The sequence below is a fragment of the Pedobacter sp. MR2016-19 genome (assembly GCF_014947265.1).
GTDB lineage: Bacteria > Bacteroidota > Bacteroidia > Sphingobacteriales > Sphingobacteriaceae > Pedobacter.
This window is the reverse complement of sequence record NZ_JADCNK010000026.1, coordinates 1-57,671: the sequence shown is the minus strand read 5'-3', so window position 1 is coordinate 57,671 and position 57,671 is coordinate 1. Positions and strand designations below refer to the sequence as shown.

58 protein-coding genes (1 of these 58 running past the window's edge) are annotated in these 57,671 nt (G+C 39.5%); 14 read left to right on the top strand and 44 right to left on the bottom strand.

Annotated features, from left to right (window positions below; all coding sequences use genetic code 11):
- Nucleotides 1-212: the 3' end of a dienelactone hydrolase family protein gene (locus IM793_RS22510; RefSeq protein WP_132402906.1), read on the top strand. 652 nt of this gene lie to the left of the window's left edge; 212 of the gene's 864 nt are visible here — the last part of the coding sequence; the start codon falls outside the window, past its left edge; its stop codon occupies nucleotides 210-212.
- A gap of 167 nt (nucleotides 213-379) precedes the next feature.
- Here IM793_RS22510 and IM793_RS22505 read toward each other — a convergent pair whose 3' ends face one another.
- The 13 genes from IM793_RS22505 to IM793_RS22445 all read right to left on the bottom strand — a co-directional run bounded on the left by IM793_RS22505 (nucleotide 380) and on the right by IM793_RS22445 (nucleotide 10,162).
- Nucleotides 380-1,342 carry a hypothetical protein gene (locus IM793_RS22505; protein WP_132402903.1) on the bottom strand — a complete coding sequence of 321 codons (963 nt, stop codon included), beginning with the start codon at nucleotides 1,340-1,342 and terminating at the stop codon, nucleotides 380-382.
- Between the two features lie 7 nt (nucleotides 1,343-1,349).
- The gene (locus tag IM793_RS22500) at nucleotides 1,350-2,447 is read right to left on the bottom strand and encodes a toxic anion resistance protein (protein WP_193425352.1); all 1,098 of its coding nucleotides are present in this window, start codon (nucleotides 2,445-2,447) and stop codon (nucleotides 1,350-1,352) included.
- 26 nt (nucleotides 2,448-2,473) lie between these two features.
- Nucleotides 2,474-3,088, bottom strand: a complete 615-nt coding sequence (locus tag IM793_RS22495; RefSeq protein ID WP_132402897.1) for a TerD family protein — start codon at nucleotides 3,086-3,088, stop codon at nucleotides 2,474-2,476.
- 4 nt (nucleotides 3,089-3,092) lie between these two features.
- Complete coding sequence (locus tag IM793_RS22490) at nucleotides 3,093-3,647, bottom strand: TerD family protein (protein ID WP_132402894.1); 555 nt, start codon at nucleotides 3,645-3,647, stop codon at nucleotides 3,093-3,095.
- A gap of 2 nt (nucleotides 3,648-3,649) precedes the next feature.
- On the bottom strand, nucleotides 3,650-4,486 hold the full coding sequence (locus IM793_RS22485) for a phosphoribosyltransferase family protein (RefSeq protein ID WP_132402891.1): 837 nt from the start codon (nucleotides 4,484-4,486) through the stop codon (nucleotides 3,650-3,652).
- Nucleotides 4,473-5,177: an HAD family hydrolase gene (locus tag IM793_RS22480; RefSeq protein ID WP_193425349.1), complete on the bottom strand. Its 705-nt coding sequence runs from the start codon at nucleotides 5,175-5,177 to the stop codon at nucleotides 4,473-4,475. The genes IM793_RS22485 and IM793_RS22480 overlap by 14 nt, the downstream gene beginning before the upstream one ends.
- A 97-nt stretch (nucleotides 5,178-5,274) precedes the next feature.
- Nucleotides 5,275-6,090: a DUF475 domain-containing protein gene (locus tag IM793_RS22475; protein ID WP_193425347.1), complete on the bottom strand. Its 816-nt coding sequence runs from the start codon at nucleotides 6,088-6,090 to the stop codon at nucleotides 5,275-5,277.
- Nucleotides 6,091-6,241: 151 nt separating this feature from the next.
- Nucleotides 6,242-7,261, bottom strand: coding sequence for a YCF48-related protein (locus tag IM793_RS22470; protein WP_193425344.1), 1,020 nt, complete (start codon nucleotides 7,259-7,261; stop codon nucleotides 6,242-6,244).
- 6 nt (nucleotides 7,262-7,267) lie between these two features.
- Entirely contained in the window at nucleotides 7,268-7,699 is a 432-nt protein-coding gene (locus tag IM793_RS22465) for a DUF2147 domain-containing protein (RefSeq protein WP_193425341.1), read from the bottom strand.
- 99 nt (nucleotides 7,700-7,798) lie between these two features.
- Entirely contained in the window at nucleotides 7,799-8,176 is a 378-nt protein-coding gene (locus IM793_RS22460) for a DoxX family membrane protein (protein ID WP_193425338.1), read from the bottom strand.
- 552 nt (nucleotides 8,177-8,728) lie between these two features.
- Nucleotides 8,729-9,142, bottom strand: coding sequence for a hypothetical protein (locus IM793_RS22455; protein WP_193425335.1), 414 nt, complete (start codon nucleotides 9,140-9,142; stop codon nucleotides 8,729-8,731).
- A 15-nt stretch (nucleotides 9,143-9,157) separates the two neighbouring features.
- On the bottom strand, nucleotides 9,158-9,664 hold the full coding sequence (locus tag IM793_RS22450; protein WP_193425333.1) for a DinB family protein: 507 nt from the start codon (nucleotides 9,662-9,664) through the stop codon (nucleotides 9,158-9,160).
- 3 nt (nucleotides 9,665-9,667) lie between these two features.
- Nucleotides 9,668-10,162, bottom strand: coding sequence for a DinB family protein (locus tag IM793_RS22445; protein ID WP_132402867.1), 495 nt, complete (start codon nucleotides 10,160-10,162; stop codon nucleotides 9,668-9,670).
- A gap of 134 nt (nucleotides 10,163-10,296) precedes the next feature.
- On the opposite strand from IM793_RS22445, the gene IM793_RS22440 reads away from it, so the two are divergent.
- On the top strand, nucleotides 10,297-11,256 hold the full coding sequence (locus IM793_RS22440) for a GlxA family transcriptional regulator (RefSeq protein WP_193425329.1): 960 nt from the start codon (nucleotides 10,297-10,299) through the stop codon (nucleotides 11,254-11,256).
- Between the two features lie 428 nt (nucleotides 11,257-11,684).
- Here the strand turns inward: IM793_RS22440 and IM793_RS22435 are convergent, their stop codons facing one another.
- A complete protein-coding gene (locus IM793_RS22435; RefSeq protein ID WP_193425326.1) occupies nucleotides 11,685-12,554 on the bottom strand; it encodes an AraC family transcriptional regulator in 870 nt (289 codons plus the stop codon).
- A 175-nt stretch (nucleotides 12,555-12,729) separates the two neighbouring features.
- Here IM793_RS22435 and fucP point away from each other — a divergent pair, with 175 nt between their 5' ends.
- From fucP to IM793_RS22405, 6 genes are all read left to right on the top strand, one after another.
- Nucleotides 12,730-14,040, top strand: a complete 1,311-nt coding sequence (gene fucP, locus IM793_RS22430) for an L-fucose:H+ symporter permease (protein ID WP_193425323.1) — start codon at nucleotides 12,730-12,732, stop codon at nucleotides 14,038-14,040.
- An 8-nt stretch (nucleotides 14,041-14,048) separates the two neighbouring features.
- On the top strand, nucleotides 14,049-15,686 hold the full coding sequence (locus IM793_RS22425) for a UxaA family hydrolase (RefSeq protein WP_193425320.1): 1,638 nt from the start codon (nucleotides 14,049-14,051) through the stop codon (nucleotides 15,684-15,686).
- Between the two features lie 1,031 nt (nucleotides 15,687-16,717).
- A complete protein-coding gene (locus IM793_RS22420) occupies nucleotides 16,718-17,455 on the top strand; it encodes a hypothetical protein (protein WP_193425317.1) in 738 nt (245 codons plus the stop codon).
- A 110-nt stretch (nucleotides 17,456-17,565) separates the two neighbouring features.
- On the top strand, nucleotides 17,566-18,426 hold the full coding sequence (locus IM793_RS22415; protein WP_193425315.1) for an SDR family NAD(P)-dependent oxidoreductase: 861 nt from the start codon (nucleotides 17,566-17,568) through the stop codon (nucleotides 18,424-18,426).
- A 66-nt stretch (nucleotides 18,427-18,492) separates the two neighbouring features.
- Entirely contained in the window at nucleotides 18,493-19,416 is a 924-nt protein-coding gene (locus IM793_RS22410; protein ID WP_193425312.1) for an AraC family transcriptional regulator, read from the top strand.
- Nucleotides 19,417-19,481: 65 nt separating this feature from the next.
- Nucleotides 19,482-19,880, top strand: coding sequence for a hypothetical protein (locus IM793_RS22405; RefSeq protein WP_193425309.1), 399 nt, complete (start codon nucleotides 19,482-19,484; stop codon nucleotides 19,878-19,880).
- 123 nt (nucleotides 19,881-20,003) lie between these two features.
- Here the strand turns inward: IM793_RS22405 and IM793_RS22400 are convergent, their stop codons facing one another.
- The 8 genes from IM793_RS22400 to IM793_RS22365 form a co-directional block, all read right to left on the bottom strand.
- Nucleotides 20,004-21,353: an alkaline phosphatase family protein gene (locus IM793_RS22400; RefSeq protein ID WP_193425306.1), complete on the bottom strand. Its 1,350-nt coding sequence runs from the start codon at nucleotides 21,351-21,353 to the stop codon at nucleotides 20,004-20,006.
- An 8-nt stretch (nucleotides 21,354-21,361) separates the two neighbouring features.
- Nucleotides 21,362-22,528, bottom strand: coding sequence for a metabolite traffic protein EboE (gene eboE, locus IM793_RS22395; RefSeq protein WP_193425304.1), 1,167 nt, complete (start codon nucleotides 22,526-22,528; stop codon nucleotides 21,362-21,364).
- A 3-nt stretch (nucleotides 22,529-22,531) separates the two neighbouring features.
- A complete protein-coding gene (locus tag IM793_RS22390; RefSeq protein ID WP_193425301.1) occupies nucleotides 22,532-23,695 on the bottom strand; it encodes a 3-dehydroquinate synthase in 1,164 nt (387 codons plus the stop codon).
- Between the two features lie 21 nt (nucleotides 23,696-23,716).
- A complete protein-coding gene (eboC, locus tag IM793_RS22385; RefSeq protein ID WP_227256356.1) occupies nucleotides 23,717-24,598 on the bottom strand; it encodes a UbiA-like protein EboC in 882 nt (293 codons plus the stop codon).
- Between the two features lie 4 nt (nucleotides 24,599-24,602).
- Nucleotides 24,603-25,583 carry a TatD family hydrolase gene (locus tag IM793_RS22380; RefSeq protein WP_193425298.1) on the bottom strand — a complete coding sequence of 327 codons (981 nt, stop codon included), beginning with the start codon at nucleotides 25,581-25,583 and terminating at the stop codon, nucleotides 24,603-24,605.
- Nucleotides 25,584-25,607: 24 nt separating this feature from the next.
- A complete protein-coding gene (locus IM793_RS22375) occupies nucleotides 25,608-26,465 on the bottom strand; it encodes an EboA domain-containing protein (RefSeq protein ID WP_193425295.1) in 858 nt (285 codons plus the stop codon).
- Between the two features lie 25 nt (nucleotides 26,466-26,490).
- The gene (locus tag IM793_RS22370) at nucleotides 26,491-26,871 is read right to left on the bottom strand and encodes a transmembrane 220 family protein (RefSeq protein ID WP_193425292.1); all 381 of its coding nucleotides are present in this window, start codon (nucleotides 26,869-26,871) and stop codon (nucleotides 26,491-26,493) included.
- A gap of 141 nt (nucleotides 26,872-27,012) precedes the next feature.
- A complete protein-coding gene (locus IM793_RS22365; RefSeq protein WP_193425289.1) occupies nucleotides 27,013-27,879 on the bottom strand; it encodes a LysR family transcriptional regulator in 867 nt (288 codons plus the stop codon).
- A 72-nt stretch (nucleotides 27,880-27,951) separates the two neighbouring features.
- Between IM793_RS22365 and IM793_RS22360 the strand changes: the two genes are divergently transcribed.
- From IM793_RS22360 to IM793_RS22350, 3 genes are read left to right on the top strand one after another with little or no spacing between them, the layout of a single operon-like run.
- On the top strand, nucleotides 27,952-28,497 hold the full coding sequence (locus tag IM793_RS22360; RefSeq protein WP_193425286.1) for a GNAT family N-acetyltransferase: 546 nt from the start codon (nucleotides 27,952-27,954) through the stop codon (nucleotides 28,495-28,497).
- Nucleotides 28,497-29,399 (top strand): DMT family transporter, encoded by a 903-nt coding sequence (locus IM793_RS22355; protein WP_193425284.1) that lies wholly within the window; start codon nucleotides 28,497-28,499, stop codon nucleotides 29,397-29,399. The genes IM793_RS22360 and IM793_RS22355 overlap by 1 nt, the downstream gene beginning before the upstream one ends.
- A gap of 42 nt (nucleotides 29,400-29,441) precedes the next feature.
- Complete coding sequence (locus IM793_RS22350; protein ID WP_193425281.1) at nucleotides 29,442-30,638, top strand: winged helix-turn-helix domain-containing protein; 1,197 nt, start codon at nucleotides 29,442-29,444, stop codon at nucleotides 30,636-30,638.
- A gap of 184 nt (nucleotides 30,639-30,822) precedes the next feature.
- Here the strand turns inward: IM793_RS22350 and IM793_RS22345 are convergent, their stop codons facing one another.
- The 17 genes from IM793_RS22345 to IM793_RS22270 all read right to left on the bottom strand — a co-directional run bounded on the left by IM793_RS22345 (nucleotide 30,823) and on the right by IM793_RS22270 (nucleotide 44,059).
- Complete coding sequence (locus tag IM793_RS22345) at nucleotides 30,823-31,797, bottom strand: DUF3570 domain-containing protein (protein WP_370629848.1); 975 nt, start codon at nucleotides 31,795-31,797, stop codon at nucleotides 30,823-30,825.
- Nucleotides 31,798-32,046: 249 nt separating this feature from the next.
- Nucleotides 32,047-32,277 (bottom strand): DUF4266 domain-containing protein, encoded by a 231-nt coding sequence (locus tag IM793_RS22340; RefSeq protein ID WP_193425276.1) that lies wholly within the window; start codon nucleotides 32,275-32,277, stop codon nucleotides 32,047-32,049.
- A gap of 1 nt (nucleotide 32,278) precedes the next feature.
- The gene (locus IM793_RS22335; protein ID WP_193425273.1) at nucleotides 32,279-33,211 is read right to left on the bottom strand and encodes an FAD:protein FMN transferase; all 933 of its coding nucleotides are present in this window, start codon (nucleotides 33,209-33,211) and stop codon (nucleotides 32,279-32,281) included.
- A gap of 6 nt (nucleotides 33,212-33,217) precedes the next feature.
- Nucleotides 33,218-33,646 carry a thioredoxin family protein gene (locus tag IM793_RS22330; protein ID WP_193425270.1) on the bottom strand — a complete coding sequence of 143 codons (429 nt, stop codon included), beginning with the start codon at nucleotides 33,644-33,646 and terminating at the stop codon, nucleotides 33,218-33,220.
- A 95-nt stretch (nucleotides 33,647-33,741) separates the two neighbouring features.
- Nucleotides 33,742-34,077, bottom strand: a complete 336-nt coding sequence (locus IM793_RS22325; RefSeq protein WP_227256355.1) for a Rieske 2Fe-2S domain-containing protein — start codon at nucleotides 34,075-34,077, stop codon at nucleotides 33,742-33,744.
- A gap of 294 nt (nucleotides 34,078-34,371) precedes the next feature.
- Nucleotides 34,372-35,064 carry a VIT1/CCC1 transporter family protein gene (locus IM793_RS22320; protein ID WP_193425267.1) on the bottom strand — a complete coding sequence of 231 codons (693 nt, stop codon included), beginning with the start codon at nucleotides 35,062-35,064 and terminating at the stop codon, nucleotides 34,372-34,374.
- Nucleotides 35,065-35,100: 36 nt separating this feature from the next.
- Entirely contained in the window at nucleotides 35,101-35,769 is a 669-nt protein-coding gene (locus IM793_RS22315; protein WP_193425265.1) for a cytochrome b/b6 domain-containing protein, read from the bottom strand.
- Nucleotides 35,770-35,774: 5 nt separating this feature from the next.
- Nucleotides 35,775-37,031: a HAMP domain-containing sensor histidine kinase gene (locus tag IM793_RS22310; RefSeq protein ID WP_227256354.1), complete on the bottom strand. Its 1,257-nt coding sequence runs from the start codon at nucleotides 37,029-37,031 to the stop codon at nucleotides 35,775-35,777.
- Complete coding sequence (locus IM793_RS22305; RefSeq protein WP_193425261.1) at nucleotides 37,028-37,705, bottom strand: response regulator transcription factor; 678 nt, start codon at nucleotides 37,703-37,705, stop codon at nucleotides 37,028-37,030. Before IM793_RS22305 ends, IM793_RS22310 begins: the two co-directional genes overlap by 4 nt.
- A 258-nt stretch (nucleotides 37,706-37,963) precedes the next feature.
- A complete protein-coding gene (locus tag IM793_RS24935; protein WP_227256353.1) occupies nucleotides 37,964-38,260 on the bottom strand; it encodes a hypothetical protein in 297 nt (98 codons plus the stop codon).
- A 27-nt stretch (nucleotides 38,261-38,287) separates the two neighbouring features.
- Nucleotides 38,288-38,485, bottom strand: coding sequence for a hypothetical protein (locus IM793_RS24930; RefSeq protein WP_370629847.1), 198 nt, complete (start codon nucleotides 38,483-38,485; stop codon nucleotides 38,288-38,290).
- A 364-nt stretch (nucleotides 38,486-38,849) separates the two neighbouring features.
- Nucleotides 38,850-39,851, bottom strand: coding sequence for an alpha/beta hydrolase (locus tag IM793_RS22295; protein WP_193425259.1), 1,002 nt, complete (start codon nucleotides 39,849-39,851; stop codon nucleotides 38,850-38,852).
- Nucleotides 39,852-40,040: 189 nt separating this feature from the next.
- Complete coding sequence (locus tag IM793_RS22290; RefSeq protein WP_193425256.1) at nucleotides 40,041-40,544, bottom strand: RidA family protein; 504 nt, start codon at nucleotides 40,542-40,544, stop codon at nucleotides 40,041-40,043.
- Nucleotides 40,545-40,576: 32 nt separating this feature from the next.
- On the bottom strand, nucleotides 40,577-41,773 hold the full coding sequence (locus IM793_RS22285) for a serine hydrolase (protein WP_227256352.1): 1,197 nt from the start codon (nucleotides 41,771-41,773) through the stop codon (nucleotides 40,577-40,579).
- A gap of 84 nt (nucleotides 41,774-41,857) precedes the next feature.
- Complete coding sequence (locus tag IM793_RS22280) at nucleotides 41,858-42,955, bottom strand: serine hydrolase (protein WP_193425253.1); 1,098 nt, start codon at nucleotides 42,953-42,955, stop codon at nucleotides 41,858-41,860.
- A gap of 118 nt (nucleotides 42,956-43,073) precedes the next feature.
- Entirely contained in the window at nucleotides 43,074-43,226 is a 153-nt protein-coding gene (locus tag IM793_RS22275) for a hypothetical protein (RefSeq protein ID WP_193425251.1), read from the bottom strand.
- 212 nt (nucleotides 43,227-43,438) lie between these two features.
- The gene (locus IM793_RS22270) at nucleotides 43,439-44,059 is read right to left on the bottom strand and encodes a carboxypeptidase-like regulatory domain-containing protein (RefSeq protein ID WP_193425248.1); all 621 of its coding nucleotides are present in this window, start codon (nucleotides 44,057-44,059) and stop codon (nucleotides 43,439-43,441) included.
- Between the two features lie 435 nt (nucleotides 44,060-44,494).
- Here IM793_RS22270 and IM793_RS22265 point away from each other — a divergent pair, with 435 nt between their 5' ends.
- From IM793_RS22265 to IM793_RS22255, 3 genes are all read left to right on the top strand, one after another.
- Entirely contained in the window at nucleotides 44,495-46,498 is a 2,004-nt protein-coding gene (locus IM793_RS22265) for an ATP-binding protein (RefSeq protein ID WP_193425246.1), read from the top strand.
- Nucleotides 46,491-47,120, top strand: coding sequence for a response regulator transcription factor (locus tag IM793_RS22260; protein ID WP_193425244.1), 630 nt, complete (start codon nucleotides 46,491-46,493; stop codon nucleotides 47,118-47,120). The genes IM793_RS22265 and IM793_RS22260 overlap by 8 nt, the downstream gene beginning before the upstream one ends.
- A 66-nt stretch (nucleotides 47,121-47,186) precedes the next feature.
- Complete coding sequence (locus IM793_RS22255; protein WP_193425242.1) at nucleotides 47,187-48,341, top strand: M23 family metallopeptidase; 1,155 nt, start codon at nucleotides 47,187-47,189, stop codon at nucleotides 48,339-48,341.
- 114 nt (nucleotides 48,342-48,455) lie between these two features.
- Here the strand turns inward: IM793_RS22255 and IM793_RS22250 are convergent, their stop codons facing one another.
- The 5 genes from IM793_RS22250 to IM793_RS22230 form a co-directional block, all read right to left on the bottom strand.
- Nucleotides 48,456-49,829, bottom strand: coding sequence for a DNA/RNA non-specific endonuclease (locus IM793_RS22250; protein WP_193425240.1), 1,374 nt, complete (start codon nucleotides 49,827-49,829; stop codon nucleotides 48,456-48,458).
- Nucleotides 49,830-49,866: 37 nt separating this feature from the next.
- Nucleotides 49,867-50,265: a nuclease A inhibitor family protein gene (locus IM793_RS22245; protein ID WP_193425238.1), complete on the bottom strand. Its 399-nt coding sequence runs from the start codon at nucleotides 50,263-50,265 to the stop codon at nucleotides 49,867-49,869.
- Nucleotides 50,266-50,815: 550 nt separating this feature from the next.
- The gene (locus IM793_RS22240; RefSeq protein ID WP_193425236.1) at nucleotides 50,816-52,138 is read right to left on the bottom strand and encodes a glycan-binding surface protein; all 1,323 of its coding nucleotides are present in this window, start codon (nucleotides 52,136-52,138) and stop codon (nucleotides 50,816-50,818) included.
- An 11-nt stretch (nucleotides 52,139-52,149) separates the two neighbouring features.
- A complete protein-coding gene (locus tag IM793_RS22235; RefSeq protein WP_193425234.1) occupies nucleotides 52,150-53,919 on the bottom strand; it encodes a RagB/SusD family nutrient uptake outer membrane protein in 1,770 nt (589 codons plus the stop codon).
- Between the two features lie 11 nt (nucleotides 53,920-53,930).
- Nucleotides 53,931-57,125 carry a TonB-dependent receptor gene (locus IM793_RS22230; RefSeq protein ID WP_193425231.1) on the bottom strand — a complete coding sequence of 1,065 codons (3,195 nt, stop codon included), beginning with the start codon at nucleotides 57,123-57,125 and terminating at the stop codon, nucleotides 53,931-53,933.
- Between the last annotated feature and the right edge of the window lie 546 nt (nucleotides 57,126-57,671).

Below are 57,671 nucleotides of genomic sequence, written 5' to 3'. Positions count from 1 at the left end.
GCCTGGATGAACGCATTAATGCCGGAATTCCAACTTATGAGCAGGCTTTAAAAGAAAATAAAATTGATTACAAAATTTACATTTATGATGGTGTAAACCATGCCTTTAACAATAATACCTCACCTACCAGATATAACGAAGCTGCCGCAAAACTGGCCTGGAGCAGAACAATTGATCTGTTTAAGCATAAATTGGCGGTGTTGACGCGGTAGTAATAATTTCTATCATAAGATCTTCATTGCGAGAAGGCTTTTTCAGCCCAGCGTTGTAAGATTGCTTCGTCGTTCCTCCTCGCAATGACGATTTCTTGCGATAGTGATAATTAATCGGCAAGACACTTCTAAGCTGCGCTCAGATGTCTTAGGTGGCAAAAACCAGCCTAAAACAAATCCGTCTTCAGCATGGTCTTCAAAATATTCGATTGCACATCGAAATTATTGAGGTGGTTCAGGAAATTAATATCAGATATTTTATGGTAACTATCTTCTAATAAATTAACAACTTCATGTGGAATGGCAGTTTTTAAAACCGCAGCATTACTTTTTAATTTATCATTTTTATATTGTAGTTCCTGTACAATCCTTTCCCGCTCCGAAAGATTATTAGACATATCCAAATCTTTCAGAATGGTTAAATCGCAGAATAAAAACAGGTTTCTGCTGGGGAAAAACAGGTAATAATTGTCAATATCTAAAAATTTATAAACTTCTATAACCAGCTCGCCTGATTTTAAGCCAATGTAAAATTCAGTCCGAAAATCGTATTTACACAATTTACCCATCAGTTTTTTCTCGATGGTGGCATACACATTGGTATATACTTGTTTATCCTGAAAATCAATTAGTTTGGCAAATTGATCCGTAGTGAGATCGAAATAAAAATCGTTAGCGTATTTAGAACTAAAAACGTTGATATTTTTAGAAAATGGAAAATCGGAACTGAGCTCAGACAATACACTGAACAGCTTCCGTAACGATAAGTTAATTTTAAGTGACTGTTTCTGTTTATCCTGCTGAAAACTTTTCTGATCAACGAGCGTATTTGCCATCCGATCGATCAGTTCTTCGTTCAGGTCAATTTCATTGTAGATGAGCGATACGTTTTTCTCATTGCTCTTTTTAATCTTTTTGAGCAGTTCAACTACACTATCGGTAAATTGAAGATGGAAAAGATCTAATTTTTCGATCTCCAACTCTTCATTATTAGCAAAAAGCTGATGAATAACCTGACTACGTAAGTAAATTTTATAAATCACCTCATCATCAAAAAACACAGAGAGCAACTGTAAACGGTTGATCTCTGCGCTTGATTTTTTGAGAATATTTAAACGGTATTCATCCATATTTTTATTAACTCACCCTCGTAACGTTCTTTTTCAACTCTGTTTCCAAAGTTTTAAGTTCGCCATCTAACACTCTTCTACTCTGCGCACCTGCTTCGTGAATCTGTTTCACCTCATTAAGCGTTTCAATCAACGATGAAGTGGTTCGTTTCAAGGTTTCCAAAGATACCACAGTTTTTTCATTCTCTCTGGCTACATCAATACTGTTTTGTTTCAGCATCTCCGCATTTTTCTGTAAAATGGTATTGGTGGTATCCGAAATTTTCTTCTGCATCTCTACATTGGCCTTTTGCCTTTGTAATGCAACAGCAATCGTTAATTGATTTTTCCAAACCGGAATAGTGGTAGAAACAATCGATTGTGCTTTTTCTGCAATTGAAGTATTGTTGTTTTGTACCACACGGATCTGCGCCAAAGACTGCAACATAATGAAACGCACAATCTTCATATCGGCAAGTCTTTTATCCAAACGGCTAATGAAATCCCTTAAATCGGCAATTTCATAATCCTGGTAATCTGCCGGCCGACCTTCCATTTCGGCCAGTTTAATATTCAATTCGTTGTATTTTAGTTGACCAGCGATAATCAGTTCTTCCATCTGGTGGATGTAGCTAACATTGCTATCGAACATGGTTTGCAGCGAACTGTTGTCTTTAATTGAATTTAACCTTCCAGCTTTAATCTTGTTGGTAATTTTGTCGATATTATTTACCACCACGTCATATTTCTGAAAAAGTTTCTTCACATCAACTACTAAACTTTTTAAGAACGGGATTTTAGAGATGAAACTCTTAAAGCCGCTCTGTTCCAATTCAGAAACATCGATATAATTCAATTCGGTTAGCAATTCGTTAATTAAACCGCCAACTTCGCCACTATTGTAGGTACGTACAGACGATAAAAACTCGTTACTGTATTTCTCCATTGAGTTTTGTGCATCGCTTCCGTAATTCAGGATCGAATTTACATCTGATGGTTCCAGCGATTTTGCAATTTCATTGTATTTAAGCGTTTCCTCCGAGGTTATTTTCTCGAGATCCACATTGCCATCTTTATCCAGTTTAACCGGAGTAAGGGCTTGGGTAACGTTCGGGTTGGTTTCCATAGTTTGATAATTACCAGCTTTACGGCTTATAAATAGTTTTGAGTTACGGTTTTAACAGTATCTTCCAGTTTTTTATCTTTGGTTGGTTCGCCAATGGCATTAAATTTCCATTCACCGTTTTTCTTGTAAAAAACGCCCATCACCATTGATACGTGACCTGCAAAATTTGCTCCGTTAGCAATATCGAATTTAGCAAAAACCTCATTAACACGTTTCGTTGTGCCTTCATAAATACGGATGGAAGCAAAAGGAATGGTACCAAAATCATGACCTCTAAAGCTGTTCAAAACAAAGGCAACATAATTTACATTAGCATCCAGCTGTGAAAAATCAAGTGTGATCACCTCATTATCTAAACCATCATCGCCTCCCATATCGCCAGTTAAATCATCGCCACTGTGCTTTACAGAACCGTTTTTAGATTTCAGGTTACCGAAATAAACTACCTCTAAAAGTTGTTTGTTTTCGTTGTATAATGCACAGCTTCCATCTAAATCTACCGCTTCTTTCGAAGATCCAAAACCGAAAAGGCCTTTCTTTTCAATAGCACCCCAGTTAATACCTACACAAACATTCTGAAGTTTGCTACCATTGCTTTTTTCCAGACTGATGCGCTGTCCTTTTTGAAGATTGATTGCCATAATATTATTGATATTTGTTTAAATAATCCTGTAAACCACCTTTCATTCCTACGCCAACAGCTTCAAATTTCCATTTGCCTTCGCGTTTGTAAATCCTTCCGAATTCTACAGCTGTTTCAATAGAGAAATCTTCTTCTAATTCATATTTCAAGACCACCTCATTGGTTACCGCGTCAAAAATACGGATGAAAGAATTTCTAACCTGACCAAAATTCTGTCTTCTGTTCTCAGCATCGTGAATGGTTACTACAATACAGATCTCGCTTACTTTAGCATCAGCTTTGGTCAAATCAATTTTGATCTGTTCATCGTCGCCATCGCCATCGCCAGTTAAGTTATCACCTGTATGTTCTACAGCACCATCCGGAGAAACCAAATTATTATAGAATACAAAGTTTTCGTCTGAAATTAATTTTTTCTGATCGTTTAGTAAAAAAATTGAAGCATCTAAATCGAATGCAGAACCTGTTGAAGAGCTGTTGGTATCCCATCCTAAACCTATTGTAAATTTAGGAGCATCAATATTTTCTCTCTGCCCCTTTTGCAAATTAATAGCCATATTTAAATTAATTTATAATTGTTGTTTTTGATATAGTCTTTTATAAGATGTAAGTTTTTCGAATACGCCTCTATAGTATGATAATTATTCCCCAGAGATAAATCGTAAAGCTGGTTGATAAAATCTGTACTCCGGCGTTCTAAAAAAATGGTAAAACTGCTCGAAGTAGTATTTAAAATGTATTTCACAATACGGGTATTGAAACAAAAATTCCCACCATCGATAATTTCTTCCAGGTCGAAAATAGATTTGATCTGATGGTAATTCAGAAAGTTCTCTACGTTGGGATGGATATTTTCATTCACCAGTTCGGCAAAATAAAGCATATGCATTTCGTTCTTTAAACCATATTCTTTTGCCATTTTTAAGATCATGCGTTCATGGCTTCCGGTAATCCTGATATCATCCAAAAACAAAAGTGTTTTACCGGTCAAAAAATCCTTATCGATGTGAAACGAATCGTTACCAATTAGCGAAAGCCTTTCTTCTGCACTTAGTTCGCCGTAATCTTCTTTGTAGGTAATGGTTCTGTGCACTTTGGTTTCCTGTACCGCTAAACCGCCATTTTCGACCAACCAACGGTTAAGTTGGCAAACGAAATAGTTTTTCATGGCAAAAGTTGCGGTAGGAATAAAACTATAAGGACTGGAAATGACCACAATCTGATCGGTGATTAGATTATCGGCCAGGTAATACCTGATAAAACCATCAGCGAGGTCTTTCCCGAAAGATCGGGCAACAAGGTCATCGCCAAACTTAAAGCGACTATAATCGTCGGCACTAAAGCCAAAATCGACTGTATTGTCTATTTTATGGAGCGAGAAATTATACGGTATCATAGAGTAGGTTTGAGATAGATAAATTGTTTGAATTGATCAGCATACTATTAATTCCCATTGCTTCTGCTCCGCGAACATCAGCATGGGGGTTATCTCCAACATGGATGACATCTGTTAACAATAATTCGGGGTGTTTTGTTCTGTCGATGCGGTCTAACATCAACTGAAAAAAACCTGCACTGGGTTTCGACATACGCACTTCATCAGAATAAAGCTGAAAATCGATAAACTGACCAATACTTAAATGTTCAATTACTTTTTTTAAGGTCTTACCTTTAATAAAACCCGTGTTACTCAATATATTGGTAGTGCTTTTGCCCGAATCTTTAATTTTTGCCAGTACATCCAAACAATGACCACAGTAAAGCTTTGGCATATGGTCAAATACAATCTGCTCCATGTCATGATCGAGTACTTTAAGGTCTACATCATTAAAGTTGAAATCGTAGTCATTGATCATACTGATGATCATTAAATACATTTCTTCAGCATCAACATTTTTACCGGCTTTTTCATTAATGGCGTTTACCATTAAATCTACCTGACGGAAAGTGATGCCAATTTCATCAATGCTTTTATGCTTGCTATTAAAATTCCTAAAAAAATACTGTACCCGTTCCTGCTTGTAAGTTGGATTAGATTTAATCAACGTTAACCAAAGATCGAATGAGTAATGTTTGTAAAAAGCCATTGCACCTTATTTACTAATCTGTTTAATAGATTCTAATATTACAAATTTGATTGTGTAATCAGAAGCGGTTGATTGTAAGATTTATGACAGATAAGCTTTAAGACTTATCCAATACTTCTTCGGCTTCATCCGAAATAACAATATCGCTTTTGTGTTTTTTGGGATAGTTAAAGAAAAGAGAGGTTAATACAGGTATGATGAAAATGGCTACAGTAAAAATAGATACGAAAAGATCTGTTTTTTCTCCTTCAATGGCATGAGAAATTGGCGACTCGGGATAAAAATGCGTAAATAATGAAGAGGTAAGTTTAATACCCAAAACACCAATTACGATAAAGGCAACCGTTTCTAAAAAGGTGAATTTTTCCATTAATTTTACAAAAGCCTGCGCCACAAAACGCATGGCCAAAATTCCGATAAAAACGCCGATATAGATTAACCAGATATGATCGGTAAAAGCCACCGCAGCAAAAACGTTATCAATAGAGAAGGCTAAATCCATTACTTCTACCAAAGCAACGGTAGCCCAAAAAGTACCCACTAAACCAACAGTCGATTTATAAATCCAGCTTTTGCTTTTATCTACTTCCTCTTCTTCCTCATTCTTTTTACTGTTCTTTTTTCTAAAATAATCGAAAGCAAGGTATAACAGGTATAAACCACCAAGTGGTTTTAACCACCAGATTTTAACCAACCATGCTGCCAGGAATAAACAAATACCCCTGAAAACATAAGCACCGATAATGCCGTATTTTAAAGCCTTTTCTCTTTGCGATTTTGGCAAATCCATTACCATCGTTGCCAAAACAGCAGCATTATCTACCGACAGCAAGCTTTCGATCACAATTAAATTTAAAATAATTAATAATCCGGCCTGTATATCATCACCTAAAATTGTATGCAAAAAATCCATTGAACGAGTGTGTATGTTTAAATTAAAGTTTTAGTTGACAGCAAAGAAACAAAATTTTATCAATCTCAATGCTTCAATCTTTTTTATTTATTGAATCGTTTACTGATTAGATACTTAATCAATAAAACTGTTACGTAATAGGGCTGAAATTTTATTTGCTAACCTCCAATTGATAGATCTTACCTTTCTCTCCTGCCAGAAGAATCTGTTTGCCCTTCTTGGCTTTTTGAACAGCATTAAAACTTTGATCTGAAATGTGTTTCCAGTTCTGACCGCCATCTGTAGAAATATCTGTGCCTGAAGTACCCGTTGCAATTATGGTTTTAGCATTAATATAGGTTACAGCCGATCGAAAGCCTAAAACAGGCGAAATTGGCTTTTTCCAGGTTTTGCCTCCATCGCTTGTTAAAAGCACATTATTCGAATTTTCTTTATCTTTTAAGTAGTTACCGCCGACGGTTATACCTGTTTTTTCGTTTAAAAAATCGATAGAGAAAGGACCGGTACTCCCCTCGCCCTGTAAAATAGGGCATTTAAATATCTGCCAGCTTTGTCCATAATCGGGTGAAAAGTAAATGTTAGCTACTGTTCCACCAGTAGCAATCCAGGTTTTGCCACCCGGTAATGTTTTAATGGTTGTTCCGCTGGCGGCAAAACTGGCTTCGCCTTTGGTTAAACTGGTTTTTAAATTTGAAGAGATATTCTCCCAGGTTTTACCTGCATCTACCGTTTTAAGCAACTGCATTTTATCATTAATAGGGTCGCCGAAAATGATTCCTTTATTTTTATCCCAGAAACTCAAACCATCTAAAAATATTGCTGAATCTACATTTTTATAATTTTCTGTCCAGGTTTCGCCACCATCAATGGTTTTCAGAATATAGGCCGGCGAAGCAATGCCCACAATAATAGCCTGTTTATCGTTGAAAGCTTCGATATCCCTGAAATCGATTTTTTCGTAACCTTTGGGTTTTATCCAGGTCCAGGTTTTGCCGCCATCAGTGGTTTTACCTACTGATCCATTACTACCACTTACCCAGGCAACCTGATCTGATACGACACTTAATCCACGTAAACTGGTCTTAGTATGCTCATTCAGGGGTTTTATGGAATACGACTGCGCGGCGCAAAAAAAAGGTGCCAATAAAAGGCACCATATTAATTTCTTCATCTGTTCTTATTTAACCCGTCTAAAAGTTTCAGATCGTCCTAAAAGTGAGATACCCACATATCCGCGGATATTTAACACATCGTTACTCTTTAAAGACATGTTACAGCTATATGTTTTGCCACTTTTCGGATCGTAAATCGTTCCATCCGTCCATTTGCCATCATCATAAACAAAATCTTTTAATATTTCCAGATTTAATAAAGCACGTTTCTTCAGATTGGCATCAGGGTTGTTAACATCCAGTTTAGGCTTACCGTTGATGTTTGGCTCCTTTATCCAGGCCAGTTTCCCAAAAAATTTCTCGCCTTTTTTGTAAATTTCTATTTGCCCTTCACCCGATGGATTAAGCCATTTGCCTACAATAGCATCTTTGTTTTGTGCAAATGCAGAAAACGATACTGCAACAAAAAGCAGCATTAACAATGGGAACTTTCTCATATTTTTTATTTCTAGTTAGTTTTTAAAGATAATGAATTACACCTTATATCGAAACACCAAATAAAGAGAAAAAGTATGAAATTTTAAAAAATTTAAAATTTACCTTGAAACGATCGGCAGATACTTAGCACGATACGCATAAAATAGAAATAAATTAAATATAAGCATCACGCCCACCATAGGTAAATCTTTCGGACCTAAAAATGCATGGTAAAGAAAAATATTTAAGGTAACCGGAAAAATAACCAATGCTGCCAAAGGTGCTGTACGGCCGATAAGCAATAGTATACCACCAACCAATTCGGTTATTTTGATTAATGGAAAAAGGTACACAGATGCCATTACGCCAGTCATAAAACTAGTTTGTGCCGCTGTCATTTCAGGAGCCTTCGGCATTAAATTAAGAAAATAGCTTACAGAAGCAAAAAGATACATGGCGGCTAAAAGCACGCGCACAATAATAACTGCAATTTTCATAGTGGTTTAATTTTGGTTTATAATTAAAAATAATATTTTTTTTTAGATTTTCATTGTATACTGGCCATTATCTTAATTGTCATTTAGGGTTAATTAATTGTTTAAAATCAATATGAGTGAAGTACAATTGTCTTCTCTTATCCTACGACGCGGTCTTGCCTCGGCTCGCCGCCGCCGAAGGGCTCTTTCTTTTTGGTGTCAAAAAGAAACAAAAAACACCGGCTGAAAATTTTTCTTTCGAAGCTAGTAGGTTGTCTTAAGCAGTGCAACCCGAAAAATTTGTTAGGCCGGATTTAAGCAGAACGGGGATATCGTGCTATGGCCTAGCTGGGTGGAAATGCCTAAGCAGTTAAAGTTCTGATTAATAATTATTTGCAAAACAACGTCAATGGTAGCGCAGCGAAGAATCGTTAACCTATGAAAAGCAGACCTTAAAACTTGTTTAACAAAGATTCTTCATTGCATTCAGAATGACAAATTCCATAAACCGGACATTCTGAACTTGTTTCAATATCTAACCAATCAAAGATGTTAAATGAGTTCAGCATGAGGTTAGGAGAGAATCTTTGTCAACTTTATATCCATCCAATGCACCCAGTTCTTGCCATCAAATTGTTCCCATATTCCTTCAATCGTATTGGCTTTAAAATTCCCTTTAAATCTTTCTTTATCAGCAAATATTAAAATGATATCATCGTAAATTTTAAGGGTAGATATCGAAATACAACCTGCATTATCGAACGATTGCGACCTAAAAACATCTTCCATATCGTCGTAATGTGTGATTTCTAAAGATTGGACATTTTTATTACCGAATAGGATATCTACCCGGTGTGTTAAGAAAAAGCCACCATCAACCCACTCGTAGATATCTGTTCCAGCAATTATATCACCCGATTTTGTTAAACCTTCTGTTTTCCATTTACCGATATAGGGATTTAATAGGTTAAGCCTGTTGTTTCTCATAAATTTAGTTAAAAATCAATTGTTATATAGCTGGCTATACATATTCTTTAATTGATGTACATGTCGTTGTGTATGATAGATCACAAAATAAATAGCTTCCAAACGGGTAAGAAAACCATAACCGGGCAGTTCATAAGCGCTACAGGTTTTAGTTAAATCCAGGTTTCCCGCCGCTTCCGATATCCCCACCCTGATCTGCCTTAAATTTCCCAATAATTCAGATGGGTTGTAGGCTCTATTTTCAGGATAGATTTCTTTAGGCGAATCGTACTTCACATTGAAATTCAAAAAATCCTTTTTAATTTGCGCTACCATAAAATCGGCTGGTTTATCTGTTTCCCTTACAGGGCCATTGATGACCTGTAAAAAGCCCGAATTCGACAAAACCAGATGCTCAGCCAATTGACCTGCTGTCCAGCTGCCTTCAAAAGGCACTTTATTCACCAATGAGGTATCAAATTTTGAGAAAGCGTTTTCCAATGCCAATAAGGTTTCGTTGGCTTCATTCATTACTTTTTCCATAATTTACATGTAATTCATTCCTGGATAGCCCAATAACCTACGCCACAGGGCAATTTGTCCGATGCAGTTGGCTTCCCGGTAGCTACTAAAACTGATCATTTCGAAAAGGGTAATTTCCATTCCGGGTATGTTGAGTTTCTCTTCCAGTTTTTCATCCGTAGCCTGGGTTAAAGCTTCCTGCAGCTTTGGAGAAATCTTTTTCCAATCTTTTATAAAATCTGCAAGCGGAGGATAAACCGCATCATCGATAATGCCCTTGTTATTGGCAAAAAGTTCGTCGGTGATGGATAGAAGATCGATACCGAACGATTTAGCCAGAAAATAGCGCCCCTGCACTACACTGCCCGTAATCCAGGCGATGTGGTTGGCTTTGGTATCTAATCTTTTTTGGGCATCATTTTGCGCTATGCCATCTAAAGCCCTTAATAAAAAATCTGTTTGCATTTCGTACAATACTAAAATGCCGTACATTCTGCCACTCGTTGGTGTAGTTTTCATATCGTTAAATAATTAGTAATTAACCTGAAATAAAGTTAGTTGTTAATTCGAGTGAACAGGCTTGCCGTAAAAGTCAATCTTAAGGGGCATTTCAGACAATTTTTATATATTTATGATTCCTTAATTCTAACCAAATGATGCAAGTAGGTGTTTTACTGCCCAAAAACTTTAGATTATTAAGCATAGCGGCTATTTTAGATGTATTTGATACTGTAAATGGTTTTTACACCAAAGATGAACTTGAAACTCCATTTAACATTAGTTTAATTAGCTTGGACGATAAAAATTATAATTTTAGCACACATCCTTGCATACCCTTAGAAAATGTCGGGCAGTTTGAACTGATTTTGATTCCATCATTTGCAAACCATGATATAAAAGATTGCATTGGTGCCAACAGCAGCTACATCCCATGGTTAAATAAACAACATGCAGCAGGAGCAGAAATTGCTACCTTTTGTACCGGTGCTTTTTTACTTGCCGCATCGGGATTGTTGGATCGCAAAGCGGCGACCACCCATGTTGATGCCTGTTCTGCTTTTTCTACAGCATTTCCTCTAGTGCATTTAAAGGCTGATAAAACGGTAACACAAGACGGCAGGTTATTTACAAGTGGTGGCGCAACCTCTACCTTTCATTTATTGTTACATCTTTTACAGCTTCATTGCGGAAAAGATATGGCTGTTAAGGTGGCGAAGATTTTTGCAATCGATATGGACCGCGTAAACCAATTATACTTTAGCACCTTCCAGCCTATCCGTCATCACAATGATGATATTGTTGCTTCTGCACAAGAAAAAATTGAAAATAATTATCAGGATATAGCTACGATTGAAGAGATGATTAAAGATATTCCTTCCAGTAGAAGAAATATTGTACGCCGTTTTAAGCAGGTGATTGGAATTACCCCTATTAAGTATCTGCAACAAACCCGTATCGAAGCCGCAAAAAAATTATTAGAGCAAACCGCACAGCAAATGACGGAAGTGATTTATAATTCAGGTTACAACGATCCAAAAGCATTTAGAAAAGTGTTTAGAAAATCAGTAGGTATGACACCGACCCAATACCGCGAGAAATTTCAGCCCAGATAAATCATCAATATCAGGTAGGTATACTGGTAACTAGCGCAACAAAAAAACTAAATGAATAGTTTTCAACACTAAAAATCAACTATGTTAATAATTAATTTAAAATAAATGCGGTATCCTCTCCTATTTAAGATAACTTAACTTTATAATTACACTAACCAAATATCTATATATGAGCAAATTCCTTTTAATCACAGCCGTATTTTACATTATCTCTTTTGGATCAATGTTGTACTGTTATCACTCCGCTGAGCAGATTCCCAGCGATGATGAAAAATTTTAACCAGTTCTTTTCCCGTCATCAAAATTAACGTCTCTTTTCAAGTCAAAACATTTACTCTTTTTTCTGGTTTCGGATTAGCGATAGAATCCGTAAAATATTAGTTAAAAAACGCAAACGAAAGTCTATAATCGGCTATTATTAATGGTAATTATTGTTTAGAAAAAGCCTGTTGATATTTCAACGGGGTTTTACCCGTTATTTCCCTAAAGTATTTGTGGAAACTGGTAAAATTATAAAATCCGCAGTCGTAACAGACTTCTTTCACAGTAAGATCATTTTCAATCAATAATTTACAGGCCTGCCCTACTCTAATCTCATTCAGAAATTGTGTATACGTCTTCCTGCTTTTAGTTTTAAAGAATTTACAGAATGAATTGGGGCTAATTTTTGCTACCGCAGCAATTTCTTTCAGTTCAATTTTATTCTTGTAATTGCTAATGGTATAGTTATAAATAGATTGGATCCTATCTTTCTCGTTCTCCAAAAAGTTTGGTTTAAAACCTAGCGAAACCAACGTGCTTTTTTCTTCGCAATTGGCTATTTCTGTTAATGCTTCGAGTATTTTTATGATCCGCATTGTACCTGTTGATTCGATAATCTGCGGCATCAAACTGGCAATTTTTTCTTTAGAAATTCCTTGTAGCTGAATTCCTTGTGTGGATTGAAGTAAAACTTTTTTAAGTTCCTGATTTTCGGGAAGATTGAGAAAATCTTTACCCAAAAAATCTTCCTTAAAATGAATCGCATAAACGTCTACCGGTTCGCAAGCCTTTTCATCAAAAAATTCTGGGTCAAAGCGCCAGTAATGCGGTAAATTGCTCCCCAGCAAAACCACATCGCCGTCTTTAAAATTTTTAATACTATCGCCAATAAACTGCGTACCTCTGCCTTTTTTAACGTAGATTAGTTCTAGAGCAGAATGGTAATGCCAACGGTTGTTAATATCGGGCAAAACATCTCTTCGAGCGCTAAAAGAATCTACTGAATTGGTAGATACATTAAGTAAATGCGGTTTCATAAAATCTTAAAAAATCAATCTAATATGCAAAATTATTTTGCAATGTAAAAAATGGAGCTAATATCGTTTAATAATTAGATCATAAAGTTAAATTTTTATTAATACTTATCGGTTTAATTTGTAATACAGCAACTAACCAAAAAGAACCAGCTTAAACCATTATAACTAACAAAACATGAGCCACACACCATCAACGAACTTTCAGGTATCAGATACGCCAAAAAATGGCAAGGGATATTTATTCCCATTAATTTTGGTCACCAGTCTATTTTTCTTCTGGGGTTTTGTCCACAATCTCGATCCGGTATTAATTCCGCATTTACGCAAAGCTTTTCAACTAAACGTTTTCGAATCTACCCTGGTTGATTCATCTGTTTTTATCGCTTATTTTTTATTGGCACTACCCGCAGGTTACATTATGCGTAAGTACGGGTATAAAAGTGGGATAATATTAGGCCTTGTTTTATTTGCCATTGGCTGTTTATTATTTATACCCGCCGCCAATACCGCACAATACATCTTTTTCTTAGGTGCACTTTTTATTATCGCCTGTGGTTTAACCTTTTTAGAAACAGCGGCAAACCCTTATGTTACCGTGTTAGGTCCACCAGAAACCGCTACCCAGCGCTTAAATTTCTCTCAGTCATTTAATGGTTTAGCTGCATTTTTAGCACCTGTACTCGGCGGTAAATTTATTTTTACCGAAGTAAAATATACCGATGTTCAATTGGCGAAAATGTTGCCCTTAGAAAAACAGGCTTATATACTCGAAGAGGCATCGACGGTAAAAGCGCCATATCTAATTTTAGGCATCCTGATTATTGTAGTCGCTATACTATTTATTTTCACCAAGCTGCCCGATATCAAAGAAGAAGAAAATGCACAGGAAAAAAGTAGTTTTTCACATGTGTTAGGCCATAGCCATTTGCGTTGGGCCATTATCGGTCAGTTTTTTTATGTTGGTGCACAGGTTTGCGTATTGAGTTTATTCATCAGTTTTGTTACCTCATCGGCAGGTATCAGTCAGGATGCAGCAAAATGGTACGCTGGTGCTGCAGGCCTGGCTTTTATGATTGGCAGGTTTGCCGGAACCTTCTTCATGAGATACGTAGCTGCCCATAAGCTGTTGATGCTTTATGCATTAATCAGTGCTATACTTACGCTCGTATCTATTTTTGCAAGTGGAATGATTACTGTTTATGCTTTAATCGGTGTCTCTTTCTTTATGTCGATCATGTTCCCAACCATATTCTCCCTGGGTATAGCAGGTTTGGGTAAAGACACAAAACTTGGCTCATCGTTAATTGTGATGTCTATTGTTGGTGGCGCCTTTTTACCGCCGATATTAGGTTTGATATCGGATGCCACACACAATATACAATATGGATATTTGGTACCATTTGTATGCTTTTTAGTGGTTTTCTACTTTGGCTGGAAAGGATGGAAACCCAATCACATTGAAAAAGAAATTAGTTTAGAAGCATAAAATTGACAATGAAAAATTTAGTCATCAAGATTAACAACGCTGATAATGTTTTGGTTGCATTACAGAATTTGCCTCAGGATACCAAAATAGTGCATGAAGGAAATACCTACGTTACTGTTGATGAGATCCCTGCCAAACATAAATTTTTTATGCAGGATATGAAAGCAGGCGACGAGGTAATGATGTACGGCGTTTTGGTTGGAAAGGTACAATTTGAGGTAAAGGCTGGTATGCGAATGAATGTGGAGAATACCAAACATGCTGCAGAGCCATTTGCTTATCGTAATGTTAATTACAAATGGGAAGCGCCCGATGTAAGTAAATATGCCAACCGCAGTTTTAATGGTTATCACCGTAAAAACGGCGAAGTGGGTACCGCTAATTATTGGTTATTTATTCCGACTGTATTTTGCGAAAACAGAAATCTGGACATTATTAAAGAATCGCTTTATAGTGAGTTGGGTTATGCCGTAGATGACAAATATAAATCTTATACCCACAAACTGGTTCAGGCCTATGAAAACGGAGAAGATATTAACCATATTAGTTTTGAACCTAAAGTAGATAAAGCCAGCCGCACCTTTAAAAATGTAGACGGAATTAAATTCCTCACACACAATGGGGGTTGTGGTGGAACACGACAGGACTCGGATACGCTGAGCAAATTGCTGGCGGCTTATGCCCATCACCCCAATGTGGCCGGTATAACCGTTTTAAGTTTAGGCTGCCAGCACTTGCAGGTAGAAGATTTTAAACGCGATCTGTTTGCCCTTGACCCTGATTTTGATAAACCACTTTTAATTTTCGAGCAACAAAAGTCACAAAGTGAAGAGCAATTGATCCAAAATGCCATCCGCGATACCTTTGAAGGATTGATGTTCATTAATAAACAAGAGCGTGCGACGGCGCCGTTAAGCAAGATGTGTGTGGGAGTTAAATGTGGCGGTAGCGATGGCTTTAGCGGTATTTCAGCAAACCCTGCGGTTGGTTACTGTGCCGATTTATTGGTAGCCTTAGGTGCAAAGGTTTTATTGGCAGAGTTCCCCGAACTTTGTGGGGTGGAGCAGGAAATGATCGATAGATCAGTTGATCAGCCAACTGCCGAAAAATTCATCCGTTTAATGACAGAGTATGATGATCTGGCACATAAAGTGGGTTCGGGTTTTTACATGAATCCTTCTCCGGGTAACATTAAGGATGGCTTAATTACTGATGCGATTAAGTCGGCTGGTGCGGCGCGTAAAGCCGGCTCCGCTCCTGTGGTAGATGTTTTAGACTACACGGAACCGGCAACTAAACCTGGCTTAAGCCTGGTATGTACTCCAGGTAATGATGTTGAAGCCACTACAGGTAAAGCTGCTGCCGGCGCAACCTTAATTTTATTTACTACAGGTTTAGGTACACCAACAGGAAATCCGGTTTGCCCAACCATTAAAGTAGCCACCAATTCAATCCTGGCCAAACGCATGAGTGATATTATCGATATCGATACCGGACCAGTTATCAATGGTGAAAAAACCATTAATGAAATGGGCGAAGATATATTAGAATACTGTATTAAAGTGGCCAGTGGCGAAGAAACTCCAAAAGCCGTACAGCTTAATCAGGATGATTTTATCCCCTGGAAAAGAGGGGTAAGCCTTTAAAAGATGGACAAGGTAAAATGGAAGATGCCTGAGGCAGATCCCAATAGGAAAGTCGTCATTATCGCGAAAATGGGAAGCTTAAAATACCCATTATTAAACATTGGGTTCCCGACCAAATAATAATGGCAGATTCCCAAAGTCGACCGTCATTTCGACTGAAGCGCAGCGAAATGGAGAAATCTTTGAACTATGATTATTGAAAGTTCAAAGATTTTGCTTCGCATAGTCCTCGGGTACTACACTAAGGTTGAAATGACGCGCCTACGAACAAGAACTACTATTCTAACTCCTTTGTTTTCAAACAGTGGCTTTCTGGAATGACATATACTTTCAACTTAACGCAAAGCGCTTTGGGTAATTGGCACTCCAAAATGCGCCAGCATTCTTGAGCACAATAAAAACAAATTGATCTGCGAAAAACTACCAACTCCTCGGTCGGTGTTCCCACAGACCGAAATGGAATAAATTCAGAATGACGATTAAGAAAGAGTTTTATTAAAATTAGGAAATGAGTGGCTTGTGGCTCCTGGCAGTTTACAGCCCCGCTTTCGCTTATAGTCCTCGCTGCGCTGCGGGCTATTCCGCTCAATCAGGTTTAATCAACAAGGGTTCTTCACCCTGCAGCCCCAAAAATGAAATGCTGTTTTGCCCACCTAGCCCCGGTTGAAGTGTTACCCTACAGCGACGAGGCACGAGGAAGCGAAGCGTAAAAACGGAAAACGGGAAGAAACTTCTTGTTTTACACAGGGATTGCGCTCCAAATAAAAGATCATTAAACTACCACCGAAAGCGTGAATTTTTCCATTGCCATGGTTCGTGTCCCCACCAATCTTATTAACCAACTCCTTCGTCTGTGTCCCCACAGGCCGAAATAAAATATGTTTTAATGGTCTGAAAGGATACAGACCACGGATTTAAAAACAACTTAATAACTAAACAACCAAAAAACAAGCACCAGAAAAACATTTATGCCTCTGTATTTGTCTTTTACAAAAGTTTGAAACAGTAAGATCTAAATCTCTTGTAGCCATTTGAATTCACAATACACCTTTTACCTGTTTATCGGAATAGCGTTTCTCTGTATCGTGGTATTGGGCATGATTATCCGCTATCGGAATAAAAAATTTCAACAGGAAGTTGCTAATTTCCCTGATGTACTACCCGAAGCCTATGGCCTTGGTCAGAAAATGTTTCCGGTACACCTAAAATGTGCTGATTTAAAACAAGCTTATTTTATTGTTAGTCTTGTTTTCAACCTAATCAATATTTTAATGCTGGTTATGCTGATTGGAGAACTTGATCCTTACGATTCACTCCCCTATCCCAAAATTGTAGATGCCATCCTTACCAAAGAAGTTATCCTGCCCATAGCAATAGCCATTGGTATACTTTTTATCTACAATGCATATCACCGCATTAATGTTACATGGGAAAATGGTCCTGTTGTTGCGGATAACCTCATCAATGTTAAGCACTACCAGATCAAGAAAGATGCATTGCTATTAAATGTGATCTACCTGCAAACTGATCAAAAACTTTGGATACTGGTACCGGGAACATCACAGGATTTTAAAAAGTTTAAAGATTTTAACCAGCTGAGCCGGGATCAACAGGAAAACGAAAAATACGTACAACAACTTCAGGAAAATTTAATCCATTATGGTGCACAGGAAAAAAAGTTCCCTTTTTTTACCGTTTATTTCAAATTTTCTTTTTTTATTCTGATGCTGAGTGTTATACTCATTTTGGTTGTTTTAAAATCAAGCTAAGCTACTCCCTCTTTCTTTCTCATTTTGGCTACAAAAGCCCTCAATTCGACTACAAAATAACATTGAAGCATTGTCACCTTTGGATTATCAATTTATTTAAGTCGAAAATTATGGAACATCAACAAGAAAATCAGGATAATACTACCGCTCCAGCTTATAAAGTTTGGTTTATTACAGGTTCATCGCGTGGCTTTGGCCGGGTATGGGCAACAGCCGCACTGGAACGCGGCGATAAAGTGGCTGCAACGGCAAGAAACATTTCTAGTATAGCCGATCTTCAGGAAAGGTATAAGGAAAATGTATTGACATTAGAACTGGATGTAACCAATTATGACCAGGTAGAAAAAGCTGTTCAACAGGCACACAAACATTTTGGAAGGTTGGATATTGTGTTAAACAATGCAGGTTATTCGCTTGTGGGTACTATTGAAGAGGCTACCATTGATCAGGTTAAGGCCATGTACGATACCAACATTTTCGGAACGGTGGCTGTTATACAAGCTGCGCTGCCGATATTACGCAAGCAGGGATACGGACATATTTTAGGTACCTCGAGCAACCTTGGCCACGTAGTTCTACCCGTTATCGGTTATTATGCTTCTTCTAAATGGGCATTCGAAGCCATCCACGAGAGTTTGGCAGCAGAGGTAAAATCTTTTGGCATTAAAGTAACCATTATCGAACCAGGTGCTTATGCTACTGAATTTGGAAGTCAGGAATCGTTAAAATTTGCAGACGGTTTGGAGGTTTATACAGAATTTAAAGCAAAGTTTTTTGAAGGGTTACAGCAAATGGAAAGGGGAAATCCGGACGCAACGCCACAAGCTGTTTTCAAAATCGTTGATGCTGAAAATCCACCACTCCGCTTATTCTTAGGCAGCCATAACCTGCCTTGGGTACGCACGGCTTATGCGGAGCGCTTATCAACCTGGGAGGAATGGGAAGCCGTATCAAATGCAGCACAAGGTTAATTAATCAGAAAATTAACTATATAACCGATAATCAACAGCTTATCGGTTATATTTGTATACATCAATATGAAAAAGGTAGACAATAGCCCACATAAATTCAGTTCGTTAACAGAAGCACACCGAATGATGGGCCTGCCACAGCCTAAACACCCCCTGATCAGTTTAATTAACAATGAAGATCATCCGGTTGAAATGAACGGACAGCCCAATTCACATATCCTGAATTTTTATAAAATCTCGTACAAACCTAAGTTGAGTGGCAGGCTAAAATATGGACAGAGTTATTATGATTTTGATGAAGGCGGTTTATTGTTTGCTGCTCCCAACCAGATTATTGGTCATGATGAGGATTTAAGCTCAAGTGTCTGTTCGCTATACAACTTATTAATTCATCCCGATTTTCTATTATCTTACCCAATTGCCAAAAAGATCAAAAGTTATGGTTTCTTTTCGTATGCAACCAATGAGGCTTTGCATTTATCAGAAAAGGAGAAAACGACCATTATTAGCATTTTTAAAAGTATTGAGGAAGAACTGAACAGCAGGATTGACGATTTTAGCCAGGATGTGATCATCACGCAGATTGAACTTTTACTAAATTACAGCAACCGTTTTTATAAACGGCAGTTTATTACACGCAAAGTATTAAACAGCGACCTGTTGCAAAAACTGGAAGAATTGTTGGAAGAATATTTTAACGATAAAATAACCATGCTTAAAGGTTTGCCAACCGTGCAATACCTTTCCGACCATTTAAATGTTTCGCCAAGTTATTTGAGCGATTTGCTCCGCTCACTCACCGGACAAAATGCACAACAGCACATCCACCAGAAACTGATCGAAAAAGCAAAAGAAAAATTATCCGGCACCAATTTATCAGTAAGTGAAGTGGCCTACGAACTGGGCTTTGAACATCCGCAATCATTTAATAAATTATTTAAAGCAAAAACCAAGGTATCGCCCCTGGCCTTTAGGAAAATGTTTAATTAACGAAAAAACAACTGTTTAGTAGCGTTTTTGATTTTTGTAACGTATAAGCTGTAAATTAAAGCTTTATGAAAAAGATAGTATTACTCCTTTTAGCGGTTGCAGGCGTTATTCATGTATCCTGCAAAAAATCAGACAACAATAATGACGGGCCTGAAGAAGTTTACGGCAAATGGAAACTAACGGAAGCCATGTCCGATATTGGTAATGGAACGGGTAAGTACACAAAAGTAAACGGTGAAATTAAATATCTTACTTTAGAAAAATCTGCAGATAAAGCTGGAAATTTTAAAGGAGATGCCTTTCCAAATTTATTTTCATTCAGGATTTTGGACAGTGTAAAAATGCAAGTTTACAGCAACAATTACCAAATGCCGTTGACTTTTTATTACAAAGTTTCGGCAAAATCCCTTGAACTTAATCCTCCCTGTATTGAGGGTTGTGGATACAGGTTTGTAAGAGAATAATAATCTTATAGATAAGATTATTAAAAGATTAATTTATTTGAACCTGAACTAAACAAAATCTTCATTAAATGCGACTGTTCTGCTGATTCGATAGCTATTAGATCAGCAGAACAGTCGTTCTTTTTAAACTGTTAAACTATCCCATATCACCTGATAAACATCTGGTGCTTGTAAGGTTTTCCCGATCGACGCTGAAGTAACCAGAACAGGTTTAAATTTATCGGCTCCGTTAATGCCACCATGCGATCCTTTAACCAAAGTAGCATCAAGCGGAATTACATCCATTACATAACGGAACCCGGCTTTTTTCCTTAAAAGTTTGTACCCTGCCCTTAATTTAGAGGTCATGAACATTTCTACAGGATCGTACCCAGGTTTTTTGTGGATATCAACTACCCTTGCATAATCTGGCGCTTTAGCATCATCCAACCAGAAATAATAGGTAAACCAGCTGTTTTCTTGTGCAACCAGTACCAGGTCACCCGAACGCTCGTGGTTAATGTGGTGTTTGTCCTGTGCTGTTTTGTCAAGCACCAATTCAATGCCAGTTATATTTTTCAATAAGGCTTTTACCTGCTCTGTTACGCCTTTGTCGTTAATATAAACGTGTGCAACCTGGTGATCGGCCACTACAAATGCTTTAGAAGCGCCCGGATCAAGCAACTCCAATCCTCTTTCTTCACGAATCTGGATCAGGCCATTCTCTCTGAACAAACGATTAAGATGAATCGGGTTATTTACAGGTGCAATACCATACTCAGAAAGCAGGATAATACGCGCGCCTCTACTTTCGTAAAAACGCACCAATTCTTCTACCACCTGATCGATTTCTTTGAGTTCTGTACTGATTTTATCCAACTCGGGGCCAAACTTTTGCAGGCAATAATCCAGATGCGGCAGGTAAATTAAGGTAAGCGTAGGATTATGTAGCTTTTCAGTTTCCATCGAGGCATCTGCAATCCACCTTGTTGATTTAATATTTGCACCAGGGCCCCAGAACTGAAACAAGGGGAACTGCCCCAGTTTAGCCTGCAAATGGTCGCGCAGCGCTGCAGGCTGCGAATAACAATCAGGTAATTTACGTCCATCGGCAAGGTAATTTGGACGTGGTGTTACCGAAAAATCGGCTGTTGAATACATATTGTACCACCAGAACATATTGGAACAGGTAAAATCAGGATTTTCCTTTTTAGCGCGATCCCATATTTTTTCGGCATTTACCAGTTTGTTAGACTGTTTCCAGAATTTAATTTCAGCATCCGCATGATCGTACCAACCATTACCTACAATACCATTTTCTGAAGGATATTTACCCGTCAGATAACTTGATTGCACTGCCGTAGTAACTGCCGGCAATAAGGGTTCTATAGTTGTTAAATGGTTCCCGGCAATATATTTCTGAAGAAAAGGCGTATGTGCTCCAATTACAGAAGCAGATAAGGCTACAATATCGATAACAACGGTTTTATGCATATTCTTACTTATAATAAATTTTTAACCCAGGCCAGCTCTCTGATGATGGAATCATTCAGGGGTGCTTTTAATGCCGTTGGTAAAACTTCCCAGGTATAGGTTTCTACTTCTAAATGAGCAGTAAAAGGATTATTTTTTTGCAGGTTTAGTACCTCGGTAATATCCGATTGTGTAGATTGGATCAAGCCCATATCTTCAACAAAAATAGGAACATGAAAATGCGCTCTCCACTCTTCTACCGCCAGATTTTCGCCTTCTGCAAGGGCCTCTTTAAGATCAGGATAACGGATTAAATGACCATCATCTTTTCTGGCTATTACCTGATGAAGATAAGTGGGTTCATCAAAACGGCTCAGTTGATCCAACACAGCAGTTCTTTCTGCAACAGATGCCGGCAATTTAGCTTTTAGTGCAGCACTGATCTGGATTTTCCCAATTTTAATGCCTTTTTGCTGCAATTCGTTGATGATGGCTGTATGCGGTTCATAACCGATTGCAAAATGGCAAACATCATAACACAAACGGATGTGGTTTTTGATCATGCTTTCCTCATTCCCAGCAGGTAAAAGCACATTTTCGTACCAATCGATAAATTCAGGGCCTGATTCAAGAAAACCATCAGGTTCAGGTTCAATGTCCAAATGGATCACCTTGCCGCTTTTGCTCTGTATATAATGTAAAGCCCCGGCCACCTTTATGATATTAGCAGTTGCGCTAGCTGTGGCACTTTTTCTGGCTTCAGTAGTTGTAAACCATGGTTTATAACTCAATGGCGATGTTGAAATGCCACCATCCATATCAGCAGGAAGCAATTGTGAAAGGATTTCGGCCAAACGGAGTGTATATTCAACACGTTCTTCTGTTGTCCAATCTGGTGCATGTACCTGATCTTTAACCCTGGTATGGTGAAAGCCTCCGTATGGGAATCCGTTCATGGTAAAAACATAGCCACCTTCCTGTGCAAGCCATTGTTTAAATGCTTCCAGGTGATTTTTTTCCAGCAATTCGATACTTGCGAGATTGGAAAGGCGCAAGCCGATCCCCATCGGTGCCTCTGGCGATAATTGTGCTTTTAATATTGGAAAACTATCTTTTAACACGGCAAAATGTGCCATCCAGTTTTCGCCTGCATAAATATTGGTACAGAAGGTTAAATGTCCGGAAGTTAATTTCATAGTTTAATGTTGAATAATAGCGGCCTGATTATTTAATATTGCTGCAGCCTGTTTTAAAATATCAGCATCAATTTCGTGAACTTCCTCGCCACTGCCCAGGCCAGTGAGCAAGGTGATAGTCAGTTCGCCACCAAGATGCTCCCTAAACTCTTCCAATCCCTGTAAAATCGGGCTATTGCCTTCGATAACCTTTAACAAAGGATGTGTTAATTCGAAACCAAGTTGCTGAATCAGGAAAATTACCCTTTGCGCATCTTCGGCACTGATCCTGCCCGATAAATTGGAATATACCGTATCTAAGGCAATGCCCATGGCAACCGCCTCGCCGTGCCTCACTTCAAAATTGGTCAGGTATTCCAGCTTATGCGCGCTCCAATGTCCAAAATCCAATGGACGGGCAGAACCATTTTCAAAAGGATCGGCACTCCGGATATGCTCCATGTGGAGTTTTGCACATTTCCAGATCTGGTAGTTCATGGCTGCAGTATCCCGGTTTGCAAGGGCAATGGCATTTACTTCCAGCCATTCAAAAAATTCGCGGTCTTTAATCAGTGCCACTTTAATGGCTTCGGCTATGCCCGAACGCCAATCGCGATCGGATAAAGTACTTAAAAATACCTCATCATTAAAAACCGCAACCGGTAGCGAGAAGGTGCCTAAAAAATTCTTTTTATTGAAATAATTAATCCCGTTTTTAACCCCAACGCCCGAATCGTTCTGCGAAAGCACAGTACTTGGAATCCTGATATGTTTAATACCACGGTGTGCAACCGTAGCGGCATAACCCACCATATCAAGCACCGCACCACCACCAATGGCAGCAACAAACGAATGCCTGTCGATACCATGAAGATTAATGGCTTCCAATACCTGATCAAAATACTGAGTATCGTTTTTTACCTGTTCTCCCCCTGGGATAACCAAAATATCCTGAACTAACTGCGTTTGGCTATATTTTGCAAAATAGGTTTTAATCTGGGTATTAAGGTCTTTATGTGCATTTGCTACACCTTCATCTATTATAAATAAAATCTTCTTTACCGTTACAGCCGGATTTAGATTAACTAAAAAACGGTTTAACAGTTCGTTTTCGGGTAGAAAAAGCGATGAGGTAAAGAAAACATTGTAATTATATTGTACAGTGAAGGATTGATGTAAATGTTCCATATCAATTTGTGTGTTTGAGGGTTAAGTAACGGCAAATAATTTAGAAAGCCACATGGATAGTGGCAATAGCGCTGCAATTATAAAAGCCAAAATCAGGGCGTCGAAAGTTACCGCCCATGCGGCATCCATCAAGATAAGCGAAATTACGCCAGCTTTTACTGCCCTTCCGATATTTTTACCAACAGGCTCTTTTATCGCTTTTAAAAGTGGTCTGAAAATCATAAAGGTAAAAGGAACCAGAAACAGCAACGACAATAGCAACCTTTCGTTTACAAAAGCAAAATAAGCAATCGCACAGATCACGGTTGCGTACAGAAAGGCGGCCAGGTATAAGTTTTTAGCACGGCCTCCGTGTACTTCGCCACGGCTGGTCATGGTGATGGAAAAAATATAAATTACCGGAATAATAGCCAGATAATGATTGTGAAGCATTTGAGGCACAATACTCAAACCCAGCAACAGGTTAAACCCGCGGCACAGGCCCATATTTAACGGTCCGAAAAAAGAATAGTGTTTGCCAAATTTATTATAAAACAAAGCAAAAACGGCCACCAAAAGAGCCAGTACGCCTGATGTTAAACTATTTAAAGCAGCCAAAGCAATTCCGGCAAAAAGTAATATACTTCCTAATATGGTTGCATGTTGTAAGCTGATTATCCCACTGGGGATGACCCGTTCCGGGCGTTCTATTTTATCCAGGTCGGCATCAAAAACATCGTTAAAAACGATTCCTCCTCCATATAAACAGGCTGTTGATGCCGTCAAAAACACAATGGATAACCATGGGATGGAAACTCCATTGTTTAAAACATCAGAAATGGCAATTCCTGCTAAAATATCGGCTATTGAAGTCACAATATTGGCAGGGCGCATCATGCGCAGATAGATAATTATTCTTTTCAATACTTTAACTAATGATGATCGACGATTTATCTGTTCTTGGCTGTTGTCCGCCACGCAAGATGGTATTTCCTTCAAATTTCACGGTAAGATCTATCTGTGCGTTAAAATCTGTTTCGTTCAGCTGTCCGCTCTGCGCAAAGGCTGTAATTGCATTGCGGTAAGTAACCAACTCAATATCCTGATCGCTTAAACCACGCATTTTCATTAAAGACGCAGTTTTTGGTACCGCTAATGGATCACTGATGCCCCAATCTGCAGCAGAATTTACCATAATCCGCTCTGGGCCATATTGTTTTACAATTTCGACCATCCGTTCGTTACCCATTTTAGTAAACGGATAGATGGTAAATGCAGCCCAGAAGCCTCTATCTAACACCTCTTTTACTGTTTCTTCATTATTATGGTCGATAATTACACTATAAGGATCGAGGCCGTGCTCCAAAGCAATGTCCATGCTGCGTTGTGTACCTTTTTTCTTATCACGATGCGGCGTATGTACCTGTACAGGCAAGCCTGCTTCTTTAGCAAGTTCCAGCTGTAACCGGTAATATTTTTCTTCGGCAGCCGTCTGATCGTCGAAACCGATTTCGCCAATACCAACAACACCTTCTTTATAAACAAACAGCGGCAGGATTTCCATTACCTGTTCGGCCAGACTTTCGTTATTGGCCTCTCTTGAATTAAGACCGATGGTGCAATAATGTTTAATGCCAAACTGAGAAGACCGGAAGCGCTCCCACCCGATCAGGCTACTGTAATAATCTCTAAAACTATCCAGTCCGGTACGTGGCTGCCCCAGCCAAAATGCAGGCTCTATCAAAGCAACAACTCCCGCATCGGCCATTGCCTGGTAATCGTCTGTTGTTCTCGAAGTCATGTGAACATGTGGATCGAAAAACTTCATTCCCTTTACCGCATTGATATCGAAAGCTTCAGGCGCTCCCATCATTGCTTTATCTCTTTGTATTGAACTACTACAACACATATCTTTTTGTTAAATTTTTGTGGGTTAAAATGAATTCCAGTTTAAGCTTCCATCGGCCAGGGCCAGCTTTAGTTCTGGAAAAGTATGGATATAATCTTTTGCCGGTTGATAACCGGACTCTGAAATGGCAAGGGCAATGGCACGTTGCTCAATCTGGTCGTAATGCTGCAAACCAACTTTAAGGGTCTCAAAAATTTCGGCATTGATAAATTTACCAACCAGGCGCCAAAGTTGTGGGTTTACCTTTCGCCCGGCAGCCCAGCGTTCTTTTGCATAATCAATCAACGTTAATGCAAGATCCGGATTGGCCCGTTGATCTAAACCAATAATGGAGCTGATATTTTTTTCGGTAAAGAACGCTTTCAGCACCAATTGGTTCCAGGCAGCTTCATCCAGATTTCCTGAAGGATAGGGATTGTTTTCCATAATCGCCTCCAAAACCGAACCGATATTACTTCTGATTCCTTCAGCACAACGTTTCACCCAAATTTCAGGATGGGCTAAAAACGGCAGGACCGAATACAAGGCAACCGCCTCATTTATTTCTGCGGCCAGGAATAAACGATCAACAGTTGAATAGAATGTATCTTTGTCTTCTGAATTTAAATTGCTGAGCAACCAAACACGGGAAAGCCTGTCAATGGTCCAGTTACCGATATACCCAAAGCCTGCCGCATGAAGTATTTCTTGCTGATCATTGGTCATTGCAACCGGTAACTTTCCTGTTTTACGCGGCAGCATTACAAATACTTTAGCTAACTGCGCCGGTTGGTCTGTAACAAGTATAAATTGTTCTGGCCAATTTTCAGCCACTAAATTGATATTGTTTTTAACAACAGACGCTATTATTTCCTTTACCGCCTTCATATGATCTTCTCTCATAATAAGATAAATTGTATAATGGCATTTATGCGGAAATCCCGGCAGAAATAAAATAGTTGATCAATAGTGCGCCAGCAATAATTAACAGGCCAAAGAATTCCCGCGTTTGCTCGATGTAAGGTTTTGTGGCCTGCATGCTCTGCACGAGACTCTCGCGTCTGTACTTGGTCATCCAATCCCTTACACCATCTTTTGCAAAGAAGAGGATGATGGCATAAATTAAATAGAAAGCAGTTAAAAACAGATAAGCGAAAGGATAAAATTTACCCGCAGCTGCCAATCCGCAGCAAATAGCAGCACTCAAATAAATAGACACCCAAAGAAAGGCATCGTTATCATTTAAATTTACATAGGCAAAGCCTAAAAATGAGATGCAAAAAATAATGTTGAGAATAATTAAAAGCATTTTAAATTATTTGGTTATTAGATATACTAAATCGATTTTTCGATTTTTTAGTTGAAAAACAAAGTTATTTAAACAGAATGCTTTTTTTGCTTAAAATATGTAAATTATATACTGCTATAAAATTTTTTTTTGATTAACTTTTTAATCTCCAAAAACGAGTTTTAAGATATTCGCAAGTACCGGATTATGGTCATCGGCCCGCCAGTTAATCAATATATCGGTTTTAAAGGGCAAGGGAATAAAACGTAAGCCAGGACTTTGATGGTGCATATAAGAATCAGGCAAAATGGCTATTCCCAGGCCTTTCCTAACAAGGGCGATAATTGTAGATCCAAATTCGGAATGGAGATATACATCCGGAACAAAATCGTAAGATTTAAAAAGCGCCTGAATAATTTCGCTGTAACTACTGCCTTCATCCTTCGTAGGTAGTATAAACTTTTGTGCTTTAAGGCCTTCTGTAGATAAATCCTCAAATTTTGTAAAAGGATGTTCTAACGGCACCACCAAAGCCAGATGATCGGAGTATATTTTTTTTGATTTAATCCCCTGCTCACTGGTAATATCTCTCGTGATGGCCAGATCAATCTTATAATTTTTTAAAAAATCGAGTTGATTTTCATATAAAACCTGCACCAGCTTAATTTGAAGCTGTGGAAATGCCTGCGTAATCTTCGCCAAAATATCGGGCATGATAGAAGCCGATATGGAATCGGGATGTGCAATGGTAATGGTTCCACGTTCACCTAAATGGATCTGTTTGGCAAACTGATGGATATATTCGAGTTCATTTAATTCGACTTCCCACTTCTCTCTTAAGAATTTACCCGCTGGAGTGAGCTTTACATTCCGTTTGTTGCGTTCGAAAAGCTGCAAACCCAATTCATTTTCGAGCGACTGAATTTGCCTGGTGAGGGCAGACTGTGTGATATTTACCTTTTCTGCCGTTTTCCAATAATGAAGTTGTTCTGCCAGGGCCAGAAAATACTTGATTCGCTGAAGATCCATTAATGCAAAATACGCATTAATAAATGAAAAAATAGCATTTTATTACACTTAAAGAGTTATTACATTCGTGCCATGGAGCAGATCATAATTGAAAGGGCAACAGCAGCTGATCTTAAAAAATTACAAGAGATTGGCAGGACAACATTTTCTGAAGCTTTTGCGGAGGTAAACAGTGAGGAAAACATGAAAGACTACCTCGAAAAAGGATTTTCGGAAGAAAAATTGAAAGGAGAACTGAATAATCAGGATTCTCAGTTTTATTTCGCGCTGCTTAATGGAAAAGCAATAGGCTATTTAAAGATCAACATGGGGCAAGCGCAAACCGAAAAATTAAACCTTGATGCACTTGAAATTGAGCGGATTTACCTTTTGAAAGCATTTTACGGTCAAAATGTTGGTCAGTTGCTTTATCAAAAAGCTATTGATATTGCGCTTTACATGCAAGCCAGTTATGTATGGCTAGGTGTATGGGAAGAAAATCACAGGGCTTTACGGTTTTACAAAAAAAATGGCTTTACCCCTTTCGGCAAACATAAGTTTTTGCTTGGAGATGATGAGCAAACAGATTTGATGATGAAAAAAGTATTGGTCAACGATAATGAATTAAAAGTATCTTAATGGAAAAAAGAACTCTTTTTCTGATTTTACTGATTCTGGGTACCGCATTCTGGGGAATTTCCTTTTCTGTTACCAAACTTGCTATCGGGCAGTACCAACCTGTTCTGTTTTTGTTCTACCGTTTTTTACTCGCCACAATGGTATTATCGGTTATTTTTTGGAAACAGGTAAAAAATCTCAATGCCACCACTATAAAAAGAGGCGCTGGTTTGGCTATTCCGCTGGTACTGGGCATTTATTTGCAAACACTTGGTATTACACATACCTCAGCATCGCAATGTTCATTTGTTGCCGGAATAACCGTTGTAATGATTCCGGTAATCAAACTTATTATTTACAGAAAAGCTGCTGCACTCAAAATATGGATTGCCGCATGCACCGCGTTGATTGGTCTTTTTGTAATCTCTATTACTGATAAATTCAGTATCGGAACCGGCGATTTATACACCATTATCGGTGCTTTTTGTTTCGCCATATATTTAATCCAGATTGAAAAGGAATCGAAGGCCTACGATATTGTGCCCACCATTGTGCCTATGTTTGCTACTTGCGCCGTATTAACTTTTGTATTAACGTTTATTCAGGGAAACGTCACCTGGATTCCTCAGCAAGAAACATTTTGGATTGGGATTATTTTTTGCGCATTATTTTCAACGGCCTACATGTACACGATATCGAATATTTCTCAAAAATACATTAGTGCCGAAAGGGTATCCATCATCTATCTTTTCGAACCCATTTTCGGGGCTTTTGCCGCACACTTTATTTTGGGTGAAGCAATTACATCAAGGTTATTGATTGGAGGGGGAATGATATTTTTAGCCACACTGATTTCTGAACTTAAGTGGAGAATGCCAGGTCAAATGGCAATATCAAGCCTATCAAAGTGGAAAAAGGATTAAGCCTGTTTTTGATGACAGGTAAATGATCGATATATTAGTGAAATGGAAGCCATTATACTGAACAGATCGCAGGCACGGAAAATCATTTTACACGCGGCAGGACTCTCAAAAAAAGCACAGTTTGGAAATGAGATTGATGCAGTTTACAGGGTTATCAACCATTTGGGCTACATACAGTTAGATACCAACTATGTGGTTGAACGTGCCCATCATCATGCCATGTTTGCCCGTGTACCTGATTACCAAACAGAATGGCTTGCAGAACTTGGTGAACAGGGTGATATTTTTGAATACTTCACCTCTGACGCCGGGTTTATGCCCATGCGCGATTTTCGCTTTTCATTACCTGTTAAAAAGGCGTTTGAAACACGGGGTACTTCCCTTACGAAACGGGAATCGGATTTAATGAACCAGATTTTAGATCAGGTTGAACGTGAAGGATCAGTAATGGTCGGCGATTTTGAGAACGACCGTACAGAGGCTAGTTCGGGCTGGTGGGATTGGCGGCCTGCAAAGGTGGCGCTGGAAAAACTTTATCTGGAAGGCAAACTGATGATCAGCCGCAATAGCGCTTTCCAAAAAATTTACCACCTGCCTTTGGATGTAGTGCCCCTTGATATCGATCAAACCATGCCGACAGATGAAGATTATGCACGTTATGTTATCAAACGCACCCTCGGTGCACTGGGAATTTCTTCTGTAAAAGAAATGACCTGGCGTTCCCGCCGTGTAAAAGGTAACCTGGTAAAAAAAGAACTGGAAAAGATGCTTCAGTCAGGAGAAGTTAAAACGGTAATTGTAAATGGAGTGAAAGGACCATTATATATGCTTTCGGACACCGATATTAATATTGGTATAGCAGATGAGGTTTTCATTCTTTCCCCTTTCGATACCCTGAATGTATTTCGCGCCCGTTTAAAGGATTTTTTCGACTTTGATTATCAGATTGAATGTTTTGTACCGGCTCCAAAACGAAAATTTGGTTATTTCTCACTCCCGATTCTGTCTGGAGAGAGATTTATTGCAAGGATGGACACTAAAGCAGACCGCAAACAGAAAACATTAATCGTCCATAATCTCCATTTTGAGCCGGTTGAAATTGATGAAAAAACTATTGATAAGTTTATCCAAAATTTAAAGGAGTTTATCCTGTTCAATAAATGCCAGGATGTGATCTTTAAAAAATCAAATAATAATGAATTGCTGAGATCAATCAGTAAAGAATTTTCTGATCATTAAATGCATCAATATGATTTTGGTTAATGCCTTATTGTGTTTATAGACAAGAATAAATTAAATATCAATTAATATTAATTCACCAGGAATATAAGATGATATACCTTTATTCCCAGTGAATTTGACTTAATATAAAATTGGTAAACAGGGCAGACGTTTTGGATTGTAAACCCTTAATTATGTAGGCTTATTTAAATTTAAGATTTAAAGAAACAATATTGGAAACCAAACTTGTTGACCTTGAATAATGTCCATATCGCAATTCCAGCATATTGAGTCTTTGCCAGCCAAAAACACCTTTCGGCGGAGCAAAACGAATACCTGCGCCATAAAAATCACTGGTGAGTGTAGATAGGTCATAATCGCTGGTAAAATATTGTTCCGATGGCGAATGCTGGCCATAAGCGGAAAAGTATTTGGTTCCCACCTGGTTATTATAACGATAGAAAGGGCTTATAGAAAAGAATGAATTGATCTTTACCGGTATTTCAAGCTCTGCTGTATGCGCCCTGATTCCCCAGTTATCCATATAATAACGGTAAAAAGTACGGATCACAAAACGATCGTCCAAAAAGTAATTCATCCGCAGTCCGATAGGAAGTTTGTAACGCTTATCGGGTAAAGTTTCCGATCGCAGCGAGCCATCGGTAAAATAATCGCGCTGGTATTTAGTGGCCAGCAAACCCTTCTGATAGGATGGCTCCAGGATCAATGAGGCCTGGAATTTCTGGGAGATCACCTGTGACAGCGAAAAGGATGCACTGAAAGAATTCCTCGGTGCAGTATCATATTGTTCGTGCCCCTTGCCGGCATTGCCCGTTCGCAGTTCTATCGGCAGGATGACCGTCCACTGATCTAAAAATGCCTGAAGTTTAAAGTCAAACTGGGTATTTTTATCTTTTGATAAACGGGTTAAATTAAAGGCTGCTCCCATTGATTGGTAATCGAATTCTGTTGAATAAGATCCTGTGAAACCAAAGGAATTTCCTGTTTCTTCATTGGAGTGTGTCCAGTTTAAAGAAGGATAAATACGGGTATCGGCCGAAGATGCTGAAGAAATGGTACTTGGATCGATCTTATCAGACGAAGCGGAAGTATAATGATCTACCCCAAGCTCGAAAAGAAAAGTATTTTTTCTGCCCCTTTTATTGAATTTAGACATCTGCAGGTCAATCGTATTTGCAAAATCGCTCAGTTTCTCAGTACCAATACCGCCAGTAACAGCAGAATTATTCCCGTTCTGATGATAATAGGCTGAAACCAGGTTAATTTCGTCGATTTTGAGTTTTCGAGACTGATACCTACTGCTATCTACTTTTGCGGGTGCTGGTCTGGTTTGCGCATAAGTGCTTAAGATACCGAAGTACATAAAAAGCACATGAAGATATATTTTTCTCATTTCTGCAGCTAATTAATTACAACCACAACCACCACCGCTTTTGCCTCCATTGGCACCAGATGCACCTTCACGGTACAGCTGGAAACTCTGCTCAAATTTTTGAGCCTTCCTGGCCGAAAGGATCATATCTGCATCATTAATTTTATTTTTTTGATAAGGCTTTACGCTGCTACATGCGCTAAGCATGCTGCCCAGCGAAATCGCGGTAACCATCGAAAGGAAAAATGTTCTTGAAATTTTCATATTATATCACATTAATATTGTTTGAGGTATATACCCGATCATTATCGTCGATAACAATACAGGCCACTTGCTTAATCTGGTTAATCAGCTCCAGCCCTATTTTTACGCCCATCACTACAACTGGTGTAGCTAAGGCATCAGCAAGTTCAGCACTTGGGCAGATGATACTCACACTTTTTACGCTGCTTACCGGCAGTCCGGTTTTGGGATCTATGGTATGGGAATAGCGTTTGCCATTAATCGTCACAAATTTTTCGTAACTACCAGAAGTGGCAATCGCCATATCACTGATTTTTAGTGCAGAAAAAGGTCTGTCGGTTTGTTCGGGGTCTGCAATACCTACTGTCCATGGATGGCCACTGGCTTGAGTACCCCAGGTAATCAGATCTCCTGCTGCATTTACAATCCCGCTTTTGATACCCAGTTTCTGCAGCACCAACTTTGCCTTATCGGCAGCGTAGCCTTTTCCAATTCCACCAAAACCGATACGCATGCCTTTATTTTTGAGCAGAACAGTTGACTTTTTTTTGTCTATTATTACATTTCGATAATCAATCAGTCCGACAGATTTTAGTGCAGTTTCTTCGTCAGGAAGGCTGGTCATACCCTGATCAAAATTCCAGAGTCTTTTATCTATAGAGCCATAGGTAATATCAAAAGCCCCATCGGTAATTTCTGAGATCCTGACAGACCGCTCAATAAGGCTAATCACTTCCTCATCTACTTTTACTGGGCTTAAACCAGCACGCCCGTTGATCAGGCTGGTTTGGCTGAGATCGCTGAAAGTAGTGAGCAAATATTCTATCCTTCGCACTTCATCTATTGCGGCATCTATCGCTGCATTACCCTCCTGCTCATGCTCAGCAATCACAGTAAACTCAAACCGGTTTCCCATGAGTTTTAGTATCCGGTTTACAGAAACATATTTGGTCATTAAAGCTTATTTTTTTAGTTTATCAATTTCAGAAACGAAATCCTGCGGACTTTCACCAGGAAATCCATCCCAGCTTTTGAGCACCTTTCCATTTTCATCAACCAAAACGGTAAAAGGGAACTTACCATCTTTGTTATATACCTCTGCTAATGCTTCGTTGAGTTTAATTTGTTCCTTAGGAAGTTGATTTTTCTTCTGCCTTGGAAAATCTGCCCTTACCAATAAAAGATTGGCAGCGGCATATTGTTCAAAGCTTTCGGATTCTAAAATCTCTTTGCGCAGGCGGATACACGGACCGCACCAATCGGATCCGGAAAAATTGATGAGGATCTGTTTATGTGTGGCTTTAGCCTGTTTCTGCGCTTCAGTAAAGTTTCCCATCCATGATGCCGGAATAGCGAACAACCCGATTAGGGCGACAAAAAGTAGTTTCATAATTTTTAAGAATAAACTTTTAAGGTAATACCCGTAAGCTGGGTATTATAAATGGTTAAGGAGTGTGAAGCCGGACCATTGGTTACGACTCCATTTTAAGAAAAGGTTGCGCTGTGGTTAGGACAGTAAAAACGGCTGTTTACAGATTGATAAGTGAGGGGATAACTTTCATGAGTACATGATCGCTGCACGGCAATATAAGCCCCTTCCTTTGTTTTGGCTACAATAACCCCATTCGACACTAATGAGCCGCCGTTGCTTAACAGTGCCGCATTGGCTGCCAGGCTTAAATCAAGTGTAAAATTTACACCAGTTGGGCTTGTGGTATCTGTAGAACTACTGCCATCAGTCTTTTTGCAACCGATACAGCTGATGAGTGCAAAGGCCGCAGCACTCATCCCGATGCTGTTAAGAAAATCTTTTCTGTCCATGTTCCTTTTATAGTTAAAATGAGCAATGCAATAAAATATTCAGTCAATATCCTGATGGATAGCCCTTCGTTACCGACGGGGATAAACTGAATAAAATCGTGTAAAAAATTCTATCTATAAAAAGTTTTTAGGGTTCCGTTGGCTTTGGCTATCCTTTCATCGGGGAATAAGAATAAAACCGATTGCTTGTAACAAAACTATAGACAAAGTCTGAAGACATTCTGAAGTTTTGAATAAAAATCTGTTAAATATTTGTTAATGATGAACCTAAGGAGCGAAAAATAAAAATACAACCTAAGTGATCAGTCTTGCGATCAGAAATGCCGCTCCTGCAGCAATCAAACCTATTGCAGTCACTTTTAACGCACCTTTTATTGGTGGCTGTCCGGTTACCTTACTTTTAAAATAGCCAAATACGAAAAGGCAGATGGTGGTCAGCAATGCAGAAAGTATCAACCCATCCTGCGGTTTTGAGGTAAAAAAATAAGCTGATAAGGGCAGCATACCACCAACACAGTAAGAAAATCCTATGGTAAGCGCGCTGTTTCTCGCCCTGTTGACATCCGGTTTCTCCAGCCCAAGTTCAAACTTCATCATAAAATCTACCCAGTGGTCTTTATTTTTACACATCTGATCTACAATAAGTTGCTGTGCTTTGTTATCCAGTCCGTATTCCGCAAAAATTTCCTTTACCTCTTCTTTTTCCTTTTCGGGTACATTTTCTACTTCGAGGTATTCCCTTTTCAGTTCACTTTCATAGTGCTCCTGCTCTGTTTTTCCCGCCAGGTAACCGCCTAGCCCCATAGCAATGCAGCCAGCAATAATCTCGGCAATGCCGGCGGTAATGATAATCGAATTGCTGCTTACAGCGGCGCTCAGGCCAGCGGCAAGTGCAAATGGAACGGTAAGCCCATCACTCATGCCGATAACGATATCAGAAATAAATGCTGAGCTTTTTAAATGTTGTTCATGATGAAACTTACTCATATGTTTAGCTTTATGTTAAATTGAATACCCATCATCTTAATTTTCTCCACCATTAATCATATCCGAAACAATTCCCTTTCCATCCTTCCGCTCAGCAAGGAAAACTCCTGACAGGTGAATAACAATAAAACCCAGAATCAGGTACATGCAGAAACCATGAAATTCTTTTATACTGTGGTTAATGTTCTGCGGGATGCCAGTATAATCTTCAAAAGCCAATAACAGGCCGGTAACCACCATAATCAAAAGCAGTAGATAAAAAATGATGTAAAGTCCTTTCGCTACCAGTTCGTGCTTTGCAGTTTCGCGTTCCTTTTTTAAGATAAAATATGCATGGTAAGCTTTTTTAAGCTTGGGAAAGAGTCTTTTTGCAGGAGGTAGAAAAAATTCAGCTATTAACCTGAACAGAAAAAGTGCAGCTAGGGCATAGCCAAAATAGCTATGTATTGCCCATACCTGATCTTCAAGGCCATGGGTAACTGCTCCGGCCTGCTTGTCACTTACAGCTGCCCCGGCATTAATCAGTTCATTTTTCACAAAGCTGCGCTGAGAGCGGTCAAAAAGCATGGAGTTGATCAGCACGGTGAGTAGTGAACCGGAAATGATGACGAAATTTAACCAGTGCCAGAAACGTATGGAAGAGGCGTATTTCTTCCCCTTTTTGACTGCTCCGATTTCTTTATTGGTATGTTCGATAATAGCCATATGTTTTATTGATGGTTAAATGTAATGGTAAAGGTGTGCAGGTCCTGATAATAGGAATAATTAAGTTGGTAACGTTGCCGGTTGCAGATCTGTTTCAGTATGGCAAGCCCTAGCCCTGTACCTTCTGAGGCATTATCCTTATAAAAACGGTCAAATATTTTTTCAGGATCAAGCGCTTTATTGTGCCCGGTATTGGCAAATACTATTTTATCTACATCCAAAGTGATTTCAATTTTACCACCATCGTAATTATGCCTGATCACATTACTGAAAAGATTATTAATCAGTATTTCAAGTAAGCTTCGGCTTGTAGAAATAGTTACATCGGCTAGAGTGGTTTCCACGGTGATATTGCGCTCCGTAATAAGTTCCTGGAAGTAAACCTGTTTTTCTTCAATAAGCGATTTCAGGTTAACCTTTTCCTCATCCTGCAATAAATTATTATCAATTTTAAACAAAAGCAGTAGGGATTGATTAAGCCTGGTCAAACGGGAGGTTGCCTTATACAGTTCAACTAGTGTTTCGCCATCCTCCTTACCAAGCACATTAGACTGGAGCATATTATCAAGCTTCGAATTAATTACAGCCAGGGGCGTCATCATTTCATGAGAAGCATTTTCAGTGAAAAGCTTGATTTCGTGATAATCAGATTTCACCTTCCCTGAAAGTGCTACCAAAACCTCGTTTAATTGCCTGAATTCTGCCACCGGCATTTCTACAGGCTCGTACGGCCGCTCATGATTAATATTGAATGCCGTAATATTCTTTAAGAGTTGCTCAAAAGGGGTCCAGATTTTTTTAAGCAAAATCCTGTTTATCAAAAGCACCAGTGCAAAAAGCATCATCACCGGAATGAGGATAATGAGGCAGATGTTTCTGATCTGCTCCTGCCGTTCAAATTTCGAAGCAATGACCAAAACCTGGTAAGGCTGTCCAACCAGTTCGAATTCAGTCTTAAGGTATCTGGCGGTTTCTTTCCTGTGCTTAACCGGATTATAGAATACGGTATCGGCATAGCTACTGGAAGGATTAACTTTTTCTACCTTTTTATACTGAACAATAAGATCCTCAAATTCATGCGGCTGGTAGAAATTGCCTTTTGCCGAATATTCCTTCACCTCCATTACCTCTTCCACCAGGTCATGGTCAATCTGTCGGTCGAGATAATAGACAAGCATCCGGTAAAAAAGAAATCCGATTAGCAGCAGTCCGGAAAGACTAATGACTACCAATATTCTGTTATATCTGGTAAATAACTTCATACTTCTGTGAATTTATAACCAATACCATATACCGACTGAAAGTAATCCCTGCTTCCGGCATCGGTAAGTTTTTTCCTGATGTTCTTGATATGGGTATAGATGAAATCAAAACTGTCGGCCATGTCCGAATCATCGCCCCAGATGTGCTCGACCGCCGCAGATTTCGAGATTACTTTACCTTTATTGGAAACAAAATATAATAGCAGATCAAATTCTTTTTTGGTCATGTAAAGCACCTTTCCATTTACAAGCACCTCCTTTGCATCCAGATCTATCCTGATTTCGTTAAATTCAATATGCCTTTCGCCATGAGCACTTTTGCGGCGAACAACGGCCAGTATTCTGGCATTTAGCTCCGAGAGGTGAAAGGGCTTGATTAAGTAATCATCAGCACCGAGACTCAAACCCTCAATCTTTTGGTTTATGGAATTTCGCGCTGATATGATGATCACCCCCTCGTTCCTGCTCATGCGTTTAAGGTAGTTCAGTATCTGAAGCCCCTCACCATCGGGAAGCGTAAGATCAAGCAAAATGCAGTCGTATTCATATGCACCAAGTCTTTCCAATGCCTGAATATAGGTTGAGGCCATACTGCACAAATTGCCTTCTGACAGGAGGTATTGTGCTATACTGCGCTGCAGACCAGGTTCGTCTTCGATAATGAGAATCTTCATGATACGCAAATATGGTATAAGATACTGAAGACATCTTGAAGTTTGATACAAAAACAAAATGATAGAGACTAATTAACCTTGATACATGGTCTTATACGGGTTCTTACTTCTGACAAATTTGAGTATATGTGTTTTTGTAATTAGCAATTGACAAACAATAAGAGTCTCAGATGCCGTTTTATAATTAGTGAGATATAATGATTTAATGTCAAATGAGACTGAACGCTAATGTACGTGCCATCTACTCAAGTTAACAAATTATGTATAGGCCAGCTCGATAAACTGTTTGAGTGCCTTTTTGATCTCTTCCTGACCTGAAGGCTGCTGCAAATCTATCCCGCAGAAAGGATTCTCCTGCATCTTGGCATGGAGGGTAAGGTAATACACTCCCCCCATCAATATGGCGTACATTGCCCTGAAGTTTTTATCGGTATTGTTAAAATGGCCATCAAATACCTCGCCCAGCACCTGATCGCCGATGTTTTCCCGCTTCAGGTCCAGCTCCTTCAGTGAAGGCAGCTTTTCGCTAAGCCCCCAGGTGATAATGCGGCGCATTTCCTCGTTTTTGATCAGACTGTCAAACTAGTCCTCCAGCACGTTGTAAGCAAGCGCTTTCCCTGAATCTGCCCTGCTGGCCTCTACAATGGCCCCGACATTTTCCGGATTGATTTTCCAGTAATCATTGGCATCGAGATATTCCTTCACCAATCCTTCAAGGCTGCCAAAATAATCATAGATCAGCCGACTGTCTACCTTTGCCTGATCAGCAACCCTGCTGATGCTTAATCCGGAAAAGCCGTTTTTTTTTCAGGATTTTTCCGAGTGCGGCAATTATGTTGGCCTTGGTCCGCTGCTTGTTCCTAACTGGTCCATCCGTAACTTTTCTTGCCATTCGATTCAAATTTAATGCAATTTGCATTTTTTATGCCATGATCAAAGATTTTTGCCGGATAAGCGCACAGGCTGAGCCTTTCGCAAATCCAATACAGAATACCCTGTTATAGAAGTATATTGACTGCCAGGCAAGCCATTTTCAATAGATCACCTCATCGCAACCCGCAAATGATTTCTGTATTTTGCGCTATGAAAGGATGTCTACTCATTACACCTTGTTCCATGATGACTTTTTGTTCTGAATCGCTGATTATTTTTGCGGCACTATTTTATTCACCATATCATTGATGGCAGATTCGATCACTTGTGGTTGTTCCTGGTTAATATAATGACCACTGTTCGGTATTAAGATCTGTTTGCTTTTTGTGGAAAGTAGCAGAAAATCTTTCTGCATTTTATTCCAGGCACTTAGCATTTCTGTCTTTAGTTTTCGATCCTTGATGGAAGAATCAAAGCGTTTTTCATCTGCCGCGGTCAATACATAAAGTGGAATTGCACCAAAAGATTTTATTTTTGATGCTTCTTTTTTGATGGGGCGCATCTGATCCTGCTCTTCCAGCACTGCATCAGCGCTTTTGTAAAGCAAAGCCGGCATTATGGTGTTTTGATATGCATATTGTTTGTTATTGGGAAACATACCTTTAAACATCAATCTCACAAGTCCAAAAGTGTTCGCGAATTTTAGAAAGCCACCCGGCAGCCCCTGATTGACCATTTTAAATAGTTCAGGAGATAAATATCTTTCATCATCAGGGCATTGACTATCTACAAATATTACACCTGCAACATCTTTAGGGTATTTGTTGATAAAAAAACGGACCAGTGTGCCTCCAAAGGAATGGCCTACAAGAATATACGGTTTTGGGGCCTTAGCTTTTTCCAGCAAAAGATGTAATTCTTTAGCCATTTCCTCACCTGATTTTGGATTTTTGCCTCGCTCACTCCATAAAATTCCGGCTCTGTCATAAGAGATGCTTGTATAAGAGCTTGGCAATTCTTGTTGAATATTGTACCATTGCAGATGTCCGGCTGGATCAAATGCCGTTTCAAATACAATGGTTGGTCCGCCGTTCCCTTTTTTGTAATAATGAAGACGATGATCGTCAACTTCTACAAACTGGCCATCAGGTTTAATTTTTTCAGCAGCATTCCGTGAGATTCTTTCAAAAATAAATCCGATCAGGAGTAACAATATTAGCAAAGTAACTAAGCCCAGGCCTATACGTTTGGTCCATTTTAGAAAAGTTTTCATATTTTTTTTATTACAAATGGTGTTTGTTTTAGCGGGGATTTTCCTGATACAATCGGATTTTCCATTCTTCATCATATCGGGTAAAGCAGTATTACGACTTTTTAAGCTTGCACTTTAGCATGCTGCAAATGGCCAGCAACTTATAATAAACGTTGAAGCCATTGCAAAGGAATGACCATTATTTAATGTTTATTCCTCCACACCTTCAAGATGCGCAATTAGTTCGATTTCCAACTTTGCATCGGGCTCATATAACCTGTTTACCTGAACCCAGCTTGCAGCAGGAAAGTCGTCTTTATAGAACGCTTTTCTTGCAGCATTATACTTTTTCATAGCTTCAATATCAGTAGTGTAAAGTGTCTCTTTAACAACGTTCTTTGAGGTAGCACCAAAGGCTTTGAGGCATTGATTAAGCCTTTTATAAACCTCTGTGATCCCTTTTGGACTCAGGTCATTTGTAGGAACGCCCGATATGTAAATTACCTTACCGGATTTAACAACCTGGGCATATCCCGCCGTTGTATTTTGATCTTTACCACTGTTCCAATGCCATTTTTCCTTATCTATTGTTAGCGGCTTCTTTTCCCGTTTACCTAAAGCAATATTTTCACGATCACTGTTTTTGCAACTGCCAATGGCCAGCATAAACAGCAATAGAGCATAATTAAGCAACAGTTTATATGTTTGTTTCATCTTGATTGTACAAATTTCAGTTATCATTATTTTTACCGGTTTCTTAGATCGTTATTTTTAAGTTTAACGCCGTATTGATAAAGATCTTCGTAAATTTCAAAGAATTTATTCTCTTCCTTTTCACTCAACGAAGTATTGACGAACAGGATGACGCCAACTTCCTTATTTAAATCAGAAAGCATAAAAACCCTTACACCAGGATCCGATCCATTATGCCCGATCCGCGTTGCACCCATTTTTGTCGCCCAGAAAATACCTGAATTCAGTGATTGCGGTTTTACATTTTCGGGTTTGTTAGCCTCATTAAACTGGAACCTGAGCATTTCCTCAACGGTTTCAGCTTTTAATACCTGCCTGTTTTTAAACTTCCCGTTGTTTAACAAACAGATAAAGAAATTGCTTAGATTATCTACAGATGTGCGTACGCCACCATCCGGATAAGTGGTACAGCCGTACAAGGGTATTTCCCTGACTTTATCATCTTGTTTTTCGTAAAGTTTTGTATGCTTTTTCAGGTTTACTTCAGCCATAAACCATCCGGTATCGTCCATCCTCAAGGGATCGAACAGGTACTTTTTACTGTATTCATTCAATTTTTGACCTGTCCTTACTTCGACGATATAACCCGCGAGTGCTGCTCCGATATTGGAATATTCACGGAATGTTCCTGGTTTATGGTTAAGGAAGTTTTCTTTCGAATAATACTTTCCGCCAGGAATAAAATAGTTCTTTAGGAAATCACCCAATGGCTCCGGAGAGTCTTTACCATTGAAGTAAAGGCTATCGGTATAGAAGGGATACCTGTCGGTAAGTCCTGAAGTATGCGTGGATAAGTTTCGAAGGCTTATTTTTTCTTCCGGAAAATAAGGATTATGAATTTTGAAAGGGAGGTACTTGTTAATATCCTCATCCAGGGAAATTTTCCCCTGCTCTACCGCTTTCATGAGACAAGCACCCGTTACCGTTTTGGAAACCGATGCAATATTCATCAAAGTTGATGTGGTGAAAGCTGCACCGGTTTGCTTATCGGAAAATCCATACCCTTTTTTCCAGACAACTTTTTTATCGACAATAATGGCTGCACCAAGTCCGACAATCCCACTTTCAGACATCTTTTTACTCATCAGGCTGTCAATGTTTGGGCTTCCGGCATTGCTTTGGGCGTAAACAGGCATGGTGAGAACCATTATTCCAACGCAAAGCAGGAGTATCCGCTTGTAATTATTCATAAAAATTATATTTCATGTTAAATTAAGAATTTTATGATCGGTCTTATCCATCCAATACTTTTTTACGGCGCGTGGACTATTTAATTACCAGCGCTTTTCTTTAACACCCTTTAATACAAATCCAGCGATATCTCCTATTAACTTTGTTGGAGAATTGCAGTCGCAATTGCTTAGTCCTATTACGTAAATATCCTCGTCCGGAATGTACACCGCCATTGTTTTAAAGCCAAAAATGCTGCCTCCATGTTCACGGGTTGGGGTTCCGTCTATATCGCGGATATGCCAGCCGTAACCATAAGTATATTCCGTTCCATTATTTAGTTTGTATTTGCTGAACGCCTTATTTGTTTCTTTCGCATCAAGGAGGAGATGACAGTTTAATGCCATTTGCCATTTCAACATATCACTTGCTGTCGACATTAATGAACCCGATGAAAAGGGTACACTAAAACTGATCATGGTTTTGTTAACATATCCGGATTCTTTTTTGTGATACCCGTACGCCCTTTGATTGATGACTTTCCTATCGCTTGCATAATATGACCGGCTCATTCCAACTTTATCGAAAATTTGATTTTTGATAAAATCTTCATAATGCACTCCGGAAATGATTTCGATCAGATAACCTAAAAGTACATATCCTGAATTATTGTATTCAAACTTTTCTCCTGGTGCAAAATCGACAGGTTCATTTTTAAAAAAATCAACCATCATTTTAGGTGTCATTTCCCTTTGCGCAATATCCGATAACGCTTTCATTTTTGTAAAATCCTTTATTCCCGAAGTGTGTGTTAAAAGATGGTGTATGGTTATTTTCTCTCCATTGGGATAATCCGGAATATACTTTAGAACAGGGTCTTCCACTTTAAGTTTACCCGCTTGTTCCAGCATAAGAATAGCTACTGCTGTAAACTGTTTGGTCATAGATCCCAGTTCGAAAACATTTTCAGTGCTCAGATTATCGCCCAGTTCCAGGTTCGCCTTACCAACAGCTTTTTGATAGATTGGCTTTCCCTTTCTGGAAACCATAAATACACCTCCTGGCCCGTTTGGATCCTTAAAATCCTTTAAAATCAAACTGTCGATCCCCTTTTCAAGGCGCTGTGCGTGCAAAGAAAGAGCAGAGCTGATCAGAATAAACAGAAAAACAATCCGGCAAAGGGAATACTTACATTTTGTCATAATAGATATTTATAATTAAGACGCAGAAAAGGAAATAGAGGTTACAATGATTGCCTTCTCTTTCAATGAAATATCAATGGATTGATGAATTTGGGCGGACTGCAGTTATATTTTAGCTCTAATTCTTAAATCCTGAAACCTTAAAGTTACTCACCAGCCCCCCCGCATCATTAGCATATTCCCAGGGTGCCGTTATATAAAAGTTTTTAGCCGCAGCAGGACTAAACAAAACGGTATCAGCAAGTTTGATATTATTGAGATATACGGCCATCTGTTGCCCGCGTTAATGGTAGCTCCGGATTTTTCTGAAGTGCTATTTTTGTCCATCTTTTTTTCAATGGCTTTTGTGGCTTTCTCTTTTGCTTTGTCAAGCAGTCCGCCGAGCTGGGCATGCGCCTCAATTCCGGAAATCAACATTAATGTAAGCAGCACACCGGTAATTTTTTATCTGTTCGCATGGTATAGACTTATTGTTTTGTAAAATTAATGCAGTTTGACCTTAACGATCTCGCCGTTTTCTTTTACCTCGACAAACTCTTCGATCCTGTCTTCATGGTCAACCGAATAGTTCTTCTGTTGATAATAATCTGTCTGTCCATAGCCATTGTAGCCACTGCCTGTATATTGGTTATATGTACCATAATGAGTATAGCCAAGAACCCCCTGTAGAAAATATTTTCCCGGCTTCATCTCAGGAAAAGTGAATTCTCCATCACTATTGGTAATTGCTTCGAGCCTATATCTGTAGGCTTGGTCGGAAAGATAAACATAGCGCCTCCTTCTAAGGCTTTCCTTGTCTTTTCTTAATTGGTACCAGGCCTCAAAATAAGGGGTAACGGGAAAAAGGGTTACTTTGATTTTATTGGCATAAATCCGTTGACCGGCTTTAAAGCCCATATTGTTTTTAGCTTTGGTAAAAGCAACTCCCTTTATCGTACCTGTACCTTTTGCCAGCATTTTTTTTGCCTGCAGGGAGTCGAATGTTACTTCCGGACGGAAGATCTCTACCTTATCTTTTTTTTCAGGCTCTTTATACTGTGCAGAAACTACAGCTGTTGCTAATATTACATAGAGAAATGTAAAAACATATTTTTTAAGTTTCATGATATTGATTTTATGGATTAATAAGTGTTTGACAAGGAAGATTGAATGTACCCCCGGTAATGTTAATTGCCTACCCTGCCCTGTTGCGTACTTGCCGAAAGACACATGGAGATGAATATAAGACATAGTATAGCCAAAGCACTGTTTAAGTGCTGTCGTGTCGGACAATGGTAGATTTAGCTAAAAAAGCTTCTTTCGAGGGTAATGTTTTCATAATTTCATGCTAATTTTGGTATAAGAGCAAAGCTATTGGATGTGGCCACCAAAAGAAATACCGGTTTTTATCGTTTTTTTTCTACTGGTTTTTAGGTATTTTCTATAACAGATGGATGAAATGACAATGAGTTGGGAATTATGTCTGATATTTACAGGTAAATTTCCCTTACCTGAAAGGTAACCTGATCTACGGCCAATGAATAAACTTCTTTTTTAACCATGACAAAATTTTTTCTATTCCTGATAGGTATTTTGGTTTCATTCAAATCTGTTGGCCAACAGCAGGTTCCCCTTAATGAGCAGCATTATCTCGACAGCCTGCATCACATTCTACAGAAAAAAATTACAGATAGCTCAAGAGCGAGCACCAATTTTCTATTGGTAGAATACTGGAAATACAAAGACACCTTAAAGAGTAAAGCCTACCTTGAGGCAGGTACAGCTGCCGCTAAAAACGATAAATTTTTAAATGCACTGGCACTTTTCTCTAAAGGGCAGTATTATTTCAACTGGAACAAAGCGAAGGCATCCGATGCTTTTAAAAAAGCTGCAGAAGCACTTTCGCCATTCAACACTAAAATCGCCTATGCAAAGCAGGCTGCATCATGGTTTAATTATGCCTTGATGAATATAGACAAAATGGGCTATGGTTTTATGACTAAAATAACCCTGGAAAAAGCTATTCCTATTATAGAAAAGACGGGCGATCCGGCACGCATCGCTTACTATTATACGCAGCTCGCCACTATTCTGATGAACAACTACCAGTTTTCAAAAGCGACGGCCTATAATGAAAAAGCCATCGCCTTACTGGAAACCAAAAACCCTGGTTCTACCGATCTGTTGTTTTCCTATCTTTCAGGGGTAAGCATCTATTGTTATGACAACAAAACCGACAAAGCCCAGGTACTTCTGGAAAAAGCACAACGGCTGCTGAAGCCATACCCCTCCTCTTTAAACTATCCGATATACTATTATAATGAGGCGCTTTACTACTCCACCAAAACGTTATACGATAAGGCACTCGCAAGTATAGACAAGGGGATTCCGCTAGCTAAAAAGTATAACCAGAAACAGATCTACCAACAATTTTTTTTCCGCAGATATGATATCTATCAGCAGCAGAAAAAATATGCCGAAGCCCGACAGATCTTACTGGATATTGTTAAGGAAGGAACTTTGACCGCCAAAATGAATGACAGGGCAGAGATTTATCTGGAACTGGCGAAAATGAGCGAAAAGTTAAGGGATTATAAAGAGGCATACCACTGGCTGAACAAATACAGGCAGACCAATGACAGCATCAACAGCGACCAGACAAAAGTAAAGATCAATGAGCTGGAGACAAAATACAGAACTGCAAGAAACCAGCAAAAAATACAGGCCCTGCAATCGGAGAACAGGCAGGCACAGCTTAATGCCCGTAATGACCACTTGTATAGGCTTATACTTGGTTTGGGATGTCTTTTCCTGCTCCTTTTACTCGTTTTCGTTCTTTTAACAGCCCGGAGTCGGCGCAAGCTGGCACAGCAAAAAGAGATTAATTACAAGCAACAGCTTAGCGAAATGGAAAAAAAGCAACAGCTCAAGATTACCAAAGCCATGCTTGAAGGTGAAGAGCTTGAAAGGGAACGCGTTGCAAGGGATCTTCATGATGGACTTGGCGGCATGCTGTCTGGAGTTAAGATAGGGCTTTCCGGCTGGACAGATACACAGCCCGGCATGTCCGGAGATAAAGACCTTCACCGCATTATCGGACAGCTGGACACCTCGGTTACGGAACTGCGCCGCATTGCCCGCAACATGGTACCTGAGACTTTACTGAAGTTTGGTCTTGAAATCGCTTTAAAAGACCTCTGCGAATTTTATATGCGTGATGGTTTGCGTATCACTTCAGAAATGTTCGGCATTCAGAAAAATATTGCGATGAATGTACAGCTTAACATCTACCGAATCGTGCAGGAACTCATATCAAATGCGATCAAGCATGCCCATGCAGACAATCTTATACTGCAATGCAGCCAAAACGAAAATACTATTTTTATTACTTTTGAAGATAATGGACAGGGCTTTGATATGGACACCCTTTCTGATAAAAAAGGAATGGGCCTTGATAATCTTAAGAACCGCATCGCCTTTCTGCAAGGGAAATTTGAAGTGCATTCCGCTCCTGGCGAAGGAACAAGTATAGATATAGAACTTAAAACCAATATCGATGAATAAACTGCTTACTGTTATCGTAGATGACCATCCCATTGTTATTGAAGGGCTTAAGACGCTACTTAAAAATGAAGACAATCTGGAAATTGTAGGCGGCTTTTCAAATGGCGCACAGCTCCTTTCTTATTTAAACAGAAACCCTGTAGATCTTATCTTGCTGGATGTTACCCTGCCGGATATTGGTGGGATGGAACTTTGCCAGATGATCAAAGCGCAATTCTCTGCTACCACTATACTCATCCTCAGCAACCATACCGAGCGGAGCATTATTATGCAGACCATACAAAACGGTGCCAGTGGCTATCTCCTCAAGAACAGTTCACTTGACGAACTTCGGCAGTGTATTGCAGAGGCAGTAAAAGGAAATATATGCTACAGTAAGGAAGTAGTAGAAATTATCAGCCGCCCAACTAAAAACCAGTTGCGCAATACACCACAGCTCACCAGAAGGGAAAAGCAAATTCTATCGCTCCTGGCGCAGGGAAAGACCAGTCAGAATATTGCCCAGGAGTTCTTTTTAAGCCCGTTAACTGTAGATACCCATCGGAGGAACCTGATACAGAAGTTTGAAGTCAAGAATGTCGCCGAACTGATAGCAGCTGCCCACCAGCAGCAATTGTTATAAACTTCCAGCCGGTCAAATCGATCTGGTATCAACTCTTCTTATGTTTCTCTTTTAACACCTGGATTTATGATGAAAATTATCAATCAAACATTTTCTTTCTTAACATGTATAATCCTATTTTTTTTATCTTGTGCGTCATCGGCAGCACAAAGCCTTCCTACCAATAAGGCTGCAGCTACAAAACCTTTCTCATTTCCACTGCAGATGGAAATGCACGTACTTTTCGATCCAACTTCTTTTCCAAGTGGACAAAAATCTTTTCTGATATATGAGCTGTACTTAACCAATTTTAGTACATCAGCTATAAGTTTGCGCGGTATTGAATTAAGAGACGCAAATAACGAAAACAGCAGTCCTATGATATCTTTTGATGTGCTAGAACTGCATAACATGGTAAAAATTTTAGGTGTAGAGGAGTCAAAAGATAATCTAACTATTGGAGGTGGTCAGAGCGCCATTGTATTTATTGAAGCAAAGTTAAATAGTCCACTTTCTTTTCCTGAGAAAATAACACACCGGATAATCACAGGGAATGACTCTTTAGACGGGGCAATAATGGTTACCCATAAAACAAACCTTCAAACACTTAGTCCTCCCGTAAAAGGTACCGATTGGATCGCAGCCGATGGCCCTGGCAACAGCGTTGATAACCATCACCGGCGAGGCGTTATCATCCTTAACGGGCATGCGGTTAATTCAAGAAGATTTGCAATTGACTGGAAAAAGGTCAAAGATAGCCTGTCCTTTTCCGGCAATCCGCGCGATGTACATTCCTATTTCTGTTATGGTGAACAGGTGTTTGCGGTTGCTGACGGAAAAGTAATCGCTGCAAATGATGGCTTACCCGATAATATTCCGGGGCATGGAAAAGAATTTCATCCTGCTGTTCCACTGACATTTGAGAAACTTGCAGGCAATAAAATAGTGATTGATCTCGGTAACGGTCAATATGCACATTATATGCACCTGCAGCCGGGCAGTGTACGTGTTAAAGCAGGAGATCATATTCGTAAAGGAGAAATACTAGGCAAAATTGGCAATTCAGGGGATGCGCGTGAGCCACATCTGCATTTCGAGGTTACAACTTCACCTATGCTACTCAAGGGAGAAGGATTACCTTATTTAATTGATCATTACCGACTGGGGGTTAAACAAGGTTTTAATGACATTCACAACAAAGAATTGCCTAAAGAGAAAGAAATTATTGCTTTTAGGGAATAAAACTCAGGAAGATAATATTGATTTTGCAAGAATAATAAAACATTCGGATTCAAAACAAAAACGGCAACCCATTCACTGAGTTACCGTTCATTACCTTTAAATGAAAGAAGTATTTTATAAATTATCTGTTCGCGATTCCAATGCGTTTTGTATTGCAGTAGGAATGTTAGATAGAAGATCATAACCAGTTGCTGATTCTATGGCGTCAACACTTGTACGGTATGTTTTCCAGTTGGTATTTAAGCCGTTTGTATTAGGCATATTTACTGAAATAACACGGGTAGATGAAGTAATCCGGTTTAAATCGTCATTACCGTTTGCCAATACCACAATTACTTTCCAGGTATTGGATGGAACATTAACCCGACCGTTATCAATGGTATAGGTAATCCCTCCGTTACTACCCGTGCCGCCAGAACCATAAGAACCGCAGATGATGTAAACTTCATTTCCTGATGTAACCAGTGAACGGGCATAATTTTCGAGGTCAGCCCATGGCCCCTGGTTATTATTTGGAGCCTGTGGCATCATGTTGCTCATTAAAAAAGTAGAAGAGTTGGCGGCTACTGATGCTGTTCTATCAGCAGAAGGACAATTGTGGCCACGATCGAAACCAGAGCCAGAGTAACTGCTGTTAGATACCTGATACCAGCCGGAAGGCAAAGTATTATCAGCCCGGAAATCGTCCTGACGAGAGGTTGAACCCAGATCTGAAGACGAGATATGCCAGCTTACCCAGTTAGGTGTAGCCCTGCTTTTGCTATATGAACTTGTATAATAGCTACGCTCCATCAAATAATTTTCAGGATAAGAAATGTTTGCAACTGCATTACTTGGGTTACCCATTAAAAGGTTATTGTTATCTCCCGGAGTGGTAGTTGGAGGTGTTGTAGTTCCGCCACCGGTTGAAATGCTGAAATCATCGATATTGATGCGGTTAGTACCGCCACTGATTTTGCGAACCTGAAAACGCACATTTCCGGAAATTGCCGTATTAAAAGTGACAGTTGATAAACTGGCTGCACTACTGGTGATGGTGCTTCCGGTTTGCTGCCAGCTCGACCCTCCATTAGTTGAATACCACAATTGCCAGGTACTATTGCCGTCAGTACCATATTTGGCGTGTGCAATGGTAACAACATCAGCGCCGCTTACGTCGAAGTTCATGCCCAGTATCCCGGTATTGCGGATCCTTACCGACTGACTCCCGTTTTTTGCATCAGCAGCCTGATTTCCAATTAAAGCATCGTTCATGGTCCAGCTTCCGCTGCTTAATGTTACGGATGCAGTACTGTAACTGCTTTTCGTACCTGATTCGAAAGACTCCGGAAAACCTGAAACTACAGCTTGCTCGCTTGCTACAGCTGCTTTGGTGTTTAGTTTTTGCTCAAAGACACTTGCTCCTGGTTCGGTTTGATTTTCTTTTTTACAGGCAGCAAGGCCCAGGCACAATATGGCCAGTAAGCTTAATTTTTTTAATGCTTTCATGCTTAAATTTGGTTTGTTATGTAATTAGATTTTATTTCTAAGTTTCTATAGCGAAGGTTTCTATAGCCAGGCAGCTGCCATCGGATAGATAGCCAATAATCAGGACAGGAATCCTGCTTGCACCTTCTATGCGAATGACCTGCAAATGAGATAGGTTTTGATTTAAAAACAGCTGGATGGCCTTAATTTTCCTGGCATTTTCTACCATTGGCGCATCTGATGGGTCTACTTTGGAAACAATGTGATGAAAAAATGCATCAGCATCCAGTTGTTTTAAACTAGAGAGATCAGCTTGATATTGAACTGCAATTTTATTCAATATGCCATCAGGCGAAATCTTTCCCCAATTGACTACTTTAAATGGATTTTCTGATTCAGTAAAATACAATACCCCCGAAAGAAGTTCGGTAATTGTATCCAGGATATTGTTATACATGCAAATGGAATAGGGATGTTTACTATTTACAGCTCCTAAATTATTAAATATGCATGCAAACTATGCTAATAACAGATTATCATAGTGTTAATTTTTATATGTATTTAACTAAAAATGAATCTATTTAACGTGAGTTCGGAATAAGGCTGATTAAGATCCTATAAGGTACATAATTACAAGTATCTTCATATCAAAAAGAAAGCATAATTTGTTATATTTAAGTGTCGAATTTAAAGTTCATTTAGAACAAAATACCCCGACAGCGCCTTCCAAGATAACCTACTGATAATCAAAAAAAAAAGGGCTGCTTTTTAACGAGCAACCCTTTAAAAAATCGACCATGAATCTGCTCGATGAGGAGTTAAAATAGTAAAAGAATTATAAGTATATATTTACAATAAATCAAGCTAAGGGAATGAAATCTGTAAAGTAAACACCAGCTTTAAGTCAAATCTAATCATGAGCGCAATTGGATGTCAAACCATAATCGGGATTGCCGGAACAGCAACCCCGATTATGTTAATGATACAGCCTGATCAGCCGGAAATCATCAATTATTATTAATATTTGTAACCATTGGTACAATCCGCAAGTTGGCCACAAAGAGTTGAAATTTCGACAATGCTTTCGAAGGGAAATTTTGATAATAATTTACAAATGCCACACCCGAATTCACACTTGCATTATCCGTAATATAGCTTTGCAAAGTACCTAAAGGGAGCCCCCCCGAGGTAGCCTTGAAATAGCTTAAAGGTATGGTAACGGTTTGCCATTGGTTGTTAAAATTATAAGAAGCGGTTGATAAACCAGCCCACCAGCCAAAATTATTGGTAGTAAAGGAGTTAGCACCGCCGTTGGAAATATTCATCCGGTAGGAGATTACACCCGAAGTCCAGGGTTGATTCATGTACAACTCAAACTGGATCCCCAGGTTGTTCATCTGCGTTGTGGCTGATATTTGATTTGCCGAATTATCAATCACCTTTTGCAAAGCCTTAACCATCTGAAAACGTAAAAAACCTGTATTGTTTTTGTCATCGTTGCCTGTACCAACCGCTATATCTTTAGCCGCTGCCGGAATAGCAATAACATTTTGCGGATTATTGGCCAGTTTGGTAGCCGCCGCAACATTAGCACCTGATAGTGTGGTATAACCAGTTCCTCCTGTTTGAGGTACTTGCGCATCGGTTGTTGTTTCCATAAATATTCCTTCCCTATAATACATGTACGGAGGAGTAGAGTATACAGTTCCATCAATTGTCAGGCTAATCGCGCCGCTTTTATTCATATCAATACCGGCAGGCACAGTAAAGGCGATGGTGGTATCGGTTTTCGCGGCTATTGAAACTGCCAGACTGCCCGGCATCTCCACCTTGGTGGTGTTTTTTAGATTTTTTCCGCTTACCACCACCATATCCCCGGGAAACGGCATAGTAGCCGAAACGCCATTGATAGCAGGAATACGATTTACATCGCGGAATACAAAATGATTATAAACTGCTTCACCGTTTTTTGTAACGATACGGATTGTGTTCCGTACAGTGGTATCGGCAATATCTCCCCCGGTTGGAAGGACAGCTGGTATTGAGAATATAATGTTGTTATCGGTAACATTTGCCGCCGAGAAAGATGTAGCAACACCATTGCAATAGATTGCGCGCAACCCCGAAAAACCATGCCCTTGCAAACGCACCCATGCGCCCAGGTTAGAAATGTTGATCTGCACAGTAGGATTCGGGTACTGATTAGTCCATACTCCGTCAATCTTTATATCAGCTGTGTTTTGTTTTTTACAGGATGACAGCGCAATACAGGAAAGCAATATAATGCCCATCCCCCAAATAAAACATTTTATATCGATAGCTCTTTTCATAATTATAAAGTTTAAAATTTGTAAGGAACAGGTGCACCGTTCAAATTGGGATCGCTGTTAATTTCAGCGGCCGGATAAGGTAAGGCCCAGATATTCGACTTGGATCCAATAGCATGTACATAAGAGCCCGCCGGGAGGTTATGCACCACCTGCTGTGAAATATAGCCGGCCTGAACCCGCGGAGAGTTGTCCCAGCCTGCTGTATTAGGGAATCTAGGCGGATCATATGTATAGGAATAAGAAGCGTAGTTTGTAAAATTGGTTGTTGGGTCACTGTCTTTCAATTTGTTGTTTAAAAAGTTAAGTGTCCAGTCCATATCGTAAAACGAGCGCCTCACCAGATCAGGCCAGTAGGTCATTTCATAAAACAGCTCTTTACGGCGTTCTAATAATAAATCATTTCGTGTAACTAACGTATAAGGCTGATAGCCTGTTGGATTGAGGTAAAAAGCACGTTTTCTAACCTTATTGAAATTTTCCAGCGCTGTTGCATCTGACGTTTGTGTTGCCGTTCCCATAATGGCTTCCGCATACATCAGGTATACTTCCGACATCCGTAAAGCGGGTGATACCAAACCGCTGTTTCCTGCTACTGCTGCACCATCGGTATCTTTGTTGCTTCCCACAACAAATTTTTTGATGTTACATTTGGTTTTGGAATTAGACGGCACTGTAAAACTGCCTGCTGCCAGCTGTGTACCCAGGTAGGCATAGTTTTGCCCTGGTATAAAAACGTTACCGCGCAATCGCGACTGCGCGCCGTCCTGAACCAGCAACCGGAGCAGGTCATAAGAAATAAACACATTGCTTCCGCCCGTAAGGTTACCGGTTACATCACCGTTAAAAGAAAGATTATTTAATACATTTCCCAAGCCGTAATCTGCAGCGCCTGGTAAAAATTGATAACCAAAAAGCACTTCTGCATTGTTGTTAGTTTGTACTTTCCAGATATCTTCATAATTATCAAGCATTCTGTAAGATGACAGATTAATTACGTCCAGACAAGACTGCTTCGCCAAATCAAAATATTTCTGTGCCATTTCCGCATTGCTGCTTACGCCATTTCGCTTTAAATATTCGCTTGAAAACCGACCTCCCATAGCGTAATCCGCACCGGTAAGCAGTACTCTGGCAAGCATAGCCTCGGCACTGTATTTGGTTACCCGTCCTTTGCTATCTGTAGCGGGCAGGGTTTGAGCGGCAATCGTCAGATCGTTGATAGCATATTGCAGCACATCTTCAAATGAATTAGGCGGCACCAACGTATTCAGTACATATTGTCTTGGATCGTCGATAATCGGCACATCATGCCATAACATCGCCAGATACCAATAAGAATAGCCCCTGATAAAACGGGCTTCGCCCTCACAACCCTTGGCCCGTGTTGCGTCTACACCGTTGGTTATACTCAGCGGTACATAATCATTTATAATGTAGTCTGCCTGAGTTACCGCTACATATAACGATCCCCAGGTTTGAAATAATTCGTTAAAGTTAGAATTTTCGGCAAATAAGGCTAAGGCAGATATTGTGCCCGTAACCCCATCAACATAAACATTATTTGCCCGCCCCTCTGTAATGGTTCGCGCATAATCATTAAATTTATTCCATGGCGTTGCATATAGGAAAGCCGTAGTTGCCCGAAGGTCTTCTATTGTTGTAAAAGAGTTGCTTACCTGCTTTTGTGTATCAGAATGCACTTCAAGGTATTTTTTACATCCGGAAAAAAAGGTTAGCCCCAGTGTACATAGAAGTGTAATAAGTATATTTTTATTTTTCATGATAATAAGGGTTAAAAGTTCATATCCAAACCAAATGTGTAAAAACGGGATGAAGGAATTCTACCACCATCTACACCATAAGTGAGCATATTTTGGCCGTTAAGTGAACCCACTTCCGGGTCATACCCACTGTACTTACTGAATGTGATGACATTTTGCAGGTTAGTATAAACACGTACGCTTTTAATAAACATTTTTTCCAAAAGCTTAGTAGGGAACTTGTAGCCCAGTGAAACGTTTTGAAGTCGTAAATAAGAGGCATCCTCTACATAACTATCGCTAAAAATGCTATTATTCGTATTTTGAACAGACATTCTGCCTAAACCTGGGTTTGCTCCCGGCAACACATACACATTCCAGATATTGGTATTTGCCGAATTGCCATCCTTGTAACCTAACCTGGCATAATTGGTTACAATTTCACTTACATTGGAAAGACTTCTCGGATCATCAGTCCGGCTTCTAAGGATATTGAATACCTTGCCACCAATAGATCCGTTAAAGAAAAAGCTGAAATCAAAATTCTTGTAAGAAAAGCTGTTGGTAAGGCCAAAAGTAAAACTAGGAAAAGGGCTACCTATATTGGTAATATCTCTCTCATTAACAATACCATCATGGTTAACATCGGCAAACAGCAAATCCCCGATGTAAGTTGAGGTAATCAGCGTTGGATCGTTGTTATTGATTATGGTACCGGTTTTATATTTAAAAGTTGGGGTAATTACTGTACTTGTACCATTGCCATTATCTTTCAGAAAGTCAGCGGCGGAGTTAATACGCCCAATCATTTGATAACCATAAAACTGGCTCACCGCGCTTCCGGCACTTGTGGAAGTAATGATATTTTTTCCGTTCGATGTATCGTACATTGGAATGCTCGCTGTAGCAGTATTCATCCGGGTAACCATGTTCCGGTTATAGGTAAAAATGGCCGTAGTTTTCCAGGAGAAGTTATCCCTGGTAATATTCCTTGTATTTACAGTAAATTCAAACCCCTTATTTTGAAGGGCACCAATGTTGTACCAGGGTGCTTGTGCTGAGCCAGGAATGTCAGATGTACCGGTAAAGGCAGGCAGGCTTAACCGAAGAAGCAAGTCGTCGGTCTTTTTAATGTATGAATCAAATACCAACTCAACCCGGTTATTTAATATCGTCAGGTCCATACCTGCATTCCATGATTTTGTAGTTTCCCAGGTCAGGTTGGGATTTGAAATATTTGCGGTTTGTAAACCGGTACCCTGACTATTTGTACGGATGTTGGACAGGTTGCTATCATAGGCAAAAGCGGCTACATTGGAGTTACCCACTATACCGTAGCTAAGCCTTAATTTGGCATTGCTGATGCTTCCCTTAAGCGACTTGAAAAAAGGCTCTTCAGAAAGACGCCATGCTATCGCTGCCGATGGAAAAGCTCCCCACTGATGACCTGGAGCAAAATTTGACGAGCCATCCCAACGCATCGTTCCGGTAAACAAATACCTTTCTTTGTAATTATAAGTAGCACGACCAAAAAATGACATCAGCCTGGAATTATACCCGCTTCCATTGTTTGTGGCGTAATTAGCATCGCCCGCATCTAATCCAGTTAGTACGTTAGAGCCATACTGACGGCTCCCGGTCAGGTAATCGCCTCTCCTGCTGATCATCTCCTGCCCAAGCATTAAACTTGTACGATGATTTGTACCAAACGATTTATCTATGTTCAGGATATTCTTCCATCCCAGGTAAAAATTATACGTTTTATCGTGCTTGTTTTCTGTATTGGCCTTGATTGATGCGCCGAACTGGTAGGCCGGCAAAAACTGCAGGTAATTATCTGTATTGGCATCAACATTCACCTCGGACCTGAAACTGATTCCCTTTGCCGGAAGCAATTGCAGATATAAATTACCACGGGTATCAAAACGTTCCCTGGTCCGGGTATTTAACATGGCTAACGCAACCGGATTTGAAAAACCAAGGGTATTGGCATCAAGGTCTGAAGTTGGACCGGCAAATGAACCATCGGCATTACGAATAGGTACTGCCGGACTTTGAAACAGCGCATTACCTACTGCTCCGAATGTGGAGATTGCTGTGCTTTGCTTATCCTGAGTAACATTCACCGTAGCGCCTATTTTGGCCCAGGGCTGAATTTCGTTATCCATATTTACCCGGAAAACAAACCTTTTATAATTAGCACCGAGCACAATGGCATCCTGGTTCAAATAACCTCCTGAAACGCTATAGGTAGATTCCTTATTACCACCGCGGACAGACAAATCGTAGGATTGCATAGGTGCAGTCTTAAACAATTCTTTCTGCCAGTTAGTGCCTTCGCCAAGATACTGCGGAAAACTAAAGTCTGCTCTCCGGCCATAACCAAGCACATCCGAAAAATCATTATGGTGTTGCGCGTATTCGCTGAGGTTCATCATATTGATGAGCTTCGGCAGTTTTTCAAGCCCGTAACGTGCATTAAAACTTAAGACAGGCTTGGCGTTCTTTCCTTTTTTCATGGTAATCAACACCACCCCATTAGCACCCTGAGATCCATATATAGCAGTGGCCGAAGCATCTTTTAAAACTTCAACACTTGCGATATCGTTCGAGTTGATGCTGGCCAAAGGGTTAACATCGTTGTTTCCTGTTTGCCCGCTGATGATCACCCCATCAATCACATAGATAGGCTCATTGGTGCTGTTAATGGAATTGACCCCACGAATCTGAACAGAACTTCCGCCACCGGGTACACCTGAATTCATCGTGCTTTGCAGCCCCGCTATCCGCCCTTGTAAGGCCTGATCTAACGTAGTCACAACCGAGTTAGCAAACACGTCCGACCCGATAGAGGATACAGCGCCGGTTAAATCGCTTTTGCGCATCGTAGAATATCCAACCTGTACCACTACTTCGTCCAGGTTCTTTACGTCTGCTATTAACTTTACATCAATTACCTTTTTATTATTTACGGTTATCAATTGTGCAACAAAGCCTAAAGAAGAAAATTTTAAGATAGCCCCGGGCGGAACCGATATTTTATACACCCCATCCTGATTGGTGGTGGCACCTTTTGAAGTGCTTAACTGCGATACGGAAACTCCCGGTAATGCTCCCCCCGCTTTGTCTGTTACACGGCCTGAAACCGTAATGTCCTGCGCTGCTACAGACAAAGAAGATAGCAGGATAAGGATACTAATGGGGATTTTAGTAAAAATTTTAGTCATTCTCATTATTTAATTGGTTTTAAATCAACTACCAGGTTGCGGATACGCCGTACAAATTCAGCACTATAATTTGGGGCTACTTATAAAAGACATACTTGGCAGACGAACTATTTGGTTATTTAGCGAGCAAGAAAGCAAATACTGACGGTCGCATTTTTTTCTTGTCATTTATTGCCTCAAAAGTAGAAACACACAACTGTCTAAGCTTCGACAATTGAGTAATATTACAATACAAATGTTCAACTAATGAACTTATATCGCATTTTCAGCTATGATTACCGACGAAATTTTTATTTAATACAACTGCTTCGCGCTTTTTGACAGACTTGATTTGGCTGGAAATCCAAAACCAGTTCGCGGAGACATTTGGTTAACATCTCTTGAGTTATGCTCTCTGCAAGGCCTATGTTTTGGAATCAATTTTAAGCCTGTTTAAAATTAAATAAAATTTATTCGTATGTCAGTCTGAGCGTAGTCGAAGACCATTTCAACGCATTAATAAAGTAAATTCGATTACGCTATCAATGACAGACTCCAAAAAAAGGT

What these genes read in the sequence shown, in the direction of transcription:
- IM793_RS22480 (WP_193425349.1), bottom strand. Translation starts at nt 5,177, where the DNA reads ATGGCTTTTTACAAACATTACTCATTCGATCTTTGGTTAACGTTGATT.
- IM793_RS22440 (WP_193425329.1), top strand. Translation starts at nt 10,297, where the DNA reads ATGATGCAAGTAGGTGTTTTACTGCCCAAAAACTTTAGATTATTAAGC.
- IM793_RS22400 (WP_193425306.1), bottom strand. Translation starts at nt 21,353, where the DNA reads ATGCATAAAACCGTTGTTATCGATATTGTAGCCTTATCTGCTTCTGTA.
- IM793_RS22380 (WP_193425298.1), bottom strand. Translation starts at nt 25,583, where the DNA reads ATGTGTTGTAGTAGTTCAATACAAAGAGATAAAGCAATGATGGGAGCG.
- IM793_RS22425 (WP_193425320.1), top strand. Translation starts at nt 14,049, where the DNA reads ATGAAAAATTTAGTCATCAAGATTAACAACGCTGATAATGTTTTGGTT.
- IM793_RS22460 (WP_193425338.1), bottom strand. Translation starts at nt 8,176, where the DNA reads ATGAAAATTGCAGTTATTATTGTGCGCGTGCTTTTAGCCGCCATGTAT.
- IM793_RS22270 (WP_193425248.1), bottom strand. Translation starts at nt 44,059, where the DNA reads ATGAAACTTAAAAAATATGTTTTTACATTTCTCTATGTAATATTAGCA.
- IM793_RS22465 (WP_193425341.1), bottom strand. Translation starts at nt 7,699, where the DNA reads ATGAGAAAGTTCCCATTGTTAATGCTGCTTTTTGTTGCAGTATCGTTT.
- IM793_RS22285 (WP_227256352.1), bottom strand. Translation starts at nt 41,773, where the DNA reads ATGAATAATTACAAGCGGATACTCCTGCTTTGCGTTGGAATAATGGTT.
- IM793_RS22325 (WP_227256355.1), bottom strand. Translation starts at nt 34,077, where the DNA reads ATGGACAGAAAAGATTTTCTTAACAGCATCGGGATGAGTGCTGCGGCC.
- IM793_RS22375 (WP_193425295.1), bottom strand. Translation starts at nt 26,465, where the DNA reads ATGAGAGAAGATCATATGAAGGCGGTAAAGGAAATAATAGCGTCTGTT.
- IM793_RS22350 (WP_193425281.1), top strand. Translation starts at nt 29,442, where the DNA reads ATGGAAGCCATTATACTGAACAGATCGCAGGCACGGAAAATCATTTTA.
- IM793_RS22310 (WP_227256354.1), bottom strand. Translation starts at nt 37,031, where the DNA reads ATGAAGTTATTTACCAGATATAACAGAATATTGGTAGTCATTAGTCTT.
- IM793_RS22370 (WP_193425292.1), bottom strand. Translation starts at nt 26,871, where the DNA reads ATGCTTTTAATTATTCTCAACATTATTTTTTGCATCTCATTTTTAGGC.
- IM793_RS22495 (WP_132402897.1), bottom strand. Translation starts at nt 3,088, where the DNA reads ATGGCAATCAATCTTCAAAAAGGACAGCGCATCAGTCTGGAAAAAAGC.
- IM793_RS22390 (WP_193425301.1), bottom strand. Translation starts at nt 23,695, where the DNA reads ATGGAACATTTACATCAATCCTTCACTGTACAATATAATTACAATGTT.
- IM793_RS22345 (WP_370629848.1), bottom strand. Translation starts at nt 31,797, where the DNA reads ATGTCTAAATTCAATAAAAGGGGCAGAAAAAATACTTTTCTTTTCGAG.
- IM793_RS22355 (WP_193425284.1), top strand. Translation starts at nt 28,497, where the DNA reads ATGGAAAAAAGAACTCTTTTTCTGATTTTACTGATTCTGGGTACCGCA.
- IM793_RS22320 (WP_193425267.1), bottom strand. Translation starts at nt 35,064, where the DNA reads ATGAGTAAGTTTCATCATGAACAACATTTAAAAAGCTCAGCATTTATT.
- IM793_RS22305 (WP_193425261.1), bottom strand. Translation starts at nt 37,705, where the DNA reads ATGAAGATTCTCATTATCGAAGACGAACCTGGTCTGCAGCGCAGTATA.
- IM793_RS22250 (WP_193425240.1), bottom strand. Translation starts at nt 49,829, where the DNA reads ATGAAAGCATTAAAAAAATTAAGCTTACTGGCCATATTGTGCCTGGGC.
- IM793_RS22360 (WP_193425286.1), top strand. Translation starts at nt 27,952, where the DNA reads ATGGAGCAGATCATAATTGAAAGGGCAACAGCAGCTGATCTTAAAAAA.
- IM793_RS22315 (WP_193425265.1), bottom strand. Translation starts at nt 35,769, where the DNA reads ATGGCTATTATCGAACATACCAATAAAGAAATCGGAGCAGTCAAAAAG.
- IM793_RS22485 (WP_132402891.1), bottom strand. Translation starts at nt 4,486, where the DNA reads ATGATACCGTATAATTTCTCGCTCCATAAAATAGACAATACAGTCGAT.
- IM793_RS22260 (WP_193425244.1), top strand. Translation starts at nt 46,491, where the DNA reads ATGAATAAACTGCTTACTGTTATCGTAGATGACCATCCCATTGTTATT.
- eboE (WP_193425304.1), bottom strand. Translation starts at nt 22,528, where the DNA reads ATGAAATTAACTTCCGGACATTTAACCTTCTGTACCAATATTTATGCA.
- IM793_RS22340 (WP_193425276.1), bottom strand. Translation starts at nt 32,277, where the DNA reads ATGAAAATTTCAAGAACATTTTTCCTTTCGATGGTTACCGCGATTTCG.
- IM793_RS22230 (WP_193425231.1), bottom strand. Translation starts at nt 57,125, where the DNA reads ATGACTAAAATTTTTACTAAAATCCCCATTAGTATCCTTATCCTGCTA.
- IM793_RS22415 (WP_193425315.1), top strand. Translation starts at nt 17,566, where the DNA reads ATGGAACATCAACAAGAAAATCAGGATAATACTACCGCTCCAGCTTAT.
- IM793_RS22365 (WP_193425289.1), bottom strand. Translation starts at nt 27,879, where the DNA reads ATGGATCTTCAGCGAATCAAGTATTTTCTGGCCCTGGCAGAACAACTT.
- IM793_RS22275 (WP_193425251.1), bottom strand. Translation starts at nt 43,226, where the DNA reads ATGGCCGTATATCTCAATAATATCAAACTTGCTGATACCGTTTTGTTT.
- IM793_RS22295 (WP_193425259.1), bottom strand. Translation starts at nt 39,851, where the DNA reads ATGAAAACTTTTCTAAAATGGACCAAACGTATAGGCCTGGGCTTAGTT.
- IM793_RS22505 (WP_132402903.1), bottom strand. Translation starts at nt 1,342, where the DNA reads ATGGATGAATACCGTTTAAATATTCTCAAAAAATCAAGCGCAGAGATC.
- IM793_RS22490 (WP_132402894.1), bottom strand. Translation starts at nt 3,647, where the DNA reads ATGGCTATTAATTTGCAAAAGGGGCAGAGAGAAAATATTGATGCTCCT.
- IM793_RS22500 (WP_193425352.1), bottom strand. Translation starts at nt 2,447, where the DNA reads ATGGAAACCAACCCGAACGTTACCCAAGCCCTTACTCCGGTTAAACTG.
- IM793_RS22255 (WP_193425242.1), top strand. Translation starts at nt 47,187, where the DNA reads ATGATGAAAATTATCAATCAAACATTTTCTTTCTTAACATGTATAATC.
- IM793_RS22405 (WP_193425309.1), top strand. Translation starts at nt 19,482, where the DNA reads ATGAAAAAGATAGTATTACTCCTTTTAGCGGTTGCAGGCGTTATTCAT.
- fucP (WP_193425323.1), top strand. Translation starts at nt 12,730, where the DNA reads ATGAGCCACACACCATCAACGAACTTTCAGGTATCAGATACGCCAAAA.
- IM793_RS22280 (WP_193425253.1), bottom strand. Translation starts at nt 42,955, where the DNA reads ATGACAAAATGTAAGTATTCCCTTTGCCGGATTGTTTTTCTGTTTATT.
- IM793_RS22470 (WP_193425344.1), bottom strand. Translation starts at nt 7,261, where the DNA reads ATGAAGAAATTAATATGGTGCCTTTTATTGGCACCTTTTTTTTGCGCC.
- IM793_RS22290 (WP_193425256.1), bottom strand. Translation starts at nt 40,544, where the DNA reads ATGAAACAAACATATAAACTGTTGCTTAATTATGCTCTATTGCTGTTT.
- IM793_RS22265 (WP_193425246.1), top strand. Translation starts at nt 44,495, where the DNA reads ATGACAAAATTTTTTCTATTCCTGATAGGTATTTTGGTTTCATTCAAA.
- IM793_RS22235 (WP_193425234.1), bottom strand. Translation starts at nt 53,919, where the DNA reads ATGAAAAATAAAAATATACTTATTACACTTCTATGTACACTGGGGCTA.
- IM793_RS24935 (WP_227256353.1), bottom strand. Translation starts at nt 38,260, where the DNA reads ATGCGCCGCATTATCACCTGGGGGCTTAGCGAAAAGCTGCCTTCACTG.
- IM793_RS22240 (WP_193425236.1), bottom strand. Translation starts at nt 52,138, where the DNA reads ATGAAAAGAGCTATCGATATAAAATGTTTTATTTGGGGGATGGGCATT.
- IM793_RS22245 (WP_193425238.1), bottom strand. Translation starts at nt 50,265, where the DNA reads ATGTATAACAATATCCTGGATACAATTACCGAACTTCTTTCGGGGGTA.
- IM793_RS22410 (WP_193425312.1), top strand. Translation starts at nt 18,493, where the DNA reads ATGAAAAAGGTAGACAATAGCCCACATAAATTCAGTTCGTTAACAGAA.
- IM793_RS22455 (WP_193425335.1), bottom strand. Translation starts at nt 9,142, where the DNA reads ATGAGAAACAACAGGCTTAACCTATTAAATCCCTATATCGGTAAATGG.
- IM793_RS22450 (WP_193425333.1), bottom strand. Translation starts at nt 9,664, where the DNA reads ATGGAAAAAGTAATGAATGAAGCCAACGAAACCTTATTGGCATTGGAA.
- IM793_RS22475 (WP_193425347.1), bottom strand. Translation starts at nt 6,090, where the DNA reads ATGGATTTTTTGCATACAATTTTAGGTGATGATATACAGGCCGGATTA.
- IM793_RS22330 (WP_193425270.1), bottom strand. Translation starts at nt 33,646, where the DNA reads ATGAAACTACTTTTTGTCGCCCTAATCGGGTTGTTCGCTATTCCGGCA.
- IM793_RS22335 (WP_193425273.1), bottom strand. Translation starts at nt 33,211, where the DNA reads ATGACCAAATATGTTTCTGTAAACCGGATACTAAAACTCATGGGAAAC.
- IM793_RS22445 (WP_132402867.1), bottom strand. Translation starts at nt 10,162, where the DNA reads ATGAAAACTACACCAACGAGTGGCAGAATGTACGGCATTTTAGTATTG.
- IM793_RS22435 (WP_193425326.1), bottom strand. Translation starts at nt 12,554, where the DNA reads ATGAAACCGCATTTACTTAATGTATCTACCAATTCAGTAGATTCTTTT.